The organism is Haloferax elongans ATCC BAA-1513, from assembly GCF_000336755.1.
Classification (GTDB): Archaea; Halobacteriota; Halobacteria; order Halobacteriales; family Haloferacaceae; genus Haloferax; species Haloferax elongans.
On sequence record NZ_AOLK01000021.1, the window covers coordinates 169,751 to 224,007 of the forward strand.

Consider the following 54,257-nt stretch of genomic DNA (forward strand, 5'->3'; position numbering starts at 1 on the left):
CTTGGACCCACCTTCGGACTCCGACTCGTATTCGGCCTCGTAGTCGTCTTCGAACTCCACGTCGTACTCGTCATCTGATTCGTCTTGGGCGCCCATGAGCGGCGCGCGGTTGGTCGGGCTGAACTCGAATCCGTCGTGCAGGTGCACCTCGAAGAGGGTAAAATCGGCCATACTCGTATTACGCTGACAAACGAGATAGTCGTTGCGGCGAACGCGGGATATGGGCCTTGACCGGTGGGGCTGACGACTGGCTGGCAGGTGGGACTGACGACTGGCTGGCGGGACTGAGACTGACCGCCGAGACTGACGACCGGCCATCGCGTCGCCCCGGTACGCTTTCGCTGTGTTCTTCACGGACGACCGATGAGGTCTCTCTATGGACGAAGACCACCGTGCCTTCCTCGACGATTTGCTGACGACCCCCAGCCCGTCTGGTTACGAAACCGACGGCCAGCGCGTGTGGGTCGAGTACGTTTCGCAGTTCGCCGACGACGTGACGGTCGACGCCTACGGAAACGCCGTCGCCGTCCACGAAGGGTCCGGAACCGGCCCCGAAATCGCCTTTACGGGCCACGCCGACCAGATTGGCTACATCGTCCGCGACATCGACGACAACGGATTTATTCGCATCGGCCCGATTGGCGGTGCTGATCGTACCGTCTCGAAGGGGCAGCACGTCACGGTCCACACCGACGACGGCGACGTCTCCGGCGTCATCGGTCAGACCGCGATTCACCTCCGCGACGTCGGGAGCGAGGAGTACGACGACCTCGAAGAGCAGTTCGTCGACATCGGCGCGACCAGTAAGGGCGAGGCAAAGGACTACGTCGAAGTCGGCGACCCCGTGACGGTCGAAGCCCGAGTGCGCGACCTCGCAGGCGACCGTGTCGCTGCGAACGGCATGGACAACCGCGTCGGTACGTGGTCGGCCGCCGAAGGGCTTCGCGCTGCCGTCGAAAACGACGTGGACGCGACGGTCTACGCCGTCAGTACGGTCCAAGAAGAAGTCGGCGTACAGGGCGCGAAGATGGTCGGCTACGACCTCGACCCCGACGCGATGGTCGCGGTGGACGTGACCCACGCGACGGACAACCCGGACGTGCCGGGCAAGGCCAAGGGACCGGTCGAACTCGGCGAGGGGCCGGTCGTCTCCCGCGGCAGCGCCAACCATCCGAACGTCGTTTCGCTCGCCCGCGATGCTGCGACCGAGGCGGACATCGACGTCCAACTGCAGGCTGCCGGAAGCTACACCGGGACCGACGCCGACGCCTTCTACACGAGTCGCTCCGGCATTCCGTCGCTCAACATCGGCATCCCGAACCGCTACATGCACACGCCTGTCGAAGTCGTCTCGACCGACGACCTCGACGACGTGGCAGCACTCCTCGGAGCGATGGCGGAACTCGCTGGCGACGTGGACTCCTTCGGTGTCGACCTGTAACCCCTCGGAGTCGTCCTGTAACACGGGGACACCCCAACCCGAGCTATCTGGTGTATAACCGACTCCACCGCGCGCGACGGAGTTGCTACCGCCGCCGTGCGTAGTCTTCTCACACGACTCCGGGCGAAAGAAAACCGTTAAAAGTCGCCACACGGTGTTTCCACGTATGGCTGGAACTATCGAAGTACTCGTTCCCGGCGGGAAGGCGAACCCCGGCCCGCCGCTCGGCCCGGAACTCGGCCCGACCCCCGTCGACGTGCAGGACGTCGTCAACCAGATTAACGACCAGACGGCAGCGTTCGACGGCATGGAAGTGCCCGTTACCGTCGAGTACGAGGACGACGGTTCGTTCTCTATCGAAGTCGGTGTCCCACCGACGGCTGCTCTTGTCAAGGACGAAGTCGGATTCGACACCGGTAGCGGCGAACCCCAGAAGAACTTCGTCGCCGACATGTCCATCGAACAGCTGAAGAAGGTCGCCGAGCAGAAGTCTTCTGACCTGCTCGCGTACGACCTCAAGAACGCCTCGAAGGAAGTCGCCGGGACGTGCGCGTCCCTCGGCGTCACCATCGAGGGCGAGGACGCTCGTGAGTTCAAGGAGCGTATCGACGGCGGCGAGTTCGACGACCAGTTCGACGACAAATAATCGTCTCGACCGCGTCGAATCGCCCTTTCCGTCGGGTCGGTTCTCTCGACCCGTTTTCTCCTCTCCACCACGTCGCGGCGAGCTGCTGCGCAGTCCGCATGTGGTCTCTTGCCACGCGAAACGCCCGAATTCGGGCGTTTCGACGCCCATTCTTCGACGGACTTAAGTCGAGCCTACTCGTCCTGCCGGACGAGGCAGGCAGCAGCCTGTTTCACTGACCCGTAGGAGCAATCCTGCGTACTACGGAGGTGAATAATGGCAGATACAATAGTTGACGCAGTCTCTCGCGCACTCGACGAGGCACCTGGGCGGAACTTCCGCGAAACGGTTGACCTCGCCGTGAACCTGCGCGATTTGGATCTCAACGACCCGTCAAAGCGTGTTGACGAGAGCATCGTGCTCCCGTCTGGCACCGGCCAAGACACCCAGATTGTGGTGTTCGCGACCGGTGAGACCGCGCTCCAAGCTGAGAGTGTCGCCGACGAGGTTCTCGGGCCCGACGAGCTCGAAGACCTCGGTGACGACACCGATGCGGCGAAGGACCTTGCCGACGAGACCGACTTCTTCGTTGCCGAGGCAGCACTGATGCAGGACATCGGTCGCTACCTTGGTACCGTCCTCGGTCCCCGCGGTAAGATGCCGACCCCGCTTCAGCCTGATGACGACGTCGCAGAGACGGTGAATCGGATGAAGAACACGGTGCAACTCCGCTCCCGCGACCGACGCACGTTCCACACGCGTGTCGGCGCGGACGACATGGATCCTGACTCGATTGCGGAGAACATCGACGTCATCATCCGTCGTCTCGAGGCGACCCTCGAAAAGGGTCCCCTGAACATCGACTCGGTCTTCGTGAAGACCACGATGGGCCCATCCGTGGAGGTGCCCGCATGAGCGAGTCCGGTGTGCGACAGACGGAAGAGATCCCTCAGTGGAAGCGTGAAGAGGTCGACGAACTTGTCGACTTCATCGAAGGCTACGAATCCGTCGGCGTCGTGGGCGTCGCGGGCATCCCGAGCCGACAGCTCCAGGCCATGCGCCGCGAGCTGCACGGCTCGGCCCAGGTGCGCATGAGCCGTAACACGCTCGTGAACCGCGCGCTCGACGAAGTTGACGACGGATTCGAGGGACTCAAAGAGTACGTCGCCGGACAGGTGGCGCTCATCGGCACGAACGACAATCCGTTCGCGCTGTTCAAGGAGCTCGAAGCGTCGAAGACGCCCGCGCCCATCAACGCTGGTGAGGTCGCACCGAACGACATCGTCATCCCCGAGGGTGACACGGGTGTGGACCCGGGTCCGTTCGTTGGCGAACTCCAGCAGGTCGGTGCGTCCGCGCGCATTATGGACGGCTCCATCAAGGTGACCGAAGACTCCCAAGTCCTCGACGAGGGCGAGGAAGTCTCCGAGGAACTCTCCAACGTCCTCGCCGAACTCGGTATCGAACCCAAGGAGGTCGGTCTCGACCTTCGTGGCGTCTTCTCCGAAGGCGTCCTGTTCGAACCCGACGAACTCGAAATCGACGTGGACGAGTACCGCGCCGACATCCAGTCGGCCGTCGCCGCCGCGACGAACCTCTCGGTCAACGCGGTTTACCCGACCGCCCAGACCGCGCCGACGCTCATCGCGAAGGCGACTGGCGAAGCCAAATCCGTCGGTCTGTTCGCGAACATCGAGAGTCCGGACTTCATGCCGGAACTCGTCTCGAAGGCAGACGCCCAGCTTCGGGCGCTCGCCGCACAGATCGACGACGAAGAGGCGCTCCCTGAGGAACTCCGCGGCGTCTCCGCGCCTAGCGCGCCCGCCGCAGAGGAAGAAGAATCGACTGACGAAGAACCCGCAGAGGCCGACGAAGCCGACGCCGACGCTGACGAGGACGCCGACGATGACGACGGCGACGAAGACGCAGGCGACGCTCTCGGATCTCTGTTCTAACAACACACTACGAGGAACACAACAATGGAATACGTCTACGCTGCTCTCATCCTGAACGAGACGGACGAAGAGATCAACGAAGAGAACATCACCGCAGTGCTCGACGCTGCCGGTGTCGATGTCGAAGAGTCCCGCGTCAAGGCGCTCGTCGCCGCGCTCGAGGACGTCGACATCGAAGAGGCCATCGAGACGGCCGCCGCTGCCCCCGCTCCCGCTGCGGGCGGCGCTGGTGGCGAAGTCGAGACGGCTGACGACGACGACGACGAAGCCGACGCAGCCGAAGAAGAGGCTGCCGACGAAGACGAAGGCGACGACGAAGACGAAGAGGCAGACGGCGAAGGCCTCGGCGCGCTCTTCGGTTAAACACCACGAGTCTTCCGCCGCACACGCGGCGTAATCGTCGAACAACTCTGATTTCTTTCGACGCTGCGCACAGAGCGACAGCGCTCGCCGCAGTCTGTGCCGACCCACGGCGTAGATTCATACCTGAAGCCGGTCCCATCGCGGTTCGATGTGGGACATGCTCGGCCCGGACGTACCCATCTTCGCGGGTGTCGCCGTGGGTATCGTCCTCGGTACGTGTTCCGGGCTCGTACCGGGACTTCACGCGAACGCCTTCGCACTCCTCGTGGCGAGTGTCGCGTCTCGCGTTCCGGGCCCACCGACGGCCGTCGCAGCAGCAGTCCTCGCGGCCGCGACCGTCCACACCTTCCTCGACATCGTCCCGTCGCTCGCACTCGGCGTCCCCGACGCTGGGCTCGCAGCCGGGTCGCTGCCGGGGCACCGACTCGTCCTCGGCGGGCGCGGACGCGAAGCCCTCCGGCTCTCCGCTGTCGGAAGCGGCATCGCGCTGTGTCTCGCCGTTCCCATCGCAGTCCCGTTCACAGAGGTAGCGACGCAGGTTTACCCAGTGGTTCGAGAGCACCTCTGGGCAGTTTTGCTCGCAGTTGTCGTCGCACTGGTGTGGACCGAAGCGTCGACGCGAGCGCGAGTGGCCGCGATTGTCACCATCGTCGCAGCGTCGGTACTGGGAGTCGCTGTCCTCGATTGGCCCACGAGTGGGCCGCTTCCGGTCGGCGGCATTTTGAGCCCGCTGTTCGCCGGATTGTTCGGTGTTCCTGTCCTCCTCGACGCGAAGGACGGTTCGGGAGTGCCGCCGCAGGGGGATGCCGCGCTTGCGATATCTCCGGCCACGCTCGCGCGGAGTGTCTTCGCTGGAAGCGGCGGTGGGGCGTTCGTCGGGTACCTGCCGGGTGTCTCCGCTGGCGTCGCGGGGACGCTCGCGTTGGCTGCACTGCCGAGTGCCGACCAAGACACGGCCGCTCGCTCGTACGTCGTAGCCACGAGTGCCGCGACGACAGCGACGTCAGTGTTCGCGCTCTTCGCGTTAGCCGGGTTGGGGACGCCGCGAACTGGGGCACTCGTGGCACTCGTGGCGGCCGACCTCCCATCGCGACTCTCGGTTGCGCTCCCCGTCACCCTCGTCGCGGGCGTCTCCGGGGCTCTCCTCGTTCCAACGCTCGGCGACCGGGTGTTGGCACTCGTCGGGCGACTTGACCAACGGCGACTCGTCGCGGCTGTCTGTGTCTTCCTCGTCGCCTTGTCGTGGGCGTTCGCAGGCGTCGTTGGCGTCGTGGTCCTCGTCGTCGCTGCGGCCGTCGGACACCTTCCGCCGCGACTCGGATGTCGGCGTGTCCACCTGATGTGCGTTCTCGTGACGCCGCTCGCACTCGGATGAGGGCATCTCTGCCGGGAAGCATGTGACCTCGACACACCATTGGGACCCGGAAAGACAACGGTTAAAAGTCGCGCCTCGGTTAGTCATCGTATGAGCGAGGCAGAACAGCGACACGCTCACCAGTGCGTGTCCTGTGGCATCAACATTGCCGGCATGAGCGCTGCGACGTTCAAGTGTCCGGATTGTGGCACGGAGATTTCGCGTTGTTCCAAGTGCCGCAAGCAGAGTAACCTCTACGAGTGCCCCGACTGCAGTTTCCTGGGTCCATAACGATGGGAAAAGTAGCTGCTAAAATCAAGGTTATGCCGAACAGCCCCGAGCTGGACCTCGACGACCTCGAGGACAAGCTCGAAGATTCCCTCCCCGAGGGAGCCAAGATCAAGGGCTTCGAGCGCGACGATGTCGCGTTCGGTCTCGTTGCCCTCCTGCCAACGGTCATCGTCCCCGACGATGCCGGTGGCACCGAAGCTGTCGAAGAGGCGTTCACCGAAGTCGACGGTGTCGAAAGCGTCTCTGTCGAAAACGTCGGCCGTATCTGAACTGACGTCCGACCTTTTCAAAAACTCCATGCCGCAGAGCGACTGCACCGCGCCGATTTTTGGTCTGGCTCGGTGTGTCTCGTGACTCGCGACGGTGCTCAGCTGCGCTCCATCATGTAGACACCGAGCACGACGCCAAGCGAGAGCCCGAGCAGTAGCACTACCGGGAACGACCCTCCGATGACGCCACCAATACCTCCGAGGAGAAGTCCGACTGCGAGACCGATGCCGAACTGTTCGGCCTTGTGGCTCGACTCTGCGTGTTCGTCGGAGTCCACGTCGACGTGTTCGGCCGGCTCCGTAGACTGTTGACTCTGTAGCATCTCTCCACTCACGGACACGGACTCTTGAGACATAGCTAGTGATTGTCCCTCACACTCAATAACCCTTACTCGGGTTCCCACTCCGCGAAAATAACCGAATACGAGACTTACAGGACTTCTAGACCGCGTCTAAAGAATTCGAAAAGAGGGTGGCGTCCCTTAGAATGCGGCGTCGAACGCCTGTTCGAGGTCGGCTTTCATGTCATCGACGTGCTCGATACCGACAGAGACTCGGATGAGACCGTCGGTCAGGCCAGCTTCGAGGCGCTCTTCGCGGGGAATCGCCGCGTGCGTCATCGCTGCTGGCTGTTCGATGAGGCTCTCGACGCCACCGAGACTCTCTGCGAGGGTGAACACCTCTGTCTCCTCGACCACGGTGGACGCTTGGTCGAGCGTGCCGTCGAGTTCGAACGAGAGCATGCCGCCGAAGTCATCCATCTGCTTGGCTGCGAGGTCGTGTTGCGGGTGCGAGTCGAGGCCGGGGTAGAAGACTTCAGAGACGGCCTCGTGGTCGTCGAGCCACGCAGCGAGTTCGCGGGCGTTGTCACAGTGGCGGTCCATTCGAACGGGGAGCGTCTTCGTCCCGCGGAGAACGAGGAAGCAGTCGAACGGCGATGGCGTCGCGCCGACCGAGTTCTGGTAGAACGCAATCTCCTCGTCGAGTTCTTCGTCGTCGGTGATGAGCGCGCCGCCGACGATGTCGGAGTGGCCACCGAGGTACTTCGTCAGCGAGTGCGAGACGATGTCTGCACCGTGTTCGAGCGGGCGCTGGAGGTACGGCGTCGCAAAGGTGTTGTCGACAGCGCAGAGCGCATCGACCTCGTGGGCGATGTCAGCCAGCGCTTCGATGTCGTTGACGCGCATGAGGGGATTCGTCGGCGTCTCGACCCACACGAGTTCGGTGTCGTCGCGGACAGCGTCGCGGACAGCGTCGTGGTCGGTCGTCTCCACGAAGTCGAATTCGAGGTCGTACTTCTCATAGACCTGCGTGAAGATGCGGTGGGTCCCACCGTAGACGTCGTTGCCGGCGACGACGTGGTCGCCCGCTTCGAGCAGGTTGAGAACGGTGTTGATTGCGCCCATCCCCGAGGAGAAGGTGCGGCCGTACTCGCCGCCTTCGAGGGCTGCGAGATTCGATTCGAGGTCGGTCCGCGTCGGGTTGCCAGTGCGCGAGTACTCGTAGCCGCGGTGGTCGCCGGGGCCGTCCTGTGCGTACGTCGAGTTCGCGTAGATGGGCGTCATGAGCGCCCCTGTCTCCTCGTCCGGTTCCTGTCCGGCGTGGATAGCGCGCGTCTCGAGGTGTCGCTCGTCTTCAGCCATACGCGAACGGCCGCACCGACTCGGGTTAAGTCCGTCCCTCTCACTGCGCTGCCGACCCGCCGACTACGGTGTGGCACCACTCGCCAATCACGGTGTGGCACGACCACGCGCCTCGCCCACACGCGCGGTTCGTAACGTGCAATTTATAACGGCGACGCAAGTACTCGTTCTCACGACTATGCCGAGCTCCAACGGTCCGATGAAGGGGACGCGAGGAAAGCTTTCGAACAAACCACGTGAACGCGGTACCTCTCCGCCGCAGCGCTCTATCGCCGAATTCGACGAGGGTCAGAAGGTCCACCTCAACCTCGACCCGAGCGTGCGCGAAGGCCGCTTCCACCCGCGCTTCAACGGCCTCACCGGTGAGGTCGTCGGTAAGCAGGGTCGCGCATTCAAGGTCCAGATCAACGATGGCGGCAAAAAAAAGACCGTCATCGTCCGGCCTGCCCATCTGCGCGCCCAACAGTAAGCGATGACCATCTTCAAAGAGAAGCTCGACGAGGAGTATCTGACCATCTCAGAGGTCAAAGAACTCCTCGCCGAGGTCGAGGCCGACCGCGCTGCCGACGAAGAGCGCGAAATGCGCTACGAGCTGGCGCGTGCAATCGAGCACGTCAACCGGTTTGCCCACCTCGACCCCGAGGAATCTCGTGAACTCGTCGAGGAGCTCGCCGAGTTAGAAAAGGTCGACGCACCGACGGCGATCAAAATCGCGGACCTCCTCCCGGAGAACCGCGACGAACTCCGTGCGGTCTACGCGCAGCAGCGCTACGCGCTGTCGGGCGACGAACTCGACGAGATTCTCAACGTCGTCGCGAAGTACGTCTGACCGCGCGACGGCGCGGCCAACTATTTAAATATCGGCTCACCGTAGTTACTTGCATGACAGCTTCGGAGAGCGGTGACGCCGATGCGACGGTTGAGTACGCTGTCTTGCTTGACGTACTCAGACATGGGCGTCGAAACGACGACCGGCGATTCGATTCGGCTCCGATAGCGTACGCACTCGGTGAGACGAACTTCCAGCTCTTGGAGTTGACACTCGAAGAGGACGCCGACGTGAGCATCGGCGACCGCGTCGCTATCGCACCGACCGCAGACCGCGAGTTGGTGCAGCGCGTCGCGGAGTCGTCGTTCGGCGACCTCTCTAATACGGCCTCCTCCGAGTTGGAGTACGTCGTCGAGGACATCGTCGACGCCGACGAGAAGCGCTTTGTCGACTTCTACAACGACGCCCAACCTATCACGCTCCGACTCCACCAGTTGAATCTCCTCCCCGGAATCGGGAAGAAACTCCGAGACAAGCTTCTCGAAGAGCGCAAGCGCTACGGCCCCTTCGAGTCGTTCGAAGACCTCGAAGAGCGTGTCTCTGGCCTTCATCACCCGAAAGAAGTCGTCGTCGAGCGCATTATCGACGAACTTCACGACGACGATGTGAAGTACAAGACGTTCGTGCGAAACGACCAATAGCTGGAACGGGACTTTTACCCGCCCCCGCCTGTTACTGCTGGCAATGACGAGCGACGGACGTGGCCAGACCCACGGAGACGCCGCGCGCGACCCGGACGCGCTCATCCGACGTGCAGGGGCCAGCGGCGACCCCGACCGTGACCAGCACTTCCTCGTCGACGACCGCGTCGTCGACCGAATCCCGACGTACCTCCCCGAGAACACCGACCTGTCTCACGTCCTCGAAATTGGGGGTGGACCGGGCGTCCTCACGGACCGGCTGCTCGACGTGGCAGACCGCGTCACCGTCGTCGAACAGGACCGAACGTTCGCCGACCACCTGCGCCGTGAGTTCGCTGAGGAAGTCGAAGCCGGTCGCCTCACAGTACTCGAAGGCGACGCCCTCGAAATCGACCTCCCCGACTTTTCGGCGTGTGTCTCGAACCTCCCGTACGGCATCTCCTCGGAAATCTCGTTCCGTCTCCTCCCCGAAGGCAAGCCGCTCGTGCTCATGTTTCAAAAGGAGTTCGGCGAGCGCATGGCCGCCGAGTCCGGCACCTCGGAGTACGGCCGCCTCTCGGTGAGTGCACAGCACTACGGCGACGTCAACGTCTGCGAAATCGTGCCTCGCGAGGCGTTCGACCCACAACCCGCTGTGCAGAGTGCAATCGTACGTATCGAACCGCACGCGCCCGACTACGAGGTCGACGACGAGGAGTTCTTCCTCGACTTCGTGAAGGCGCTGTTTACACAGCGTCGAAAGACCATCCGAAACGGGATTCGAAACACGCCACACATCTCCGGGCTCTCTGACCCGGACGCGGTCGTCGAGGCTGCGGACGAGGACGTCCTTCGAAAGCGCGCCGGAAACATGGCGCCCGCGGAATTCGCCGAACTCGCGCAACTCGCCGCCGACGTCGGCCTGTAGGTTATGTTCACCCCTGTGTTCGACACTCCAGCCGCCGCGTCCGAGCTCACACTCCTTCAAGGTGAGACGCCTCTCGCCACCATTCTCTCGTCGTTCGAAGCCAGAATCGTGGCTAGCGTCCTCCTCGTCGTCGCGATACTGGCAGTCTGGCGGTCCTCCGCTCGACTCCACGACCGGGACGTCGAGTCGCTGTCGTCGCTGCTGTGGCACCTCGCTGTCACGCTCTTTCGCCTCACTGTTGTCGTCGCCGGTGGGAGTCTACTCGTCGCAATCTGGCCGACCAGCGAAGAGTTCGCCACGATAGCCGCCGAGTACGGACTCGATACGCAGGCGCTCGTCCGGGTTGTTCTCTCGATGATTCTCCTCGTCGGTGCGTACGTGCTGACGTCGGTTCTCGGGCGGTTCATCACAGAGATTGCGAGTACCCGCCCAGAGATATCCGACCACCAGCGGGAGATTATCTACCGACTCGCGCAAGTCGCGACGTACCTCGTCGCAATCGTCGGTATCCTCGGCGTCTGGGAGGCGAACCTCGGTGGGTTCCTCGTCGGTGCCGGGTTCCTTGGTATCGTGGTCGGGATGGCGGCCAGACAGACACTCGGCGCGCTCATCGCGGGCTTCGTCCTCATGTTCTCGCGCCCGTTCGAAATCGGTGACTGGGTCGAAGTCGGAAACCACGAGGGTATCGTCACCGAAATCACGGTCGTGAACACCCGCATCCAGACGTTCGACGGCGAGTACGTCATGATTCCCAACGACGTGGTGAGTTCCGAGAGCCTCGTCAACCGGAGTCGAAAGGGTCGTCTCCGTCTCGACGTCGAGGTCGGCGTCGACTACGGTACCGACTTGGAACGGGCCGCGACGGTGGCACAGGAGGCGGTCGAAGACCTCGACGAAGTACTCTCGGTTCCGAAGCCGCAGGTCGTCGCGAAGCGCTTTGCCGACTCCGCAGTCGTTCTCGGGGTTCGCCCGTGGATAGACCGACCGAGCGCCCGCCGGAAGTGGCGCGCACAGACGGCGGTCATCGGCACGATTCACGAGGAGTTCCAATCGGAGGGTATCACGATACCGTTCCCGCAGCGCGAACTCTCGTCGCGTGAGCAGACCGGACCAGTTCGGCTCACGGAGCCGTCGGAGTCGCCCGCGGAGAGAAACGGCCAGCAGTCAGACGGGCAGCAAGCAGACTCCAGTGCGGGACAAGCCGATGCGAACCCGGAGGACAGCCGATGACTGACCTCGCAGACCGCCGTGGTGTGAACACCACCGTCTACCAGCCTGCGGAGGACTCTGGACTGCTCGCGAAGGCCGCAGTCGGGCGCGTCTCGGGACGCGTCCTCGAAGTCGGAACTGGGTCTGGGTGGGTCTCGGAACAACTCGTCCGAAAGACCGACGCCGATGTCGTCGCGAGCGACCTGAACCCCCACGCGTGCCGACAGGCAGCAAAGCGAGCCGCCGCGCTCCGAGAAGAGGGCGAACGCGGCTTTCAGGTCGTTCGCGGAAACCTCGTCAGTCCATTTCGTGACGACTCGTTCGACGCCGTCGCGTTCAACCCGCCGTATCTCCCGGCGGACCCGGACGCCGAGCGCGACGACTGGATGGAGACGGCGCTCACCGGCGGTGAAGACGGGCGCGCCGTCATCGACCCCTTCCTCGACGCGGTCGGACGTGTTCTCAAGCCGGAGGGAGAGGCGCTGCTTCTCGTCAGTAGCCTCTCGGGCTACGACGACGTACTCGACCGCGCCGAGGCAAACGGCTTTTCTCACGAGGTCGTCGTCCAGGAGTCATATCCGTTCGAGACGCTGACCGTTCTCGCACTAAAATAACTCTGGTGCATTTGTTGATACAGGAAATATTATAGCCCGTCATTTCGAAACGAGGAGTGATGACCGAACTCGTCTCGACCACACCGGGACTGTATCCGCTCCCGGATTGGGCGAAACAGGAGCTCTCCGACCTGAAAGGCCACCAGAAACACGACCTCATCTCCGGCAACGAAGGGGCCGATATCGTCGCGGCGTACGACCGCGCTCGCGAGGAAGTCGTCTCCGAGCAAGTCGACGCGGGCCTCGACCGCGTCGTCGAGGGGCAACTCCGCTGGGACGACATGCTCGCGCACCCGCTGACGGTCCACGAGAACGTCGATACCGGCGGTATCGTGCGCTACTACGACAACAACAACTTCTACCGCGACCCGCAGGTCCGCGGCGAACTCACCTTCTCCGGCGACGTCGCGGCCGAACTGGACGCCACCGCCGACCTCCTCGGCGACGACGAGTCGCTGCAGGCGGTCCTCCCCGGCCCGTACACGCTGGCTGAACTCGCGACCGACGAACACTACGGCGACGAAGCCGAGTTCCTCGACGCAGTCGGCGACTTCCTCGCCGACGAGGTGGACGCGTTCCCCTCCCACGAGACGCTGTTCCTCCTCGAACCGTCCTTGGTGTTCTCGCCGCCGGGTGAGGACATCGACGCGCGGGTGCCGGACGCAATCTCCGCCATCTCTGGTGCGACCGACGCCGACGTGGTCGTCCACACGTACTGGGGCGCACTCGAAGAGAAAGTCTACGCCCACCTGATGGACGCCGACGTGGACGCGCTCGGCTTCGACTTCGTCGCTGGCGACCGCGACCAGACGCTTTACAACATCAACGAGTACGGCACGAAGGATGACATCGCACTCGGCCTCGTCGATGGACAGAACACGCTCGTCGAGAGCCCCGAGACGGTCCGCGAGCGCGTCGATTGGACCCTCGACCAAGTACAGAGCCAGACGTTCGACACCGCCTACGTGACTTCCAACACCGAACTGTTCTACCTGCCGGAGAACCGTGCGACCGAGAAACTCAGTGCGCTCGCCGCTGTCGCTGACGCGGAAGTGGAGGTGGAAGCATGAGCCGCGACGTCGAAAATCGCGAGCAGTTCCGCCCAGAGAACCACGACAACGAGCACTTCCTGCTCACCACCGTCGTTGGCTCGTATCCGAAGCCCAAGTGGCTCAACCGCGCGACCGACCTCGCGGAGGACCCCGACTCGAAGTTCACGGACGAACACCTCCACGAGGCGCACGACGACGCCTGTCGCGTCATCACGCACGAACACGAACGCGCCGGCCTCGACACCGTCGTCGACGGCGAGATGCGCCGCAACGAGATGGTCGAGTTCTTCGCTCATCGGATTCCTGGCTACGAGTTCAACGGGCCGGTGAAGGTCTGGGGCCACAACTACTTCGACAAGCCCTCGGTAATCGACAAAGTCGAGTACGACGAACCGTGGCTCGTCGACGAGTTCGAATTCACGAGCAACGTGGCATCGAAACCCGTCAAGGTTCCAATCACGGGGCCGTACACGCTCGCGAGCTGGTCGTTCAACGAACACTACGACAGCGAGGAAGAACTCGCGTACGCGCTTGCTGACCTCGTCAACGAGGAAATCGAGCAACTCGTCGAGGCGGGCGCGCGCTACATCCAAATCGACGAACCCGCGCTGGCGACGACGCCCGACGACCACGCCATCGTCGGTGAGTGTCTCGAACGCATCGTCTCGGGTGTCCCGGACGAGGTTCGCGTCGGTCTCCACGTCTGTTACGGCGACTACTCGCGCATCTACCCCGAACTCAACGACTACCCTATCGACGAGTTCGACGTGGAACTGTGCAACGGCGGCTACGAGCAAATCGACGTGTTCACCGAACCCGAGTTCGAACCCGACCTCGCACTCGGCGTCGTCGACGTGCACACCGCCGAGGTCGAGACCGTCGAAGAAATCAAGGAGAACATCAAGCAAGGGCTGAAGGTCGTCCCGCCGGAGAAACTCACCATCTCGCCCGACTGTGGTGTGAAACTCCTCCCCCGCGAGGTTGCCTATCAGAAGATGGAGAACATGGTCACGGCCGCCCGCGAAGTCGAAGCCGAACTCGACGCCGGAGAAATCGACCTCGCTGCGCCCGTCCCGCAGGCCGACTAACTGTCCGGACCACTCAGCCGACGAACTGGCCGGGTGTCTCGGCTCTCTTTTTGAACAGTGCCAACTCGCACAGCGCGGTACTCTCGTTTCACAGAATGTTTGTGAATTGTTAACACTAAACACTGTGTATTGGGTGTTATGGCATCCGAATCAATCGCGCCGACCACCGAGAACGTCGAACTCTGTCGTCGGTACGTAGAGGACTTCATCAACACCGGAGACCGCGCAGTCGCCGCGGACACACTTCACACAGACGTGGTTTCACACCAGTTAGGCGTCGACGAGGTCCGAGAGGGCCGGGACGTGCTCGTCGACCAGTTGCTCGCCTTCCGCGATGCGGTACCGAATTGGCATATGACGATAGAAGACACCCTCGCACAGGACGACCGGGTGATGTTTCGAATGACCACGCGCGGGACGCCGCAGAAGGCGTACTGGAATCTCGTTCCGACGGGGAAGTCATTCGAGCAACCGACGTTCTTCGTCTTCCGCGTCGAAGACGACCGCATCGTCGAGCAGTGGAACATGGTGAATCTGATGGGTATCGCACGAGACCTCGGGATGATGCCGCCGGGACCGCGCGTCATCGCGAAGATGATTGCCCATCGAATTCGCTCGCGACTCAGGTGACTACACGCGTGGGGTGATGGCTCTCTGAGTGGTCAGAGCGCGGACGAGAGGAGTGCCAACAGACGTAGCGGCCGCTCCACTCGGGAGAAGAAAACGAAAAACCGCGACCTGACTTACTCGTAAAGCCAGGTTTCGTCGATGCGCTCGTAGTCGACCAGTTCGTCGTCGTCGAAGAACAGGTCGATTTCGCGCTCGTTTGCGCCCTCGTCCTCGTGGTCGGAGCCGTGGATGACGTTCCGACCGAGGTCGAGACCGTAGTCACCGCGGATGGTACCGGGAGCGGACTCGGCGGGGTCGGTCTCGCCCATCATGCGGCGGACCTGTCGCGTCGCGTCCTGACCTTCCCAGACCATCGCGAAGACGGGACCGGAGGTGATGAAGTCGACGAGACCCTCGAAGAACGGCTTGCCCTCGTGCTCGCCGTAGTGTTCGTGGGCGAGTTCCTCGTCGATTTGCATGAACTTGCCGGCGACCATCTTCAGACCGCGGTCCTCGAAGCGAGAGACGATGTCGCCGATGAGACCGCGCTGGACGCCGTCAGGCTTGACCATCACGAAGGTGCGCTCTGCGTCGGACATTTAGTTGTCCTCCCCTCGTGCGCGCTGACCGGCTTCCGTCCACTCGAGGTCACGGGCCTCGCGACCGAGGAAGTAGTTCTTCTCGGCCTTCGAGTCCTTGAAGTGGAGGATGGTACCGTCGTTCTTGACGTACATCGTGCCCGTACCGGGCTCGATGTCTTCACCACTGTAGTCGCAGGTTCGCTTCTCAACCATGTTCACTGACCTCCGATGGAGTCGGCGTCACGCTGGGTCTCGCGCAGCTGGAGAATGTCGCCCTCACGGACGGGACCCAGCACGTTTCGCGTGATGATGCGCCCTTTGTTGGAGCCCTCTTGGATGCGGCACTTGACCTGCATGGCCTCGCCGTGCATCCCTGTCTTTCCAACGACTTCGATGACTTCGGCAGAGGTCGAGTCGCTGGCTTGTTCGTCCGCGCTCATGGTCAGTTATCGAAGGTCCTCGACCTTGGTCGCGATGTCCTCGACATCGTCCGACGCCTCACCGGCGTCGACGATTGCCGCGGCCGCACTGCCGACTTCGAGGCCGGCGGCGTGGCCGATGTCGTCTTGCGTCTCGACGAAGAGGAACGGGATGCCCTTCTCGTCTGCGAGTTCGGGCAGGTGCATGACGATTTCCTCGGGGGAGACGTCTTCGGCGATGAGGACGAGCTGAGCGTTGCCACGCTCGATTGCCTTGGTCGTTTCGTTGGTTCCTTTCTTCACGATACCAGTATCTCGGGCGACCTCGAGCGCCTCGACGGCGCTGTCAGCGAGGTCGGCCGGTACGTCGAATTCTACGTAGACAGCCATTGTTGTTCACCTATATCCTGCTCGCGGGCTCGACTCCCTCGCCGGCGCACCGGTCGGTCGAAACTGACCGGCAGGCACAATCCCTACGGCGAGGAGGTTCATCAACCCCGGACAGGCTGTACACATCCCTTGCTTTGGCCCCCATAAAAGCGCTTTCAAAATCTCGACGGCGTGCGACGAGTCCGCACGCGAGGGGAAAACCACCTCGTTTCCGTCACCTCCAGTACGACCGGGAGTCGGTTTTTCGTCGCTGGGACCGAAGGAAGTGAATACGTTCGTGGACTATCCATTCGTATGACTCGTTCCGGCGACCCGTCCGTCTCCGACTCGCCCGCCGGTACACCCGACATCGAGGGGCTCGCCGCCGCCCGGCGCGACGAGGCGCTGGCGACCAATCAGCGCCGGTTGGTCGTCATCTCGGGCGAACGCGACAGCGGTATCGACGCCGCCTTCGACGTGGTTCGCGGTGCCGACGTGCCCGACGACGAGGTGACGTTCGTCACGACTCGCGAGGGGTTCCGGTTCGAACGCATCGAACCGCGACACGCAGCCAACCTCCTCGGAACCACCCGCACTGTCGTCGTCCTCGACGCCCACGACGACTTCTCTCCGAACGCGCTCGGTCGCGTTGCGGGCGCTATCGACGGCGGCGGCCTCCTCGTGCTTCTCACTCCCTCGCTCGACGAGTGGGCGAGCACCCGAAACTCGTTCGACGAGCGCCTCGCTGTCCCGCCAGCGACCGTCGAAGACGTGTCGGGGCGCTTCCGCACGCGACTCGTCTCGACGCTCCGCGACCACCCGGGCGTCGCGCTCGTGAACCTCGACACCGGCACTGTCGAGCGAGACGGCGCGTACGAACAGGGAATCACGTTCGACATTCCGCTTCCGCCGGTTCCGCGCGACCGGCTCTTCCCGCGGCGCGCCTACGAAGATTGCCTCACAGCCGACCAGTCCGACGCGCTTGCGGCCCTCGAAGTCCTCCACGAAGATGACGCCGCGGTCGTCGTCGAAGCGGACCGCGGCCGCGGCAAGTCCAGTGCTGCCGGGCTCGCCGCTGGCTCTCTCGCGGCCGAGGGGCGGGACGTCGTCGTAACCGCACCCGGGAAACGGAACGCTGCCGAAGTGTTCGTCCGGGCCGAACGACTGCTGGACGACCTCGGCGCACTGTCCGACGGAAGCGCCGACGCGTTCGACCTCTCGGCACGCGGCAGCGGTCGAGTCCGGTACGTCCCGCCGACGGAGGCTGGAGCCGAAGCGGGCCACGAGACCGTTCTTATCGTCGACGAAGCCGCTGCACTCCCCGTCAGACTCCTCTCGTCGTATCTCGACGCGCCCGCAGTCGCGTTCTGTACGACTGTCAGGGGATACGAAGGGGCAGGGCGCGGCTTTTCTGTCCGGTTCCGCGACCGACTCGACGAGTCGTCACACGAGGTGACTGACGTGCGTCTCGACCACCCGATTCGATACGCTGTCGGCGACCCCGTGGAATCGTGGACCTTCCGCGCGCTCCTCCTCGATGCGCGGCCACCGGTCGAGGAGTTAATCGAGGACGCGGCCCACAGCACTGTCGCGTACCGCCGACTCACGCCAGACGACCTGCTCGCCGACGAGCACCTGCTTCGAGAAGCGTTCGGGCTGCTCGTGCTCGCGCATTACCGAACCGAACCCGACGACCTCGCGCGCCTCCTCGACGCGCCGAACCTGACGCTCCGGGCGCTCACCTTCGACGACCGAGTTGTCTCGGTTGCACTCCTCGCACGCGAAGGCGGCTTGGACGCCGAGACGCGCCAGCACATGTACGAAGGCGGTCGCATCCGCGGGAACATGCTTCCCGACGTCTTCACGAGCCAACTCCGAGACGAGCAGGCAGGTGTCCCCGTGGGCTATCGCGTGATGCGCATCGCCACCCACCACGCGGTTCGCTCGCGCGGGCTCGGGTCACACCTGCTTTCGTCCATCCGAAACGAGTTCGAAGACGACGCGGACTATCTCGGGGTCGGCTTCGGTGCGACACCCGAACTGCTCTCGTTCTGGCGCGACAACGGGTATCGAACCGTCCACCTCTCGACGACCCGCAACGACACCAGCGGCGAGTACTCCGCGCTGATGATGCACCCGCTGTCAGATGCTGGTGAGGCACTCCACGACCGGCATGCACGCTGGTTCCTCGGCCGCATCGGCGACGTGCTGACTGACGCGCTCTCAGACCTCGACCCTGATGTCGCGCGGGCGGCACTGGCTGCGGTCGACCCCGAGTTCGAACCGTCGCTGTCACCCTACGAGTGGCGAGTCGTCGTCGGAGCCTCGTACGGACCGGGGCAGTACACGTCTGCACCGGGGGCGTTCAAGGAACTCGCGCTCGCCCACCTCACGGCACCAAAAAACGCCTCGCTCACCAAGCTGGAAGAACGGCTCCTCGTCAGGAAGGTGCTGCAGGCGCGGCCGTGGACACCCGTCGCCGAGGAACTCGGCTTCCATTCGACGGCGCAGTGCATGCGCGCCCTCGGAGACGCGTTCGAACCGCTCGTGAACTACTACGGCACCGACGTTGCAGCCGCCGAACGGGAGCGCTACGAGTAACCATGGCTGAATGCACTGAATCCGACTGCGACAACGTCGCGGCGGTCAGACTCCACATTCCGTGGGCTGCCGATAGAGACGTCTGTCCGGGACACGCTCGGGCGCTCGCTCAGCAGGACGGGGTCGTCGCGATTCCGCTCGACGATGCAGAAGAAAACTGGTCGTAGGGTGGCTGGCTTCACCGGAGGCTGAAGGCCATCATCACTTCGTCGACGTACTCACCGTTTATCTTGTAGTGGTTCTCGCGGACCGCCTCGGTCTCCCACCCGTGTTCTTCGAGGAACGTGATTGCGCCCTCGTTCGTGGCCGGAACGCTGTTGTACAGTTTTTCGAAGCCGTGTTCGCGCGCCCAACGGACGCCGCGGTCGAGGAGTTTGCTCCCGATGCCGTGGCCGCGGAACTTGGAGCGTGTTCCGACTGTCAGAACGGCCGTATGGCTCAGTTTCTCGGCTTCCGGCAGGTCGAGGTGGACCCATCCGGCGAGGTGGTCGTCGGTCGTCGCGACGAACACCATGCGAGAACTGAGTTCGTTGTGTCGCAGGACGACTTCCTCGTGGTCGATGATGTCTGCGACAGTCTCGGCTTCGATGTAGGTCCCTTCGTCGGCGACTTCGTGGATGGCCTCGACGAGACTTTCGAGGTCCACGTCCTGAGCCATCCGAATGGTCACGTCGAGGTCGTCGAGCGTGTGTACCTCCTCTTCGCCGGGCGCGTAGGCGACCTGCACGTGGTTTCCGACCTTTCGGATGTAACCGTCTCGTCGCAGAATCGTCAGGTGAGTCCCGAGTGCGGCCGGGTCGAAGTTAAGCGCGCGACGTACCTCGTCCTCGCGGACTGTTCCGTGGCGCTCGATGTACTCGTAGATGTCTTTGCGGTCCTTGTGGTCGAAGTTGAGACTGTCTGTGACTTCCATGGTACACAATAACACCCATGGTTAATAATTGTTATTCGTGATAGTAACGACACGAGAATCACCCACATGTCGGACGATGGCTGTTACACGTTGCAGAGTTCGTTTCTTTCAGTGAGGTCTGTAGCTGACGCGTCCGTTCAAGAGTAACCCGTGGCGCAAGCGGACGCCGACGCACTCACCGCCGCGCCGGGACGCACGTCAACAGTTGCGCCGTGTCGCGGACGTTGTGCGTCTTCAGCAGTATCTCTGCGGCCTCGCGGATGGTGAAGTCGGCGTCGAGGTCAACGCCGTAACACCGGGCGTACAGCGAGAGCCAGTCGTTGAGCGCGCGCTGGAGGAGCCGAAACTCGTCTTCTGTGAACGCGACCATCCGGCCGCCAGTCCGCGCCTCGATGTAGAGAGACACGGCCGGGCCGACGCCCTCGCGGGCGTACGACATCGCCTGCTCATCTGTGCGCTCCTCGTCCGGCGGCTCGAACGCCTCACGGGCTTCACGCGCCTCGGCCGCGAGGTCGCGGGCGCGCTGGCCGAATCGGGCGTGTTCCGGGTCGCGCTCGGCGTCCGCCGCGGGCTGCGGTGCAGTGTCTCCCGTCATCGACTCACCCCTGATTGAACTCGACGCCCTTCCCGCCGCGCGGGTGAGTCCACTCCGTGTCGGCGACGACGGCGCAGGTTCCACACTCGACACAAGGCTGTGTGTCGAGGCTGACGACGCGTTCCTCGGAGCCGTTGGTTCGGACGAACTCCTCGCGGTAGCAACCGCCGCCGAAGTCGACCGCACTCACCGGACAGGCCGACACAGCGGCCCCACTCGCCTCGAAAGAGTTGTCGAGAACCGTGATGTGAGGGTTTCCGATGTCGGTGTCGTAGGTGAGGTTCTCGATGCGGGCTTCGAGGTCCGGCGGCGACACGTCGTTGGTCTCCCGTATTCGCGTGCCGAGTTCCTCGGCGATGACTGTCGGGAGTGTGACGTACGGTGTTCGCGTGTCGGGAATCATCGACGAGAGCGCAGGCGTGTTGTAGAGGCGTTCGAGTTGCCCCGAGAGCGCCCGAACCCCGAACCGGCCGACCGACGACGTGAGGACGCTGTCGACGAGGTCAGTGACCGAGTCGCGCTCGGTGATGCCGCGCATCAGTTCGTATCCCTGCGGGCGGAGCTTCTGCATCACGCCCTCGCGCTTGAGCTTTTTCGCGTAGAGTGTTCCGGCGTCTTCCGGGCTGTTTCGGGACTTCGCCTGCGCGTACGCCTCTGCTGCGAGCGCCCCCGCGCTGACGGCGTGGTTCATCCCCTTGATGATGGGGCCTTGCGCCTGCATTTGTCCGGCCGCGTCGCCGACGACCATGAGCCGGCCGAAGTGCGGTTCGCGGAGTGCGACCTTCTTCGAGTCGGGGACGAGCTTGGCACTGTACTCGACTTCGGTGTAGTCCTCGTCCAACCACTGGCCGAGAAGCGGGTGGGTCAGCATGGCGTCGAGCAGTTCGTGCGGTTCGGCGCGTTCCGCAACGAGGCTGTCGAGGTGGAAGACGGTGCCCAGCGACAGCGACTCACGATTCGTGTAGAGGAACCCACCGCCGCGGACGCCCGAAAACAGGTCGCCCGAGAAGAGGTGGGCCGCGCCCTCGTCTTCGCCCACGTCGAATCGGTCGGCGATGACGTCGGCGGGCATGTCGACGACTGCTTTGACGCCCTGGAACCACTCTTCGGGTTCGTCCCAGTCCATCAGCCCTGCGTCGCGGGCGAGTTCCGAGTTCACCCCGTCGGCGGCGACGATGACATCCGCCGTAATCGGGTCGAGTTCGTCCGTCGTGATGCCGACTATCTTCCCGTCTTCGCGGAGGAGACCGTTCACGTGAACGTCGGTCAAGAGGCCGCCACCGGCCTCGCGCGTTCGCTCGTGGACGCGCTCGGCCAGCCACGAATCCATCTTCCGGCGAAGGACGGCATCGGACCATTCGGTGTCGTGTTCGTGTAGTCGCGTCAGGTCGAACGATTCCACCTTCGAGCCCGCGATGTTGTGGATGCGGTAGGTGGTGATTGGTCGCTCGGCCGCCTCCTCGCGGAATCCGGGGAAGAGGTCGTCGATGGTGTATGGGGCCGACTCCTCGGCGTAGATGAGCCCGCCAGAGACGTTCTTCGACCCCGCTTCGACACCGCGTTCGAGGACGAGCGTCTCGATTCCGTAGTTAGCGAATGTCGCTGCTGCCGCGGCACCGCCGGGGCCTGCCCCGACGACGATTGCTTCGTAGTGTTCGTAGTCAGTCATCGCGTGTCACCTCCCTCGTTCGCCGTGTCTCCACCGTCGCTGGCGATAGCCTCCCCTAACTGTCCTTCTTTCAGCGCTTCGGTCAGACGCGGAAGCACTTCGAAGAGGTCGCCCTCGATGAAGTAATCAGAGAAGTCCCTGATTCGGGCGTTCGGGTCGGTGTTGATGGAGACGATAGTGTCCGATTCGTCCATGCCGACCTTGTGCTGGACGGCACCCGAGATACCCGCCGCGATGTACAGTTTGGGCGCGACTATCTGGCCCGTCTCGCCGATTTGCCTGTCTTCGTGGGTGTACTGCTCGACGTGGCCGTCGAATTGGTACGAGCCGGTGACGATACCGCGGGTGACGCCGATTTCGGCGTCGTCGAACTGCCCCGCGAGTTCTTGGGCGAGTTCGATGCCCCGCGTGGGGTCGTCGCCGATACCACGGCCGACCGCGACGATAACGTCGTGTCCGGTCAGGTCGATTCCCTCGTCGAGTTGGTCGTAGTCGGTCACCGTGACGGTGAACCAGTCGTCGTCGAGTGGCGCGTCGTGTTCGACGACGAGTCCCTCACGCGCGGGGTCTGGGTCCGGGATGTCGAAGCTTCCGGGGATGACCGACGCGCCCTGTGGGTGGAACTCTCTGGTCGGGTTGTCGATACAGAGAATCGTCGAATACTCGAATCCGGAGAAGTCCGGGCGCTTCATATGGAGGATGCGCTCGAACTCCTTTTTCTCCCCGGCGACGCCGGTCTTGACGGGGTTCGAGATGACCTCTTCTGTGATGTAGAGCCCGGAGCAGTCGCTCGCGAGACCCGAGTCGAGTTCGCCCTGCACGAGCGCCGAGAGGTCGCGGCCGTTGTTCGTCGCCGGGAAGAGGACGTACCGCGGCTTGTCGTAGTCGCGCCAGTCTTCGTCGCGGCCGCCGTGGACCTCGCCACCGTCGTGGCTCGCACCAGCCCGCGCCATGTCGCAGAACACCTCTGTGTAGGCCTTGTGTTGGAACCGGCCGAGTCGGTCGTCTTCGCGGACGACGACCACGTCTGCGCCGTACTCGACGACGTCCTCGACGTGCTTCGACACGTCGTCGCCGATGAGGACCGCGACGACTCGTTCCTGTTCGTCGTAGTCGTCGTTGTACTGGTCCATCAGTTGACGGGCCTTGCCGAGCATCTCTTTGGACACGTCGATGAGTTCGCCCACCTGTGTCTCGCAGTAAACCCACATGTCGCGGTAGACGCCACCGCGAAGCGCCCGAACGTGGCGTTTGTCCCGTGTCGGGTGGTCGAGGTTCGGGTGTCGCTCCTCGGGTGGGCGCTCGTCGATTTCGGCCTCGGCCGCCTCCTCGTCGCTTCCTTGTACCGAGTCGATACGGTTCTGGATGAGACGCTTGACTGACCCGCGGTCTTCACCCGACTCCTCGCGTTCGAGGAGTGATTCGAGGTCCGAGATGTCGTCGATGTCTTGGAGCGCGTTCCCGACGTCGGCCGCGCTCATCCCCGAGAGGTCGAGACTGTCGGCGTCGGCTGGCTCCTCGTCGTCCTCGGAGAACTTCTCGATGCGACTCTCGATGAGCGCGATGGCCCCTGCACGGTTCTCGCCGCGGTGTTCCTTCTGGAGAATCTCTTCTAACTCGGCGACGTCGTCGATGTCCTTGATAGCTGGCCCGAGTTCTGCAATCTCGTAGTCTCCCGGGTCGAAGTCGGTCACTGTCAATCACCTCCCGCGGCGGCCGCGTCACCAGCAAGTGCGGACTGCATCGCTTCCAACACATCGTCCATCGCCTCCGAATCGTCGGGGTCAACCATCGTCGCTTCGCGCTCTGCGGGTGCTTTCGGTATTGGGTCCACGGAGGAGACGATAGTCGGCGACCCATCGAGTCCGATGTAGTCCGGGTCGAGATTGACGTCGGTGTGGTCCCACACCGTCAGGTGGTCTTCGTAGTTTTCGGCGCGCGCTTTCGTCTCTTCGCGGAGGTCCTTCAGCGTGAGTCGGTCACCCGCCGAGCGATACGACGGGGCGAACTCCGGGTCGGTGACGACGAACGCCGGAAGCGACGTCTCAACCGTCTCTATTTCCTCGATATCTCCCTCGACGAGACGTTTCGCTCGCAGGATGCCCTCGTCTTCGTCGACATCCAGTGAGATGACGTGGGTGACAAGCGGCATGTCGAGACACCAGTTCGCCTGCGGTCCAGTGTGGCCCGTCTCCCCGTCGGCCGTCTTGAATCCGGCAAATACGATGTCTGGTTCGCCGAGTTTCTCGATGCCTGCGCTGAGTGTAATCGCCGTCGCCCACGTGTCCGCAGCGGCCATCTCACGGTCGGAGACGAGAAAGAGGTCGTCGGCGTACACCGACTCCATCGCCTCCTGTAGCACCTCCTTGTATCCCGGCGGTCCCATGCTCATCACGCTGACCCGACCGCCGTGTCGAACCCGTGTTTGCAGTGCGGCCTCCAGAGCGAACTGGTCGTTCGGGTTCATCACCGTGGGCGTCTTCCCCCGTTCGAGGTGGCCATCCTCGTCGAACGATACCTGGCCTTCCCGGAAGTCAGGAACGCCTTTCGTGAGTACGACTGTGTGCATTGAGAACTTCCCTCACGTTATTGTGGCCTCAGATTCATAATAATCTTTTGTGCACTCCACACGGAAATTCAGCGAAGGCAGCGGCTCAACGGCCGCGAAACAGTGGAATAGTTGACGTTGCTCGGGCAGGACAGCGCGCTCAGATGCGCCCTGCGCGCCCCGGATCGACGTCGATAGCGTCCACCGGACAGACGTCGACACAGAGCATACAGTCGATACACTGGTCTTCGTGCGTCGGTTCGGCCTTCAACTCTGACTCGGGGTGGCCCGGGGTATCGACCCAGGTGAACACGTCGACGGGGCAGTCTTCGAGACAGGCACCGTCGGCGAGACAGATGTCGAAGTCGACGGCGACGTGTGTTCCGTGGATGCCGAGTTTCTCCGGTGGGTCGACCGGCCCCCACACGGCGACTCCGTTCTCTTCGCCGACCTTCTCTCGGTTCTGCTCGAAGTTAGGGTCGATAGCCATGTTAGTAAGTACCATTCATCGACGAGACAATAAATCATACCCCGAATGACCGTCCGACACCCCGGTAGTGGGTTCGTCCTCCCGGTCGAATACGTGATTACCCTCCCGCTCGAACCGGCCCGACATGGACCTGTTCTTCTGGATTGCTATCGCCCTCCTCGTCCTCGGAATCGTCGGGAGTGTGCTCCCGTTGCTCCCGGGTGCGCTCCTCTCGGTCGTGGCCGTCCTCCTCTACTGGTGGTCGACGGGATTCTCAGACCCCGGTCTGCTCGGTGTCGTCGGCCTCCTGCTGGTTGGCCTCGTGGCCCTCGCAGCCGATTACGGGGCTGGCTTCGTCGCGGCCCGCGTCGGCGGTGCATCGAGTCGAACCTCGCTGCTCGCGGCGGTCGTCGGGTTCGTCCTCATGTTCGTCCTCGGCCCGCTCGGTATCTTCGTCGGCGTCGCCGGGACCGTCTTCGTCGTCGAGTACCTCGAACACGAGGACGCCGAACAGAGCGGCCTTCGGGCACTCTACGCGACCGTGGGCGTCCTCGCCTCGTCGGCAGTGCAGGTGTTCCTGACGTTCTCGATGCTGGTTGGGTTCGTCCTCGCCGTCGTATTCTGAACTCAGTCCGCTGTGCCGTTGTGCCTGTGTGGTCCCGTCTTCCGACTTAAACCTCCGCGACGACTCGGGCGGGTGCCCCGTCGGCATCGACGCGAAGCGGCATCACGAAGAGGTCGAACTGGCGGTCCACGGGGAGCGCGTCCAGCCCGCGGAGGTTTTCGACGATGAGTAGTTCCGAACCCAAGACCGCGTGGTGGACCGGGACGCCGTCGTTACCTGTTGGGTCGGGACTGAGCGCGTCGATGCCGACCGAAACCCCGTGGTCTGCACACCACTGCCCCGTCTCGGGTGCGAGCACCGGATGGTCGGTCATTCGCTCGGTTCCCCACTCGCGTTCCCAGCCAGTTCGAAAGACGAGGAAGTCCGTATCGTCGGCTATCCCATCGGGAATCGACCCGGGTCCGACGAGCTCTCCCGCGCCGACATCGCGGCAGTCGACCGCTTGGGCCGTAAAGCGCAAGTCCGCCACCGCGTAGTCGTCGAGTGTTCGCCCGTCCGGTTCGGTGTGGGATGGTGCATCGACGTGCGTCCCGGCGTGTGTTCCAAGTTCGAGACGCGAAACGCGATAGCCGTCGGTGTCGAAGTCCGCGTGCGATTCGACAGAGATGGGTGGGTCGCCGGGGTAGGTCGGCATCCCCGATTCGACGAGGCGAGTGAGGTCGACGAGCGTCATGGCTGTCCGTTCGTCGGTGGCCGTAAAACGAGTGTTCGTATCGAGCGGTTCGACGCGAGGGTCGAATTACTTGTGCGCGAAGTAGACGACTGTCTCGTCGTCGTCGCGGTCGTCCACGCGGACGAAGCCGACGCGCTCGAACTGGACGAGTTCGTCGACAGGCACGTCGGCGAAGTCGGGTTCTGCGACGCCCGTCACGTCGCCGTCCATGGTGCGCATCCGAACCGAGACACCGTCGGCGGGTGCCCAGTGAATCACGTCGACGTCGCCCTCGCGGACCACGTCGAGGTCGTCGCCGGTAGCGACGAGCGTGTCGTCTTCGCGGCGGACGGCACCGAAGCCCTTGAGCCAGACGCGGTCGCCCTCGGCGGGCACGTCGCCCGATTCGAGGAGGACGCTGTCGCCGACGGGGATGTCACGGGTGCCGCGGTCTTCGAAACTCGGGTGCAGCGGCGGGTGGGCGGTGTCCGGGCCGCCCTCGACGGCGAACTCCTCTCCGTCGCGGACGAGGAAGTAACGGTCCGTCTCGTCGTCGACGAGGTCGCGGTTGTTCGAGTAGATGGAACTCATCGAGAGGTCCACGTTCGAGGTTGACGTGCCGAGTGCGACCATCGCGTCGACGATGGCCTGTCCGCGGATACCGCGGCGACGGAGGCTCTTGAGCGTCGGCGCGCGCGGGTCGTCCCAGCCGTCGAGTTCGCCGTCGTCGATGAGTTGCTTGAGCGTCGAGGTGGACATCTTCACGCCGTAGGCGTCGACCTGCACGTGGCCCCAGTGGATGACCTCGGGGTACTCCCAGTCGAAGTAGTCGTAGACGAACTGCTGGCGCTTGGCGGAGTCCTGCAGGTCGATACCACGGATGATGTGGGTGACGCCTGTGAGGTGGTCGTCGACGCCGGACTGGAAGTCGAGCATCGGCCACGCACGGTAGTCTGCGGCTTCTTCGCGCGGGTGCGGCGTGTCTATCATGCGGAAGGCGACCCAGTCGCGCAGTGCGGGGTTCTTGTGCTCGATGTCGGTCTTGACGCGGAGAACCATCTCACCGGACGAGTACTCGCCTGCGACCATGTCCTCGAACTCCTCGAGGGTCGTCTCGGCGTCCTTGTCGCGGTGTGGACACGGCTTCCCGTCGTTCTTGAGGTTCGAGAAGTCCTCGCCCGAGCACGAACACGTGTACGCGCCGCCCATCTCGATGAGTTCGCGGGCGTGGTCGTAGTAGGTCTCGACGCGGTCCGACGCGCGAATCACGTCGTCGGGTTCGAAGCCGAGGAAGTCGATGTCGTCGAGGATGGCGTCGTAGGCGTCGAGGTCCGGGCGCTTCGTCTCCGGGTCGGTGTCGTCGAACCGGACGATGAAGGAGCCATCGTACATCTCCTTGTAGGTCCCAATGACGGCGGGCATGCGTGCGTGGCCGATGTGCCACGGGCCGTTGGGGTTCGGCGCGGCGCGCATGCGAATCTCGTCGTACCCGTCGGCGTTCGGCAGGTCGGGAAGCAGCGAGTCGTCTTCCTCGTCTTCCGCTTCCATCTCGGCGAGTTCCTCGGGCGCGAGGTCTTCCAGTCGGTCGCGCTTTTCGGTGTTCGAGAGGCTGTTGACCTCCGAGACGACCGGGCCGATGACGCCCGGAATCTCACCGCCGTGCTGACGGAAGTCGGGGTTCTCGCCCATCAGCGGGCCCATGATGGCACCCACGTCGGCGTCGCTGTCGTGTTTGACCGCGTTGAGGAGGGCGTGTTTCTCTGCTTCTCGCTCTACGCGCTCTCGAAGCTCGTCGTCCATTATCGTCCGATTCCGCGGCGCGCGTAAAAACAGGCCCGGATTGCGGGAAGGGTAGTTCTCGCACGCGGGCAGGGGTACGGTACATGTTAGCATTTGTGAATAGATATGTATTGCGCTGACAGCGTTACAACTCGTTTTCAGTTACTGCACTGCTCACGTGGTGGTACGTTCAGGAGAAAGACGGCGAGTGCGACGAGTACCACCGAGCGGGACTCGGTGGTCGCCGCGAGCTGCGTCCTCAGTAGCCGCGCGTGATGAGGTAGTCCGCGATATCGCGGAGTAGGTCACGGGCCTCGTTGTCCGGGAGGACGTCGAGGTCGGCCTTTGCCTGGTCGGTCAGGTCTTGGGCCATGTCGCGCGCGAAGTCGATGCTGCCGGCCGCTTCGAGGTCGGCGACAGCGGATTCGACCTCGCTTTCGGTGAGTTCCTCGGCCGTCTCGGCCTCGACGAGGTCGTCCACGTCGACGCCCTGCTGGCGCGCGTGGAGGAAGATGATGGTCTCCTTGCTTTCGACGAGGTCAGAGCCGCGCTGCTTGCCCAGTTTCTCCGACGGGACCGTCAGGTCGAGCACGTCGTCCTGAATCTGGAACGCGCTTCCCGACTTGAGGCCGTACTGGTAGAGTGCCTCGACCACGTCGTCGTCAGCACCCATGAGGACCGCCGGGATGGCGGCCGCAGTGCCGTAGAGCACTGCCGTCTTGAGTTCGACCATCTGGAGGTACTCGTCGGGGAGCACCCCGGTCCGGTGTTCGAACTCGATGTCGAGCGCTTGCCCTTCGCAGATTTGCGTACACGTGGTCGCGAGCCGACGAACGGCTTCGAGACCGTCGGCCGGGTCCGACCCGGTCTTCGTCAGCAGTTCGAAGGCTTTCGCGTACAGCGTGTCGCCCGCGAGGATGGCGGTCTCGGTGTCGTATTCCTTGTGAACCGCCGGAACGCCGCGCCGAAGGGCATCGTCGTCCATGATGTCGTCGTGGATGAGCGTGAACGACTGGATGACTTCGATGCCGACGGCGGCGACCATCACGTCGATGGCGTCGCCCGAAAGCGTCGGGAACGCGCGGTAGTCTTCCGACATCGGTTCGACGTCGGCGAGGGACTCGGCCGTCAAGAGTGAGACTGTCGGGCGAAGGCGCTTGCCGCCAGCCTTCAGGAGGTACCGAGAGGCTTCGTAGAGCCGCTCCGGCTCCGCCATCGGCACGTCCTCGTCGAGTGCCTCGTTCACGAGTTCGCGTCGCTCGCGAATCGCTTCGAGCACTCGCTGTTCCGTCGCGTCAGGACTCATCAGTCCACCAGTTGGATCATGTTGCCGTTCCGCGTCACGTGGAGGTCGCGGCCGAGGGCGTAGCCCTGACTCTCCGCGAGGTCCACGTACGGAGCGAAGCCTTTCAGGTTCTGGTGAGCCGGGATGAGGTGTTTGGGCTGGAGTGCCTGCAGCATCTCGTAGTGGCCCTCCTCACGAAGGTGACCAGAGACGTGGATGTCGTCGTAGATGCGGGCACCCTGCATGCGCAGGAGGCGCTCGGACTGGTAGCGCTGGCCCTCGTTGGTCGGCTCCGGGATAACCCGTGCCGAGAAGATGACCTTGTCGCCGTCTTCAATCTCGTACGGCGTCTCGCCGCGACCCATGCGGGTGAGCATCGCGCGCGGCTCGCCCTGGTGGCCCGTGACGATTGGCAGGAAGTTCTCCTTGCCCTCCTTCATGATTCGCTTGAAGGTGCGGTCGACGGACTTCCGGTGACCGTACATCCCGAGGTCGTCGGGCAGGTCGACGAAGCCGAGGCGCTCGGCCGTGCCGGAGTACTTCTCCATCGAGCGGCCGAGGAGGACCGGCTGACGACCGATGTCCTTGGCGAATTCGACGAGCGAGGAGACACGCGAGATGTGCGACGAGAACGTCGTCGCGACGATACCGCCGTCGTAGTCCTCGACGGAGGTCATGACGTCCTTGAGGTGGCGACGAGCGACGGACTCAGAGGGCGTGCGGCCCTTTCGACCGGCGTTCGTACAGTCCTCGATGTAGGCGAGGACACCGTTGCCCTCGCGGCCGATTTCGCGGAAGCGCTTCATGTCGATTGGGTCTTCGAGGACCGGCGAGTGGTCCATACGCTTGTCGAGACCGTAGACGACGGCACCCTCCGGCGTGTGAAGAACCGGGTTGATGGCGTCGATGATGGAGTGAGTGACGTGGACGAACTCGAGTTCGACCTGTCCGGAGTCGCCGATGGACATCATCTCGCCCGCTTCCATCTTGACGAGGTCGTTGTTGACGTTGAACTTGTTCTCGCCCTCGATTTGCTGTTTCACCAGTTCGATGGTGAACGGTGTCGCGACGATGGGCGCATCGTAGCGGTGTGCCAGCTTGGAGATGGCACCGATGTGGTCGAGGTGGCCGTGCGTCGGCACGATTGCCTGCACGTCACCCTCGAGGTCGCTCATGACACGGTCGTCCGGGATGGCGCCCATGTCGATGAGGTCGAGGCTGTGCATCTTTTCGGTCTCAACGTTGTCGTGGATCAGAACCTGCGACAGGTTGAGGCCCATGTCGAAGACGACGACGTCGTCGCCCGCACGGACTGCCGTCATCTGACGGCCAACTTCTTCGTATCCGCCTATGGTTGCAATTTCAATTTCCATGGTTTATCTCTCGATATTCCGAGCATCGAAAGCCACGATGTGGCGAAGGTGCTCACGGAAAGACGGGTGTCTGGGGGCCACCGGCCCCGGCGTCTTGCAGCTCGTCGGTCGAATGACCCCGCGTGCGAGGTGGCCCGCATCTGGTTCGAATCGGGCACACCCGCACTTACCCGCGGGTTTGTGGTACTCCCAACTACTCACGGGGGTACTAAAAACTACGTGGGTTCACTGCGCCCGCCTGCTCGCCCGACGACGCCGGGATATGTTGTCTAATTGGAACGAACCGGCACGGAGCGATGGTGTGGCTCCGATTCGGTCGCAAGATTGTGAATCACAAGCAACGTTGTCTCGAACGACGTTTTCAATCGACACATCGAGAGGCCGATACGCACAAAGTGCGAGGCGGAAGGTGTCACTAACTGGTATTAATATCGACCAAATGGGCGTGAACGTGGGGTGACGTGGCCCTCGGTCCGGCACCTTTAAGATAACCACGAGATGGAGTTCAAACATGAGCGGTCGACCTCTCGACGTCCTCGAAGAGTCACTGGACGAACCGGTGACCGTTACTCTCAAGGACGGCAGCGCATACTACGGCGTCCTCGCTGGCTACGACCAGCACATGAACGTCGTTCTCGAAGAGTCACTCGACGACACCATGCCCGGGGATATCGAACTCGAGCAAGTCGAAGACACAACCATTATACGCGGCGATAACGTCGTGACCATCAAAGCATGACGGGTGCAGGAACCCCTAGCCAAGGAAAGAAGAACAAGACGACGCACGTCAAGTGCCGTCGCTGTGGCGAGAAGTCCTACCACGTGAAGAAGAAGGTCTGCTCGTCCTGTGGCTTCGGCAAGTCGAAGAAGCGTCGTAGCTACGCCTGGCAGTCGAAGTCTGGCGATAACTAACCAACACACTGACGGTCGATTCGACCGTTTCTGTCTTTTGTCTCGCCGCTTTCGGCGGGCACCGACAGCAACCTTCCTGACACCCGGTTCGTTCTGCAACTGTGCTACCAGTTACCACTAGTCGGGATACTGGCTTTCCTTCGAGAACCTTGTCACTTTGATAGCACGCAAGTCGCCGGGAGAGTGTCCCGTCCGGGAAATGCTCGCTACACAAATTTGTCGCCCGCGAACGACAATATACACAAACTTGGATAATTCGGGGTTGGAAAACCCGTGGTTACCGCATAAGGACGGGTTTTTTACCCCATGGCTGCCCTACCATCTGGTATGGCAACTGGGCGGGACGACTCCCACCACATCGGCGGACTGACTGAGAAGTGTGGCGTCGTCGGCGTCGCACTCGACAGTCGAGACGCCGCACGACCCCTGTACTACTCCCTATACGCCCTCCAGCATCGGGGACAGGAGTCGGCAGGCATCGTTACCCACGACGGGTTTCAACAGCACAGCCACGTCCAGATGGGTCTCGTCGGCGACGCCTTCGGCCCTGACGACCTCGACGGGCTGAAGGGGACGACTGGTATCGGTCACGTTCGGTATCCAACCGCTGGCGACGTGACGAAGTCATGTGCGCAGCCGTTCGCCGTCTCGTTCAAGTCCGGGTCGCTCGGGCTCGCACACAACGGGAACCTCGTCAACGCAGACGAACTGCGCGACGAGTTGGAGAACCACGGTCACGCGTTCACGTCGACGGGCGACACCGAAGTCATCGCTCACGACCTCGCGCGCAACCTCCTCGAAGAAGACCTCGTCCGTGCTGTCAAGCGAACGATGGAGCGAATCCACGGCTCCTACGCGCTGACTATCATGCACGACGAGACGGTCCTCGGCGTGCGCGACCCCGAAGGGAATCGCCCGCTCTGTATCGGCAAAGTCGACGACGGCTACATCCTCGCCTCCGAATCTGCGGCCATCGACACACTCGATGGAGAACTCGTCCGCGACGTTCGACCGGGCGAACTCGTCGTCCTGTCTCCCGACGGCTCCGGATTCGACTCGTATCAACTCGTCGAACGCGAGAACACGGCCCACTGCTTTTTCGAACACGTCTACTTCGCGCGCCCCGACTCCGTGATGAACGACACGCTGGTCTACGAAGTCCGTCGCGGACTCGGTCGTAAACTCTGGGAAGAGGCGGGTGTGGATTCAGACGTAGTCATGCCCGTCCCCGACTCCGGGCGGGCGTTCGCCTCCGGCTACGCCGACGCTGCGCAGGAAGACGGGGCAGGCGTAGAGTTCGCCGAGGGCCTGATGAAAAACCGCTACGTCGGTCGGACGTTCATCATGCCGACGCAGGACGAACGCGAGCGCGCCGTGCGCCTGAAACTCAATCCTATCAAGAGCACTGTCAAAGGAAAGTCGGTCACACTCATCGACGACAGCATCGTCCGCGGGACAACCTCGACCCAACTCGTCGAACTGCTCTACGAGGCAGGCGCAGAGGAAGTTCACATGCGTATCGGTGCCCCGCCTATTGTCGCGCCGTGTTACATGGGCATCAACATGGCCACCCGCGAGGAACTCATCGCCTCGGACAAATCCGTCGAGGACGTGCGCGACACCATCGCCGCCGACAGCCTCAGTTATCTCTCTATCGACGCCATCTCGGAGGTGCTCGGGAAGTCCCGCGCAGACCTGTGTCTCGGTTGTGTCACCGGCGAGTACCCGTACGACATCGACGACGAGACGACCGACCGCGACGTCACCCGCCCCGCAGTCGGTGTCGACGTGCCGGTCAGCGACTGACGGCCACTCACGGGGGTCGAATCGCTCCAGCCACGACGTTTTATCATCTATCCAGACGGTCACGAATTCCACGATAGCATAGTCAACACGGCGTTTCTTGACCCACGCGTCCGTCTGTGGAATCGTACTTCAGCCCATCCAGACCGGGTTTTGGGATGGAGTACGGAGTGCGACACCGACGAGGCGCTCGTCTCTCTTACGTTTGCTCGAGCGCCCTCGTCTTAGTGACCTGCCGGTCGCGTCCACGTACCACTCCCGCCTGCTCGCCGCGTGCGGTGACGGACACTCCGCCAGCGCCACGGTGCAGACGGGACTCTCCCTACACGCAGGTTAGTAGAGCACGTAGAGGAGGAGATAGACGACGTTCCCGAGGACGAACGACACGAGCCACAGCGACGCCGCTAGGCGTCCAAACCGAGCGTGGTCCGTTCCGAACACTTCGGAGATGGGGCGCGTCATCGCCAAGAGCAGGGCGTAGTAGACGACGGGGACACAGATGATTGCGAGAAGCATGTGAATCGCCAGCGTCGGGAGGTAGACGAATTGGTAGATTGTCTCTGGCCCGGGGAACTCCGTCGTGCCCTGGACGACGACCTTGTAGAGATAGAGGACGAGAAACGTCGCAAACAGGGCGAACGAGGTGAGCATCATCTGGCGGTGGCGCGCTATCTCGCCGCGTCGGACGAACCGAATGCCGGCGAGAATCGTCACGATAGCGATGGTGCTGATGACGGCGTTCACGTGCGGAATCGCGCGCAGCACCTCCTCGGATGCGTGCGGGATGGCTGCGCGTGGAATCGCCCCGAGAACTGCACCGAAGACGAGCGTGAGCGAGACAACCGAGAGCGCGGCAGTCAGGCCGCCGACGTGGTTGCGGGCACGGAACTCCATACCCGTACTGGAGGCCTGCGCACGCAAAATCGTTCTGTCCGAACACAGTCCCACGGCGTCTGCAAACGCCCGACATTGCCGCGCCGAAAGGAAAGTCATTTAAATTACCGCGGGGTAACGTGGAATGCAGTAAGACACAGCGAGCGTGGGTAGCCAAGCCAGGCCAACGGCGCAGCGTTGAGGGCGCTGTCCTGTAGAGGTCCGCCGGTTCAAATCCGGTCCCACGCATCGCAAGATGCAGGTGATTTCCTACATGGACATCACCCACGCACAATCCTTCCGAACACTACACTCCTGAGAGACACCTCTCGGGTTCTTCTCCGACACAGTCCCGCGACACAGTACCACGACAATAGACAGCGACTGCGCTGTCCTGTAGAGGTCCGCCGGTGAACAGTCGCCATGTCGAGTGCTCACAGTGCCCGACCGCCTGCCCCGGCCGGGGCCGCGAGTTTAAAAGGGTCGAACGAGTAACACGCCCCATGGCGAAGTACTCGACGAATCGGGGTGGAGGCGGCTCCGACGGCGATAGTTGCGAACTCTGCGGCCGAACGACGGGGAAACTCCGGCGCGCGAACGTCGCTGGTGCCGACCTACTCGTCTGTTCTGACTGCGCACCGCACGGCGACAACCGCCACGCCGACAAGAAGCGCGAGGAGTCGTCGTCCTCTCGTGACTACTCCGAGCAGAACCGCCGCAAGCGCGCCGCCCAACGGACGGCGAAGATGTACGACAGCGCGAAGGGCGACTCGAAACACTGGGAAGAAGAAGGGACGAACTACGAGAAAGACCGGCTTCCGTACCTCGTCTCCGGCTACGGCGGCGTGGTCGAGTCGGCTCGGCAGGATGCTGGCCTCCAACTCGCCGAACTCGCCGACGAACTCGAACTCGACGAGAAGCAACTGCTCGCAATCGAGCAGGGACGGGCGACGCGAGCCAACATCGGTGGGTCGGTCATTCGCGCGCTCGAAGAACGCCTCGACGTGTCACTCGTCGACGAGTAGCACGACTTTTCTTTCTCGGGCGTCTCGACGCTCCCATGCCACTCTCTCTCGCACCGTCGAACCCGGAGGTCCGGGCATTCGAGGCAACGGTCACGAGTGTCGACGAGCGGTCTGTCGTCCTCGACGAGACGTACTTCTATCCGGAAGGCGGCGGGCAACCTGCCGACCGGGGTGTCCTCGGCGGTGTCGAACTCGCCCACGTCTACGCGGAAGACGACGTCGTCGTCCACGAACTCGCGGAGACTCCTGACTTCGATGTTGGGGACGAAGTCACTGGCGTCGTCGACGACGACTATCGAACCTACTGCATGCGAGCGCACACCGCGAGTCACGTCCTCTACGGCGCGGCGCGGCACATCTTCGACGACCTCGGATACGGTGGCTTCGACATCACAGAGGAGAAAGTCCGCGTCGACTTCGAGACCAGCACGGACGTCGACGACGCAGCACTGGTCGAACTGGAGCGCCTGGTCAACCGTGCCGTCTGGGACTCCCGCGAGGTGTCGTGGGAAGAGATTCCAGTCTCAGAAGCGCGCGAGCGCGACGAAATCGCGTTCAACGTGAAGACCGAAGAAGGCGTCTTCGCCGATGCCGACGAGGTCCGAGTCGTCACCGTCGACGGGTGGGATTGGGGTGCCTGCGGCGGAACCCACGTCTCGAACACCATCGAAATCGGCCCCGTGGAGGTCCTGGGTCGCTCGAATCCCGGCGAAGGACTCACGCGCGTCGAACTCGCTGTCGGCCCGTCGGCCATCGACCACCGCGCGGAACTCCAGACGGCCGCCTACGACGCAGCGCGGGCGCTCGGCACGAATCTCGAAGACCTTGGTGACGTTGCAGCCGAAACAGTCGAGTCACGCGCCGCGCTCGAAGGCGAACTCGCCGACCTGAAAGCAGAGACACTCGGGACGCGCCTCGCGAACTTCGAGACGCTCGAACGAGACGGCGGCACGTGGAAGGTCGGGTCGGTCTCGGGATTCGAAGCGAACGACGTCGGCGAGGCCGCGAAGGACACCCGCGGCGAGGCAGACGTCCTCGTCGCCGTCGGCGACTCCAACGCACCGTTTATCGTCGTCGCCAGCGCGGGTGACGTTTCGGCGGGCGATATCGTCGACGACGTGACAGACGAGTTCGGTGGTGGCGGTGGTGGCAGCCCGACGTTCGCTCAGGGAGGCGGTCTCGGTGCAACCGCCGACGAGGTACTCGCGTTCCTCCACGAGTACTGATAGCGCCCATCACTGTCGGATTTGAACCCGTCGCGGGACAATTCACTCATCTTTTTCAATTATGGTTCGTAGAAGAGACCATGGTAACAGTAGGGTCCGACATCGCGCTGACCGACGAGCAGCGGGCCATCCGCGACCTCGTCCGCGAGTTTGCGGTCGAAGAGATTCGCCCGACCGCCAGCGAGGCGGACGAAACGGAGACGTTCCCCGAGGACGTGTGGGACGGTCTCGCCGAACTCGACCTGACCGGGCTGACTGTCCCCGAGGAGTACGGTGGCTTCGGTGCCGACCGAATGACGTACTCCGTCGTCAACGAGGAGGTCGCCTACGGCCAACTCGCCGTCGCGACTGCCCTCTCGGTCCACTGTCTTGCGACCGAGTGTATCGCCGAGTTCGCAACCGACGACCAGAAAGAAGAGTGGCTCCCGAAGATGGCCGACGGCCGCCCAGTTGGGATGTTCGCACTCTCGGAACCCGAAGCCGGGTCGAATCCAGCGGAGATGTCCACTGTCGCGCGCCGCGAGGGCGACGAGTTCGTCATCAACGGCAAGAAACAGTGGATTACGAACGGCCAGCGCGGTGGCGTCTGTATCCTCTTCGCGAAGACGGACCCGGAGGACCCCGGCTCTGTCACGCAGTTCCTCGTCCCCGAGGACGCCGGCTACGAAGTCGGCAAGAAAGAAGAGAAGATGGGGCTTCGCGCCTCCGACACGACGGCGCTTCTCTTCGACGACGTGCGCATCCCGGCAGAAAATCAGCTCACCGAAGAGGGCCGCGGTCTCTCTGCTGCGTTCCACATCCTCACCGGCGGCCGCATCGGCATCGCTTCGCAGGCGACCGGTCTCGCGCAGGCCGCGCTCGACGAGGCGGTCGAGTACGCGAACGAGCGCGAGCAGTTCGACAAGCCGATTTCGAAGATTCAGGCCATCCGCCACAAGATTGCGGAGATGGGGACGCAGGTCCACACCGCGCGGACGCTGGTCCGCGAGGCCGCTCGCGTCGCTGACGCTGGCGAAGACCCGCGCACCCCCGCCGCGATGGCGAAGTACTACGCGAGCGAAGCGGCGGTCGACGTAACCAACGAGGCGGTGCAGGTCCACGGTGGCTACGGCTACACGACCGACTTCGACGTGGAGCGCTACTACCGCGACGCCAAGATTACGACCATCTACGAGGGCACGAGCGAGATTCAAAAAGAGATTATCGCGCGGTCCCTCCTCGACTGAGCGGCTCCGTCGCCCGAAGCGTCTTTTTTCTCCGCTGTCTTAGACCGGGCAATGACTCTCCCGGACCTCTCCGGTTTCGACGCCGTCGTCTACGACCTCGACGGCACGCTCGTCAATCTCCGTGTCGACTGGGACGAGGCTGCCCGAGACGCCGCGCTGGTCCTCCGCGAGGCTGGCGTCGAGGCAGACGCGATGGACCTCTGGGGCATGCTCGACGTTGCGGACGACCACGGTGTCCGCGACGACCTCGAACGCGAACTCGCGGCGCACGAACGACAAGGCGCGTGGACATCGGACCGCCTGCCGCTTGCTGACCACCTCCCTGAGGACGGCGTTCCCTCTGGCATCTGCTCGCTCAACGCGGAGAGTGCCTGCCGTGTCGCGCTCGACGTGCACGAACTCGAACCCCACGTCGATGCCGTCGTCGGCCGCGACTCTGTGGCGACCGAGAAACCGGACCCTGAACCACTTCTCGCTACGCTCGAAAAGATGGGCGTCAGTCCCGGCTCAGCGGTGTTCGTCGGCGACTCCGCTCGGGACGAAGTGACTGCCGACCGCGCCGGTGTCGCGTTCAGATACGTCGGCGATGGACCGTCTGGTGTCTGAGTAGAGACTCTCTGCAAGGGTATTGAGGGCGAACAGGCGGCACGACTGCTCCGCGGAGCGGTGTGCCGCACACCCGCAGTCCGCCCCACGGCGATGGTCAACGCACGAGGGGGCTGGCCGCGGAATCGAATATAAATCTTCGCTGGGGCGACTGCTGATTCTCCGTGTGGGTTAAGCCCGCCGCGTCCTACCTCCTTTTCATGGGATACCCGGTCTCGTACTACTGTCCGCACTGCGGCGCAGTGGTCGAAGTCGAACGTGACGGCTACCTCGCAGACAAGTCGGTGACGCCGTATCCGCTGGCCGGGTGGGCGTACGTCGACCCGGACGACGACTTCGAGGCGGACGACGCCGACGGCGTCCACTTCGTCTGCGGCGAGAGCGATGCGCCCGATCTGACGTGGACAGACGTGGTCAGCGAGGCCGACGACGTGGTGAATCCAGGGTTGGAGTCGCCGTGCGGTCGCGACTTCTATCTCTCGTTCGTACGGTACGAAAACGGACGCGAGGTGGAGTCAGTTCCCGAAAGCGACTACGTCGTTATCGGCGGGCAAGGGCCATCGAGTCCGCGGGGGCCGGACGCCGGGCCACGTGGTCCCGGCGGATTTTCCCCGAGATAGCCGCTGTCACTGGTAATTCAATACGTCACGCGGCGATGGTCTGGTATGTTCCCAATTCAGACTGCCTCCGGCATCGGTGACGCGCTGTTCTTCGCACCGTTTGCCCTCCTCGGAATCGCTATCCTCGGGTTCGGCGCTGTGGCCGTCTACCTCGACCACAAAAAGGAGATGGCGCTCATCGAAAGCGGCCAGTACGCTGACGCCGACCGCGACTCGCGGGCGTGGGTTCTCGGCGGCGGACTCCTGTTGCTCGCACTCGGTCTCGGGAGCGTCGTCTCGTCGTTCCTCTCCGGTGGGCTCGGTGCCGTTGGAGAAGGCGTTACTGCCGTCTTCGTCGGCCTCGCGGCGCTCGCGTACTACTTCTACAAGCGCCGGGCAGCGGCCGCGACGGCGGCGGTCTGAGAGCCGCCGAATCGAGGGCGTTCGAACTCAGCCCTTGATGTTGCAGACGGGGAAGGTGCGGACGACCTTGTCGCCGATTCCTAACTCGTCGGAGACGCGGACGACTTCGTCGACGTCCTTGTAGACGCCCGGCGCTTCTTCGGCGACCGTCGCGCCGGACTGCGCCTTGACGTAGATTTTCTGTTGCTCGCGGAGTTCTTCTTGCACCGTCTCGCCCCAGTACTCCTGTTTCGCCTTTGTTCGGCTCATCAGTCGACCCGCACCGTGAGCGGTCGAACCGAACGTGAGGTCCAGCGACGAGTCGCCACCGCGGAGGACGTAGCTTCCGGCACCCATGCTGCCGGGGATGATGACCGGCTGCCCGACCTCGGCGTACGCAGGCGGGAGTTCGGGTCGGCCCGCGGGGAACGCTCTGGTCGCACCCTTGCGGTGGACGTAGAGTTCGCGTTCGTCGCCGTCGACGGTGTGAACCTCCTTCTTGGCGATGTTGTGCGCCACGTCGTACAGCAGGCGCATGTCCATCTCGCGCCAGTCGCGGTCGAACACGTCGGCGAACACCTCGCGCGTGCGGTGCATGATGAGCTGTCGGTTCACCCACGCGAAGTTGATGGCGGCGCACATCGCGCCGTAGTACTCTTCTGCGAGTTCCGACCCGGCGGGCGCGGCGGCGAGTTCCTTGTCCGGCAGTTCGTCGAGCAAGTCGGCGTGTTCCTTCTCGATGCGCCGGAGGTAGTCCGTACAGGTCTGGTGACCGAGGCCGCGGGAGCCACAGTGAATGAGGACGACGATTTGGTCGGCTTCGAGCCCGAACGACTCCGCGACGTCCTCGCGGTACACGTCGGTGACGCGCTGGACTTCGAGGAAGTGGTTGCCGGAGCCGAGGCTACCAATCTGGTTGCGTCCGCGGTCTTTCGCCTTCTGTGAGACGAATTCGGGGCGCGCGTCGTCGCGGAAGCCTTCGTCTTCGCAGTGTGCGAGGTCGTCTTCGGTGGCGTAGCCCGCATCGACCGCCCACTCCATCCCGCGTGCGAGAATGTCGTCGATAGTCTCCGCGTCGCCGGTCACGACACCGCCGCCGCCGAGGCCGCTCGGGATGGCGTCGAACAGCGCCTCGACGAGTTCTGCTTCCTTCCCTTGGAGGTCCTCGTAGGTGAGGTTCGTCGTCATCATGCGGACGCCGCAGTTGATGTCGTAGCCGACGGCTCCGGGCGAGATACACCCGTCTGTCGTGTCCGTCGCGCCGACGCCGCCGACGGGGAACCCGTACCCCTGATGGCCGTCGGGCATACAGATGGCGTGGTTGGTGATGCCCGGCAGGTGCGTCGCGTTTCGCAACTGTTCGAGTGTCTTGTCCTGTCCAATGTGTTCGAGCAACGCTTCGGAGGCGAGCACCCGCGCCGGGGCGTTCATCTCGCCCTCCTGCGGAATCTCCCAAACGTGCTCGCGAACTCGTCGCAGTTCGATGTCTCCGAACTCGCGTGTGGTCATATCCGAACGTTCGAGATGGCGATTCAATAGGATTCCGTCACGAGCCGGGTCGGGTCGAGTCGAGCGCCAGAAAATCAGTTGGTGGTCGGGCAGGCCGCGCTCACACGTCGAAGACGACGTAGGCGTCCCACCCCGCGTCGCTTTCTTCGAGTCGCATCTCGGAGTAGGTGACTGCCTTCACGTCGCGGGCGGTCACGTCGTCGAACGGGACGCCGCGTGCCGAGGCTTCGACGACCCACTCGTCTCCCTCCTGCCGGACCGTCGCGTCGTGGTCGGCGGGGAGGACGCCGCGCACGTCGCGCTCGTAGATGAGTTCGTCGAGGTAGTCGAACAGCGCCGCCTCTCTGCTCTCGGCGCGCACGGAAAGTGAGAATCGGTCGCCGGTGTCCGCAACCTCGTCGCACATCGCGGCCGTGAGGCCGTCTGCGACCGCGGCGAAGACGTCGCCGAGACTGTCTCCTGCAGCCTCGACGGCCACGTCGGCGGTGTGTTCCCGGAGTGTGAAGCTCATACCGACTCGTCGGTGACAGGCACCCCTCGTCTTTTCGGTCGGCGGGAGGAGATGTAAACAGACATCGTGTGCGCCGTTCACACGGACGGTGGAGTTATATTCTCCCTCCGGTTACCTCGATTTGTGAGCGTCAACGTGAAGATACGGGTCGACGGACCCGGCGAGACTGCGTACGCCGAGGAGGCGTGGGACCTCAAGGAGGTCATTCGGGTCAACGAGGGACTCCTGAAACAACGCCGCGGCTTCTTTATCGACGCCTATCGTCGTTCGACCACGTATCTTCTCTTCGAAAACGACACGCTCGTCGCGTTCGCCTCCACACGGCGCGACGGCTACATTCTCTTTCTCGCCGTCTCCCCCGAGGCACGAGGCGAAGGCCACGGGAAACGACTCGTCGCCAAAGTCGCCAACAACCATCCGGTCGTCACCTGCCACGCCCGCACGACGAACACGAACGCGCTCGAATTCTACAAAAACCTCGGCTTTACCGTCCGCCGGCGCATCGACGGCTACTACGAAGACGGCGGCGCGGCGTACTACCTTCGCCTCGGTGAAGAGGCGGGGCTTCGAGAGCGCCTCTCCGAATTCTTGCGTCGCTGACTACGAGCTCCGTCTGGTGAATTTCCGACAGCTATTCATCATCCCATTGCAGTTGGCAATTCGAGTGACAAAATGGGATTCCGTTCGTTTATTGCCAACATCTTTGGCAGCGATACGCAGTCGGGAGCGACTGATAGCGGTACGGGGGCGGACATCGGTGATGAACACTCACGTTCTACCTCACAAGAGGAACCTGTCTCGCATCCTGGACCAGTTCGCTACGATGACGAGGAGCGGGCAAACAGACTCCTCGAAAAGCACCACGACCTCTTCTTCGTCGAAGAAGAAGACGGCCGGTACGAACTCAATCCCCGGCAGAAAGAAGCGATTGTCAAGTTGGGAACGCACAACCAGATCGTCGCGGGCGCGGGGACGGGAAAGACGTTCTCACTCACCTACCGCGCCAAGTTTCTCGTCGAAGAAGGAGTCAAACCACACGATATCATCGCACTCACATTTACGAAAGACGCAGCCGAGGTGATGGGTCAACGGCTCGCTGGTGAGCCAGAAGAACGGTTATTCGACGAACCGGTCAGTATCGACACTCGGACACTTCACTCGCTTGGCTCGAACATTCTTCGGAAGAAGTACGATTTCGAACTCCTCGTCGAGCAACGTCAACACACACTCGTCGCAGACATCCTTTCGGAGTTCTGGGAACAGGACCCTGAATTTCGAGACCGGTTCCACGCCTTCCGGGCCGCGTACCAACAAGAGCGGTTTGCTCCCGACAAACCCAATGTCATCACGGGCTATTTCTACTCGCAGCTCCCGAAGTCTTCCTCACTCGCGGGGGACGCTATCTCACAGTTCCCATTTGCAGAACGAATCGCCCACGAGACGATTGCAGACTTCTTGTTCGAACACGGTGTCAGATATCGAAAAGACAAGCTGGCGTCTGTCACCAAGACCGACAACTTGCCGTATTTCAGACTCTTTGAACTCCCACAGTACGACCTAACGGTTGAGTACGTTCTCCCTGCTCGTCTCAGGGACGAGAAACCAATCTACAAGCGTCGCCCGGGAGCGTCGGAACTGAGACGACTCCACAGCGGGACCGACCACGACGTCCTCATCATCGAACACGACGAACTCTTCGATACCGACCGGGTCAACAAGCAGACACTGAAACGAACTCTCCGAAGAGAACTCCGTAACCACGGCGTCTCACTCGACGCCGATGGATTCGAATTCGACGTGCCAGAAATCTCCGACTGGCACACCTCTCGTGACGTCAAACAAGAACACTGGCGGGTGTACTGCTACAACGTCCTCTGGACCGACATCGTCGACCAGTTCGTAGATTTCATCTCTCGAACGAAAGAGAACCAAAAAGACCCACGAGACGAACTCAGACGCGCGAGTGAAGACGAGTACTTATCGATGGTCTGGGACTTCAGCCACTGTGCGGTCGAAGTCTACGAGGAGTACGTGTCACGTCTCGACCGCGACGACCTCTTCGATTTTTCGGACCTCATCATCGAAGCGACCGACCTGCTCCACAATCCTCCCGAATCAGTCGACCTCTCCGAGTTCGAGTACGAGCACGTGATGGTCGACGAGTTCCAAGACCTCAACCTCAGCCAACTCGAACTCGTCCAAGCGCTGCTCGACACGAACGACGAGTCGTGTCTCTTCGCGATTGGCGACGACTGGCAGAGCATATACGGGTTTAAAGCGGCCAAACCAGAGTTCTTTATCGACTTCCACAAACACTTCACGCCTGCAACGCAGACAGAACTCGTAACGAACTACCGGTGCGACGAGACGATTGTCGAAGCTGGAAACACGCTCATTTCGAACAACGAAGACCAAATCGACAAATCGGTCGATGCTCACTCGAACGACAGTGGCGAAATCTACGTTCACACAGTCCCTTTCTCCGACGAATACGAACAGCAGACACTCGAGAAAATCATCGAACTCGTCGAAGATTCGCCGTACCTTCACCCCACTGGCGATGGGAAGCGTGGAGGAGACATCATGGTGCTCGCGCGAACTCGTACCGGTTCGCCGTCGATTCAAAAGATACGGAAAGAGCTACGTGACCGAGATATCGTCGTTGGGGACCATAGCGAACCGATGGCCGTGAGTGTCGACACCGGGCATAGTTCGAAGGGCGAAGAAGCAGCACACGTCATCGTCACCAACGCAATCGAGGACACGGGTGGCTTCCCCACCAGCGACCAAGTGAGCCTCCAGTCGCTCGTCGAAAGTCGACCGACCGGTGACGAGTTCATCGAAGAAGAGCGACGCCTGTTCTACGTCGCCGTCACTCGGGCAGAATCGCGACTCGATATTCAGACGAGCGACGAAGCACCGTCGCGATTCATCAACGAGATTCGTGAATTCGCCCAATTCGACGAGCGAGGGAACCCTGCTGATATCGAGTCGCTTCGCGCGTACGAAGGAGAGAGAATCACTGCGAGCATAACCGTCAGTGACCAGTTTACCGACGCCGTCGGGAAAGCCAAAATCGACGCTATCTCCCGCGACTCGCTCCAACACCTCGTCGGAACATCCGTAAAATACGTTCAGTTCACAGAGCTGTCCCCGAAACCGGGTGACGAACTCGAACTCACGAATGCACTCGTCGACGAGTACCAAGGCAGCATACAGCTCAAAGTCGACAATACTGCGAGCATCTCTCGTCAGTAATCGCAACTGATCGACTGGAATCACGGGCTGCCTATTCCTTAATTTTTATTCGCTTCGTAGTAGTATGTCTGTGTATGTACATCGGAGTGCTCACTGTCCCGCTCGGGAACGAATCCCTCGACGACGCGCTCGACTACCTGTCGAGTATCGGCGTCGAAGGTGTCGAACTCGGTGTCGGTGGCTGGCCCGGCGAAGACCACGTCGACCGCACAGCAGTCCTCGGTGACGAAGACGCGCAGGCCGACCTGCTCGCGGCCGTCGAAGACCGAGACATGCAGATTAGCGCGCTGGCGACCCACAACAACCCGCTTCACCCGGACGAAGAGACGGCGGCCGAAGCGGACACGGAACTCCGCGAGGCTATCGAACTCGCCGACGCGCTCGACGTGAACACCGTCACCTGTTTCTCCGGCCTGCCCGCGGGCGGCCCGAACGACGAAGTCCCGAACTGGATTACGGCCCCGTGGCCGACCGAGCACGCCGACGCCCACGAGTACCAGTGGGACGTCGCCGTCGACTACTGGTCCGACCTCGCCGAGTTCGCAGACGACCACGGCGTCGACATGGCTATCGAGATGCACCCCAACATGCTCGTCTACGAACCGACGGGGATGCTGAAGCTCCGCGAGGCGACAAACGAGCGCATCGGCGCGAACTTCGACCCCTCGCACCTCTACTGGCAGGACATCTCGATTACCGACGCGATTCGCTTCCTCGGCGAACACGACGCCATTCACCACTTCCACGCGAAGGACACGAAGGTCTACGAGTCCGAATCGCGCGTCAAGGGCGTCCTCGACACCACCTCCTACGCCGACACCGCCGACCGCTCGTGGCTCTTCCGGTCTATCGGCTACGGCCACGGCGAAGAACACTGGAAAGACGTCGTTTCGACGCTCCGGATGGTCGGCTACGAGGGCGCGCTCTCTATCGAGCACGAAGACGCACTCACATCCTCGAACGAAGGCCTCGAAAAGGCCGTGGACGTCCTCGACCGCGCCGTCTTCGAGACGCAACCCGGCGACGCCTACTGGGCGGAGTGAACAACGATGACTGAACCCCTCACAGTCGGTGTCCTCGGTTACCGATTCATGGGCAAAGCGCACTCCAACGCGCTCGCCCGCCTCCCGATGTTCTTCCCCGACGCGCCGGACGTCGAGCGCTCGGTCATCATCGGCCGCGACGAAGAGGCCCTCGCCGATGCCGCCGAGCGATTCGGCTTCGAATCGACGGCGACCGACTGGCGCGACGTCGTCGACGACGTGGACGTGTTCTACAATCTCGGGCCGAACCACCTCCACGCCGAACCCTCGATTGCGGCGCTCGAAGCAGGCGCACACGTCTTCTGCGAGAAACCGCTCGCGCCGACGCTGGACGAAGCCGAAGCGATGCGCGACGCCGCCCGCGACGCCGCCCGCGACGCCGACGGCGTGGCCGGGTGCGCGTTCAACTACCGCTTCGTCCCGGCTATCCAGTACGCGAAAGGCCTCATCGAAGACGGCGAACTCGGTGAGATTCACCACGTCCGCGGCCGCTACCTCCAAGACTGGCTCGTCGACCCCGAGGCACCGTGGGCGTGGCGCATGGAGAAGGAGTACGCTGGGTCCGGCGCGCTCGGCGACCTCGGCGCGCACACGGTCGACCTCGCGCGCTTCCTCGTCGGCGAGGTTGCGGGCGACATCGAGCGCGTCTCCGGGCACCTCCAGACGTTCGTGGACGAGCGTCCGGTTCCCGGCACGGACGAGTACAAGCCCGTCACGGTCGACGACGCGTACACCGCACAGGCCGAGTTCGAAAACGGCGCGGTCGGGTCGTTCGAGGCTTCGCGCTTCGCCAACGGCCACAAGAACGACCACACCATCGAGATTCAGGGCTCGGACGGGAGTCTGAAGTTCTCGCTCGAACGCCTCAACGAACTGGAGGTCATGACGGGCGATTCGCGCGGCTACGAAACGGTTCTCGTCACCGACGAAACAGACCCGTACGTGGACCACTGGTGGCCGCCAGGCCACGTCATTGGCTGGGAGCACACCTTCGTCCACGAGAACTACGAGTTCCTGTCGGCGGCCGCCGAGGGAAGTGAGTTCTCCCCGTCGTTCGAGGAGGCCTACGAAGTACAGGAGATTCTCGACGCAATCGAGCGCTCCGACGACAGCGGCGAGTGGGTCAGTCTGGACTAACCTCGCTGCGTCGTCGACTCGAAAACCAGCGACTCGCCTTCAGTACTCTACGACGCCTTCGTCAGTGATGACCTCGTCGATGAGGTCGACCGGTGTGGCGTCGTAGGCAGGGTTCTCGATGTCGATGCCCTCGACGGGTTCGAGCATGACCTCGCTTGGCGACCGAATCTCGTTTTCGAAGCGGAACCCGTCGTCGACGAGTTTTGCGCTCGACCCGACGACAGTCACGGGGACGCCGACTTCGTTCGCGGCGGCGACGAGCGGGAAGGTGCCGACGCGGTTGTAGAGCGTCTCGTCGACGATACAGTCCATCCCGATGACGACGCGGTCGCACTTCGGGAGGAAGATGCCCGAGGCACCGTCGACCATCAGGTGCGGTTCGACGCCGTCGATGTCGGAGAGTTCGCGGGCAAATTTGCGGCCGAGGAAGCGCGGCCGTGCCTCCGTGACGTACGCGCGCAAGTCAGCCCCGTCTTCGACGGCGAGTTCGACGGCCTCCATGACCGTCGACGAGTAGTCGTGTGTGAGGAACGTCGCGCCGTCTTCGAACATCTCGGCAGCGTTCTTCGCAGCGCGGTGTTTGCCCGTCTCGACTTTCTCGACGACGCGGTCGATGGTCGAAAGCGTTCGTTCGCGCGCCTCGTCGATGTCGTCGGTCTGCCCCTGCACGTCGTTGAGGACCTCCTGTAACGCATTGTAGAGAGAGGCGTGCGACGGGTTCGCGCGTTTGAGGGCGCTGACGTTTCGTTCGAGGTCGCGTTCGAACTCCTCGACGGTGACGTAGTCGCGCTCGGTTAACTCCGCGAGCGACTGCGCTGCCTTGACGGCGACGACCGAGGAGCTGTGCGTCTGCATCTCACGAATCTCCTCGATGGTCTCGTCTATCATACGCGAACGTCGCCGTATCGTGTGAAAGAGTTTCCGGGAGTCGTCAGGCACTGGGAGCGGGACGCCTTGAGGAGAGACAGCGTGGAGTGTCGTCAGTCGCCAGCCCCAGCGTCCGACTCGGAATTGCTGGTGGGCGAGGTGCCGTCCGAGTTACTGGCGCTTTCCGGAGTGGTGGCCTTCTTTGGGTTGATGTCGTCGTCCGGCTTGGTGCCGCCGTCGCCTGCATCGGTGCGCTTCGCGTAGACGTACACGGCGATTGCGGTGAGGAACCAGATGACTGCACCGACGCGGATGGCGAACTCGGCTTTGTCTCCCCACGTCGGGAGCGTCGCGTTCAACGAGAGGAGAGCGACGATTGGGGAACCGACGAGAATCGTCGTGACGAAGGTCGTCTGCATGACCCAGCCGTAATCGACACCGTCGGGATTCGAGCGCTCGACAGGTTGCACGGGTAGTGGTATCACGGTGGGGGCTAATGCGTGCCGATTCCCGTCGCCCGCGACGGTTCGAGTTCAACAGTTGCTGCTGGTCGAGGTCGGGTCGGACGGAATCTCGTAGTCGACGAGCATCTGTGACGAGCCGTCTTCGTACTCGATGATGACACGGTAGCGCTGTCCGGCGTTGCAGATTGGATTCAGCACGCCGTCCGACCCCTCACCATCGATGTGAGCGTACTCTCCGGCCGGACCGACCTGTGGCCCGCCGGTCCAGACGTCCTCCCACGCGATTCGGTTGCCGCTGTCGTCGACGACGAACACGCTATCGCCGTCTTCGAAACTGCCGCGGTCGTGGGAGATGTTGATGTACGCCCCACTTCCGCTGTTTCCCTCCCCGTCAGGGTGGTACGACACGTCGAACGCGACTTGCGGCCGTGGTTCGCGAAGCGTGTCGCCGAATCCAGTGACCATGATACCGAGGATAGCCGCGAGGAGGACGACGACGACGAGCATGAGTGCGACGCCGATAACTGGTGAGACACCGCGGCGCGCGGGTGTCTGGGAGGGCATAATTGTCTCAATGAAGTGGCTGCAATCGATATGATCCTATCTCACTCGTTTATCCTAGTTTGACACTCCAGCCCTCTCACACCGTTTGCACGCTTCGACCGCCTTACTGCTCTGAGTCGCGTCGACAAAGGGGGACGCTCATAACCCGGACGGATGAATGGCAACTATGGCCACGGTACGTTCCCTTCGGGCGAAGGCTGGAGACGAGCCAATCACGATGCTCACGGCGTACGACGCGCCGACAGCACGCATCGTCGACGAGGCCGGAATCGACATCATCCTCGTCGGCGACAGCATGGGCAACGCGTCGCTCGGATACGACTCGACGCTCCCAGTCACGGTCGAAGAGATGCACAGCCGGACCGCGGCAGTCGCCCGCGCGACCGACGACGCGCTCGTCGTCGCCGACATGCCGTTTCTCTCGTTCGGTGTAGACGAGGCTGCGAGCATCGAGAACTGCGGCTGCATGCTCAAGGAAGCGGACGCCGACGCGGTTAAATTAGAGAGTGGACCTCACACCGTCGAACTGACCGAGCGACTCGTCCAACTCGGCATCCCCGTGATGGCACATCTCGGTCTCACGCCGCAGCGCGTGAAAGAACTCGGGCTCAGCAGACAGGGAACCGACCGCGACGACGCCCGCGAAATCATGGACCTCGCGAAGAAACACGCCGAGGCCGGCGCGTTCTCGCTCGTGCTCGAACACGTCCCCGCGAACCTCGCACAGCAGGTCACGGAGGCAATCGACATCCCGACAATCGGCATCGGTGCTGGTCCCGACTGCGACGGGCAGGTGCTCGTCATCAACGACGTGGTCGGCATGGGCGACAGCGTCCCGCCGTTCGCGGCGCAGTTCGGCGACGTGAAATCGGAGATGGAGTCCGCAGTCGATTCCTACCGCGACGCCGTCGAATCCGGCGAATTCCCCGCGGACGAACACAGCCACGTCGAAGGCGACCTCGACGAGTTGTACTGAGGAAATCGCCGAAATCGGGTCTATTGGGGGTGTTCAGACCCGGCGGTCGAGGAAATCCTGTACAGCCGCGTTGAACGCGCGGGGCTGTTCGAGCATCGCGAGGTGTGCAGCGTCTTCTATCGTCGCGAGTTCGCAGTCCGGTATCTCGTCGGCGAGATACTCGTGATAGCTCAGGGGCGTCAGCTTATCGTGTTCGCCGACGAGCGCGAGCGTCGGTACGTCGATACTGCCGATTTCGCCGCGAATGTCGAAGGTGTGACACGACCGAAAGTCGCGGCTGGTGACTGCTTGTCCCGCGTCGTACATCGCCTGCTTCGACCCCTCGATGAACCGCTCGTCGGTCGTGTGAAACAGGTGGTCGTCGCCGTGGAGGAACTCCACTGCCCTGTCGAAGTCGTTGTCGAGCCATTCGAGCAGGTCTTGGAGGACCGAGAGCTTTGCCCCGGTGCCCGCGAGGACGAGTGCGTCGAGGTCGATGTCGCGTTCGAGAGCGACCATCATCGCGACGGCACCGCCGAGTGAGTTTCCGACGAGGACGCTCGCACCCGTCTCCTCGGCGACGGCAACCACGTCGTCGACGTAGGCCGAAAGCGCTTCGTACCCCGCATCGGCGTCCACGTCGTCGCTCTCACCGTGGCCGCTGAGGTCGAGTGCGGCCACAGGATAGTCGCTCGCCAGTCGGAACTGTCCACGCCACGCGCCCAATGCGCCGCCGCTGCCGTGAATACACAGAATCGTCGGGCCGTCACCGCCAGCATCACGGAGACGATAGTTCGTCGTCCGCCCGTGGTGGTCTACCGTCGCTGTCTCCATATGTATGAACGTGTGCCCGCCGGGTGAATAAACCCCTACGACGTGGTGAGTTCTCCCTCCCAATCGGGCGGTACGGTGAGCTCTTCCCCCGTTCGACCGGGGTTCTGGTCGCCTTTCCTGGCGTTGTGCACTCTCGCCGCAGACCTGTCTATGTCAAGCCACTAGTTTGACATTACCCCATCACGAACTACGAACTGAGGTGAATCTGGTGTGAACCGCAATACAACTGAAATTCGGGATTCCCTACCCTGTCACCCGATTCATCGGAGAAAGATATTAATACTATAAACACTAACCTTGGGTTAGAGATATTATGAGCATGCAACAGTTCGCCGGCGGCAACGAGCGGTTCCTTCGCCGGTACGAATACGACGACAGTTGGGTCATCGCCGCCGACATCGGCCTCTCGGAGGATGAGGTCGACGTCGATATCGTCGGCTCGACGGCCATCGTCGTCGCCGACACCGGAGCCAGCGTGACCGAGACGGAGTTCGAACTCCCCGCCGGCGACGCCGAGGTCGGCGTACAAAACGGCGTGCTCACCATCACCATCCAGAAATAAATGAAACTCATCGTCAAACCCCTGAAGCAGAAAGACGCCGGTCGTGGACTCGCTGCTATCGACCGGGCCGCCGCGAATAAGCTCGACCTCGAAGGCGGAGACTTCATCCGCATCGAAGGTCCCGACGGCGGTACCGCCATCGCACGTGTCTGGCCGGGATACCCCGAAGACCAGAACACGGGTGTCATCCGTATCGACGGCCGACTCCGGCAAGAGGCCGGCGTCGGCATCGACGACCGCATCGACGTGGAGAAAGCCGACGTCAAGCCCGCACAGAAAGTCACGATTGCCCTCCCGCAGAACCTCCGTATCGGCGGGAACGTCGGTACCTACATCCGCGACAAGCTCTCCGGACAGCCCGTCACGAAGGGTCAGAACGTCCAGCTCCCGCTCGGATTCGGCTTCATGAGCGCGTCGAACCAGTCGGTGCCAATCAAAATCGCCTCGACGCAACCGTCCGGGACGGTCGTCGTCAACGACAACACCGAGTTCCAGGTCAGCCAGAAGCCCGCCGAGCAAATCGCCGACACCTCCTCTGGTACGAGTGACGGTCCCTCTGTGACCTACGAGGACATCGGTGGTCTCGACAAGGAACTCGAACAGGTCCGCGAGATGATCGAACTGCCGATGCGTCACCCGGAACTGTTCAAGCGCCTCGGCATCGAGCCGCCGAAAGGTGTCCTCCTGCACGGCCCGCCGGGGACGGGTAAGACGCTCATCGCCAAGGCCGTCGCCAACGAAATCGACGCCTCCTTCCACACGATTTCCGGCCCGGAAATCATGTCGAAGTACTACGGCGAGTCCGAAGAGCAACTCCGTGAAATCTTCGATGAGGCAACGGAGAACTCCCCGGCTATCGTCTTTATCGACGAAATCGACTCCATCGCGCCCAAGCGCGGCGAGGCTGGCGGTGACGTCGAACGCCGTGTCGTCGCACAACTGCTGTCGCTGATGGACGGTCTCGACGAGCGCGGCGAAGTCGTCGTCATCGGTGCGACCAACCGCGTCGACGCCATCGACACCGCACTCCGGCGCGGTGGTCGCTTCGACCGCGAAATCGAAATCGGTGTCCCGGACCGCGACGGCCGCAAGGAGATTCTGCAGGTCCACACGCGGAACATGCCGCTGACCGACGAGGTCGACCTCGACTCCTACGCGGACAACACTCACGGCTTTGTCGGTGCCGACCTCGAATCGCTGGCGAAGGAGTCGGCGATGCACGCGCTGCGTCGCATCCGCCCGGAACTCGACCTCGAAGCCGAGGAAATCGACGCCGAAGTCCTCGAAAGCCTGCGCGTCACTGAAGACGACTTCAAGGAGGCGCTCAAGAGCACCGAGCCCTCCGCGCTCCGCGAAGTGTTCGTCGAAGTGCCGGACGTCACCTGGGAGGACGTCGGCGGCCTCGGAGACACCAAAGAACGCCTTCGTGAGACCATCCAATGGCCGCTCGAATACCCCGAAGTCTTCGAGAAAATGGACATGGCCGCTGCGAAAGGCGTCCTGATGTACGGTCCGCCGGGGACGGGGAAGACCCTCCTCGCCAAGGCCGTCGCCAACGAGGCGGAGTCGAACTTCATCTCCATCAAAGGCCCCGAACTGCTCAACAAGTTCGTCGGCGAGTCCGAGAAGGGCGTCCGCGAAGTGTTCAAGAAAGCCCGCGAAAACGCCCCGACTGTGGTGTTCTTCGACGAAATCGACTCCATCGCCGCAGAACGCGGGAGCGACTCCACGAGTTCCGGCGTCACAGAGCGCGTCGTCTCGCAACTCTTGACCGAGTTGGACGGCCTCGAATCGCTCGAAGACGTGGTCGTCATCGCGACCACGAACCGCCCGGACCTCATCGACGCGGCGCTCTTGCGCCCCGGTCGCCTCGACCGCCACGTCCACGTTCCCGTGCCGGACGAGGATGCTCGCCGCGCCATCCTCGACGTCCACACGGAGCACAAGCCGCTGGCCGACGACGTCGACCTCGACAAAATCGCGTCGAGAACCGACGGCTACGTCGGTGCCGACATCGAAGCGCTCTGCCGCGAGGCGTCGATGAACGCCAGCCGTGAGTTCATCACGAGCGTGGAGAAAGACGAAATCGAGGAGAGTATCGGCAACGTACGCGTCACGATGGACCACTTCGTCGATGCACTTGACGAGGTCGGACCGAGCGTCACCGACGAGGTCCGCCGCCGCTACGACGAAATCGAAGAGCGCTTCCACCAGAGCGAAGTCCAACACGAAGACGAAGCCGGCCGGACCTTCTACTAGGTCCGCTCGCACGTTCGGTGAGTCGGCTGTCGTTCCGACCCGCCCTGGTAACTGCCGCTCCGACCCGGACTACCCCCGGCGGACCGACATGTTCTTATTACTCCTGTCTGCTATGTAGTGGTACCCACTGCTAGGGATACTAAATTTTCAACGAGCTTCGCGTTTGTTTCACCGGAAATGCGGTGTGCCTGCCTGCGTTTGTAAAGAAGGTACTCGGAGCAGAGTTGCAACGGGAGCGCTGGTCGCCGCTCGCGACGGCGAAGGGCAGTTAGTCGTCGAGGTCGGCGAGAATCTCTTCGGCGTGGCCGTCGGGTGAGACGCCTTCGTAGACCTGTTCTATCGTTCCGTCCGGTCCGACGAGGTACGTGTTTCTGAACACGCCGTCGAAGGTCTTGCCGAACATATTTTTCTCGCCGTAGGAGTCGTACGCGCCGGAGACGCTACCGTCTTCGTCAGACAGAAGCGAGAACGGCAGGTCGTACTTGTCGGCGAAGGAGTCGAGGTCCGAGACTGGGTCGTCGCTGATGCCGAGGACTGCCACGTCGCGTTCGCCGAACTCGTCCCACGAATCACGGAAGCCACACGCCTCTGTGGTACACCCCGGCGTGTCCGCTCGGGGGTAGAAGTACACCACGACGTGCTGGCCGCGATACTCGGACAGCGAGACGGTGTCGCCGTGCTGGTCTGAAAGTTCGAAATCGGGTGCCGCGTCACCTACTGAGAGCATGGCTGTGTCTTCACACGGACCGGAGAAGGGTCTTTCTCACTCGAGTTTCTCGGCCGCACCGCGCTCGACGAGTGGGTCGGCGTTTGCCGCGGGAAGCGTCACCACATCCTCGCGAGCAAGGTCGTAC

Annotated in this window: 62 protein-coding genes and 1 tRNA gene (2 of these 63 running past the window's edge); 37 read left to right on the top strand and 26 right to left on the bottom strand. The window is 62.8% G+C overall.

Annotated elements, in window-relative coordinates; all coding sequences use genetic code 11:
* A protein-coding gene (locus C453_RS13675) for a hypothetical protein (protein WP_008325233.1) crosses the window boundary here: on the bottom strand, positions 1-171 show its 5' portion. The gene continues 132 nt to the left of window position 1, outside the view; only the first 171 of its 303 coding nucleotides appear in the window; it begins with the start codon at positions 169-171; its stop codon lies off the left edge, out of view.
* Between the two features lie 205 nt (positions 172-376).
* Here C453_RS13675 and C453_RS13680 point away from each other — a divergent pair, with 205 nt between their 5' ends.
* The 8 genes from C453_RS13680 to C453_RS13710 all read left to right on the top strand — a co-directional run bounded on the left by C453_RS13680 (position 377) and on the right by C453_RS13710 (position 6,298).
* Positions 377-1,441, top strand: a complete 1,065-nt coding sequence (locus C453_RS13680; RefSeq protein WP_008325234.1) for a zinc-binding metallopeptidase family protein — start codon at positions 377-379, stop codon at positions 1,439-1,441.
* 166 nt (positions 1,442-1,607) lie between these two features.
* Positions 1,608-2,087: a 50S ribosomal protein L11 gene (locus C453_RS13685; protein ID WP_008325235.1), complete on the top strand. Its 480-nt coding sequence runs from the start codon at positions 1,608-1,610 to the stop codon at positions 2,085-2,087.
* Positions 2,088-2,342: 255 nt separating this feature from the next.
* Positions 2,343-2,981, top strand: coding sequence for a 50S ribosomal protein L1 (locus tag C453_RS13690; RefSeq protein WP_007543501.1), 639 nt, complete (start codon positions 2,343-2,345; stop codon positions 2,979-2,981).
* Positions 2,978-4,021: a 50S ribosomal protein L10 gene (locus tag C453_RS13695; protein WP_008325236.1), complete on the top strand. Its 1,044-nt coding sequence runs from the start codon at positions 2,978-2,980 to the stop codon at positions 4,019-4,021. Before C453_RS13690 ends, C453_RS13695 begins: the two co-directional genes overlap by 4 nt.
* A gap of 24 nt (positions 4,022-4,045) precedes the next feature.
* On the top strand, positions 4,046-4,384 hold the full coding sequence (gene rpl12p / locus C453_RS13700) for a 50S ribosomal protein P1 (RefSeq protein WP_008325238.1): 339 nt from the start codon (positions 4,046-4,048) through the stop codon (positions 4,382-4,384).
* A 148-nt stretch (positions 4,385-4,532) separates the two neighbouring features.
* Complete coding sequence (locus C453_RS13705) at positions 4,533-5,759, top strand: tripartite tricarboxylate transporter permease (protein ID WP_049907695.1); 1,227 nt, start codon at positions 4,533-4,535, stop codon at positions 5,757-5,759.
* A 90-nt stretch (positions 5,760-5,849) separates the two neighbouring features.
* Positions 5,850-6,029 (top strand): HVO_2753 family zinc finger protein, encoded by a 180-nt coding sequence (locus tag C453_RS19615; RefSeq protein ID WP_008325240.1) that lies wholly within the window; start codon positions 5,850-5,852, stop codon positions 6,027-6,029.
* 2 nt (positions 6,030-6,031) lie between these two features.
* Entirely contained in the window at positions 6,032-6,298 is a 267-nt protein-coding gene (locus C453_RS13710; RefSeq protein ID WP_007543492.1) for an elongation factor 1-beta, read from the top strand.
* Positions 6,299-6,396: 98 nt separating this feature from the next.
* Here the strand turns inward: C453_RS13710 and C453_RS13715 are convergent, their stop codons facing one another.
* On the bottom strand, positions 6,397-6,654 hold the full coding sequence (locus tag C453_RS13715; RefSeq protein WP_049907696.1) for a hypothetical protein: 258 nt from the start codon (positions 6,652-6,654) through the stop codon (positions 6,397-6,399).
* 126 nt (positions 6,655-6,780) lie between these two features.
* Positions 6,781-7,941, bottom strand: coding sequence for a cystathionine gamma-synthase (locus C453_RS13720; RefSeq protein ID WP_008325242.1), 1,161 nt, complete (start codon positions 7,939-7,941; stop codon positions 6,781-6,783).
* Positions 7,942-8,119: 178 nt separating this feature from the next.
* Between C453_RS13720 and C453_RS13725 the strand changes: the two genes are divergently transcribed.
* The 9 genes from C453_RS13725 to C453_RS13765 all read left to right on the top strand — a co-directional run bounded on the left by C453_RS13725 (position 8,120) and on the right by C453_RS13765 (position 14,911).
* Positions 8,120-8,410: a 50S ribosomal protein L21e gene (locus C453_RS13725; protein WP_008325243.1), complete on the top strand. Its 291-nt coding sequence runs from the start codon at positions 8,120-8,122 to the stop codon at positions 8,408-8,410.
* A gap of 3 nt (positions 8,411-8,413) precedes the next feature.
* Positions 8,414-8,770: an RNA polymerase Rpb4 family protein gene (locus C453_RS13730; protein WP_007543484.1), complete on the top strand. Its 357-nt coding sequence runs from the start codon at positions 8,414-8,416 to the stop codon at positions 8,768-8,770.
* Positions 8,771-8,823: 53 nt separating this feature from the next.
* The gene (locus tag C453_RS13735; RefSeq protein ID WP_008325249.1) at positions 8,824-9,411 is read left to right on the top strand and encodes a DUF655 domain-containing protein; all 588 of its coding nucleotides are present in this window, start codon (positions 8,824-8,826) and stop codon (positions 9,409-9,411) included.
* A 43-nt stretch (positions 9,412-9,454) separates the two neighbouring features.
* Positions 9,455-10,318: a 16S ribosomal RNA methyltransferase A gene (locus tag C453_RS13740; RefSeq protein ID WP_008325251.1), complete on the top strand. Its 864-nt coding sequence runs from the start codon at positions 9,455-9,457 to the stop codon at positions 10,316-10,318.
* A gap of 3 nt (positions 10,319-10,321) precedes the next feature.
* Positions 10,322-11,548: a mechanosensitive ion channel family protein gene (locus C453_RS13745; protein ID WP_008325253.1), complete on the top strand. Its 1,227-nt coding sequence runs from the start codon at positions 10,322-10,324 to the stop codon at positions 11,546-11,548.
* Positions 11,545-12,141, top strand: coding sequence for a HemK2/MTQ2 family protein methyltransferase (locus C453_RS13750; protein ID WP_008325255.1), 597 nt, complete (start codon positions 11,545-11,547; stop codon positions 12,139-12,141). The genes C453_RS13745 and C453_RS13750 overlap by 4 nt, the downstream gene beginning before the upstream one ends.
* 59 nt (positions 12,142-12,200) lie before the next feature.
* Positions 12,201-13,211 carry a vitamin-B12 independent methionine synthase gene (locus C453_RS13755; RefSeq protein WP_008325263.1) on the top strand — a complete coding sequence of 337 codons (1,011 nt, stop codon included), beginning with the start codon at positions 12,201-12,203 and terminating at the stop codon, positions 13,209-13,211.
* Positions 13,208-14,281 carry a methionine synthase gene (locus C453_RS13760; protein ID WP_008325265.1) on the top strand — a complete coding sequence of 358 codons (1,074 nt, stop codon included), beginning with the start codon at positions 13,208-13,210 and terminating at the stop codon, positions 14,279-14,281. Before C453_RS13755 ends, C453_RS13760 begins: the two co-directional genes overlap by 4 nt.
* A gap of 138 nt (positions 14,282-14,419) precedes the next feature.
* Complete coding sequence (locus tag C453_RS13765) at positions 14,420-14,911, top strand: ester cyclase (protein ID WP_008325266.1); 492 nt, start codon at positions 14,420-14,422, stop codon at positions 14,909-14,911.
* Positions 14,912-15,024: 113 nt separating this feature from the next.
* Here C453_RS13765 and ndk read toward each other — a convergent pair whose 3' ends face one another.
* Genes ndk through rpl7ae form a run of 4 tightly spaced genes read right to left on the bottom strand, consistent with a single transcriptional unit; the run spans position 15,025 to position 16,280 of the window.
* On the bottom strand, positions 15,025-15,489 hold the full coding sequence (gene ndk, locus C453_RS13770) for a nucleoside-diphosphate kinase (RefSeq protein ID WP_007543467.1): 465 nt from the start codon (positions 15,487-15,489) through the stop codon (positions 15,025-15,027).
* Positions 15,490-15,684, bottom strand: a complete 195-nt coding sequence (locus C453_RS13775) for a 50S ribosomal protein L24e (protein WP_007543465.1) — start codon at positions 15,682-15,684, stop codon at positions 15,490-15,492.
* A gap of 2 nt (positions 15,685-15,686) precedes the next feature.
* Complete coding sequence (locus C453_RS13780) at positions 15,687-15,911, bottom strand: 30S ribosomal protein S28e (RefSeq protein ID WP_007543463.1); 225 nt, start codon at positions 15,909-15,911, stop codon at positions 15,687-15,689.
* 6 nt (positions 15,912-15,917) lie between these two features.
* A complete protein-coding gene (gene rpl7ae, locus C453_RS13785; RefSeq protein ID WP_007543462.1) occupies positions 15,918-16,280 on the bottom strand; it encodes a 50S ribosomal protein L7Ae in 363 nt (120 codons plus the stop codon).
* Between the two features lie 294 nt (positions 16,281-16,574).
* On the opposite strand from rpl7ae, the gene tmcA reads away from it, so the two are divergent.
* Both tmcA and C453_RS20455 read left to right on the top strand, forming a co-directional pair.
* Complete coding sequence (gene tmcA, locus C453_RS13790) at positions 16,575-18,860, top strand: tRNA(Met) cytidine acetyltransferase TmcA (RefSeq protein ID WP_049907697.1); 2,286 nt, start codon at positions 16,575-16,577, stop codon at positions 18,858-18,860.
* Between the two features lie 2 nt (positions 18,861-18,862).
* Positions 18,863-19,027, top strand: a complete 165-nt coding sequence (locus C453_RS20455) for a hypothetical protein (protein ID WP_008325271.1) — start codon at positions 18,863-18,865, stop codon at positions 19,025-19,027.
* A gap of 11 nt (positions 19,028-19,038) precedes the next feature.
* Here C453_RS20455 and C453_RS13795 read toward each other — a convergent pair whose 3' ends face one another.
* From C453_RS13795 to C453_RS13820, 6 genes are all read right to left on the bottom strand, one after another.
* On the bottom strand, positions 19,039-19,773 hold the full coding sequence (locus C453_RS13795; protein ID WP_008325272.1) for a bifunctional helix-turn-helix transcriptional regulator/GNAT family N-acetyltransferase: 735 nt from the start codon (positions 19,771-19,773) through the stop codon (positions 19,039-19,041).
* 175 nt (positions 19,774-19,948) lie between these two features.
* Positions 19,949-20,368, bottom strand: a complete 420-nt coding sequence (locus tag C453_RS13800; RefSeq protein ID WP_008325274.1) for a hypothetical protein — start codon at positions 20,366-20,368, stop codon at positions 19,949-19,951.
* A gap of 4 nt (positions 20,369-20,372) precedes the next feature.
* Positions 20,373-22,037 (bottom strand): FAD-dependent monooxygenase, encoded by a 1,665-nt coding sequence (locus tag C453_RS13805; protein WP_008325276.1) that lies wholly within the window; start codon positions 22,035-22,037, stop codon positions 20,373-20,375.
* Positions 22,034-23,731: an electron transfer flavoprotein subunit alpha/FixB family protein gene (locus C453_RS13810; RefSeq protein WP_008325278.1), complete on the bottom strand. Its 1,698-nt coding sequence runs from the start codon at positions 23,729-23,731 to the stop codon at positions 22,034-22,036. The genes C453_RS13805 and C453_RS13810 overlap by 4 nt, the downstream gene beginning before the upstream one ends.
* A gap of 2 nt (positions 23,732-23,733) precedes the next feature.
* Complete coding sequence (locus C453_RS13815; protein WP_008325280.1) at positions 23,734-24,606, bottom strand: electron transfer flavoprotein subunit beta/FixA family protein; 873 nt, start codon at positions 24,604-24,606, stop codon at positions 23,734-23,736.
* 139 nt (positions 24,607-24,745) lie between these two features.
* Positions 24,746-25,075, bottom strand: coding sequence for a 4Fe-4S dicluster domain-containing protein (locus C453_RS13820; protein ID WP_007543453.1), 330 nt, complete (start codon positions 25,073-25,075; stop codon positions 24,746-24,748).
* Positions 25,076-25,199: 124 nt separating this feature from the next.
* On the opposite strand from C453_RS13820, the gene C453_RS13825 reads away from it, so the two are divergent.
* Positions 25,200-25,679, top strand: a complete 480-nt coding sequence (locus C453_RS13825) for a DUF456 domain-containing protein (RefSeq protein WP_008325283.1) — start codon at positions 25,200-25,202, stop codon at positions 25,677-25,679.
* 46 nt (positions 25,680-25,725) lie between these two features.
* On the opposite strand, the gene C453_RS13830 is transcribed toward C453_RS13825, so the two are convergent.
* The 4 genes from C453_RS13830 to C453_RS13845 form a co-directional block, all read right to left on the bottom strand.
* A complete protein-coding gene (locus C453_RS13830) occupies positions 25,726-26,352 on the bottom strand; it encodes a cyclase family protein (RefSeq protein ID WP_008325284.1) in 627 nt (208 codons plus the stop codon).
* A gap of 66 nt (positions 26,353-26,418) precedes the next feature.
* The gene (locus C453_RS13835; protein WP_008325286.1) at positions 26,419-28,131 is read right to left on the bottom strand and encodes a glutamate--tRNA ligase; all 1,713 of its coding nucleotides are present in this window, start codon (positions 28,129-28,131) and stop codon (positions 26,419-26,421) included.
* A 238-nt stretch (positions 28,132-28,369) separates the two neighbouring features.
* Positions 28,370-29,416, bottom strand: coding sequence for a geranylfarnesyl diphosphate synthase (idsA3, locus tag C453_RS13840; RefSeq protein ID WP_008325287.1), 1,047 nt, complete (start codon positions 29,414-29,416; stop codon positions 28,370-28,372).
* A complete protein-coding gene (locus tag C453_RS13845; RefSeq protein ID WP_007543429.1) occupies positions 29,416-30,768 on the bottom strand; it encodes a ribonuclease J in 1,353 nt (450 codons plus the stop codon). The genes idsA3 and C453_RS13845 overlap by 1 nt, the downstream gene beginning before the upstream one ends.
* Before the next feature lie 511 nt (positions 30,769-31,279).
* On the opposite strand from C453_RS13845, the gene C453_RS13850 reads away from it, so the two are divergent.
* From C453_RS13850 to purF, 3 genes are all read left to right on the top strand, one after another.
* Positions 31,280-31,507, top strand: coding sequence for an LSM domain-containing protein (locus C453_RS13850; RefSeq protein WP_007543428.1), 228 nt, complete (start codon positions 31,280-31,282; stop codon positions 31,505-31,507).
* On the top strand, positions 31,504-31,680 hold the full coding sequence (locus C453_RS19620) for a 50S ribosomal protein L37e (protein ID WP_004042936.1): 177 nt from the start codon (positions 31,504-31,506) through the stop codon (positions 31,678-31,680). The genes C453_RS13850 and C453_RS19620 overlap by 4 nt, the downstream gene beginning before the upstream one ends.
* Before the next feature lie 327 nt (positions 31,681-32,007).
* Positions 32,008-33,486, top strand: coding sequence for an amidophosphoribosyltransferase (gene purF, locus C453_RS13855; RefSeq protein ID WP_008325290.1), 1,479 nt, complete (start codon positions 32,008-32,010; stop codon positions 33,484-33,486).
* Positions 33,487-33,816: 330 nt separating this feature from the next.
* Here the strand turns inward: purF and C453_RS13860 are convergent, their stop codons facing one another.
* On the bottom strand, positions 33,817-34,377 hold the full coding sequence (locus C453_RS13860; protein ID WP_008325291.1) for a DUF420 domain-containing protein: 561 nt from the start codon (positions 34,375-34,377) through the stop codon (positions 33,817-33,819).
* Between the two features lie 143 nt (positions 34,378-34,520).
* On the opposite strand from C453_RS13860, the gene C453_RS13865 reads away from it, so the two are divergent.
* From C453_RS13865 to C453_RS13895, 7 genes are all read left to right on the top strand, one after another.
* Positions 34,521-34,605 (top strand) — tRNA-Leu (locus tag C453_RS13865).
* A 254-nt stretch (positions 34,606-34,859) separates the two neighbouring features.
* Entirely contained in the window at positions 34,860-35,381 is a 522-nt protein-coding gene (locus C453_RS13870) for a helix-turn-helix domain-containing protein (protein WP_007543422.1), read from the top strand.
* Positions 35,382-35,416: 35 nt separating this feature from the next.
* A complete protein-coding gene (locus C453_RS13875; RefSeq protein ID WP_008325299.1) occupies positions 35,417-36,607 on the top strand; it encodes an alanyl-tRNA editing protein in 1,191 nt (396 codons plus the stop codon).
* Between the two features lie 80 nt (positions 36,608-36,687).
* Entirely contained in the window at positions 36,688-37,833 is a 1,146-nt protein-coding gene (locus C453_RS13880; RefSeq protein WP_008325301.1) for an acyl-CoA dehydrogenase family protein, read from the top strand.
* Positions 37,834-37,884: 51 nt separating this feature from the next.
* Positions 37,885-38,439 carry an HAD family hydrolase gene (locus tag C453_RS13885; RefSeq protein ID WP_008325303.1) on the top strand — a complete coding sequence of 185 codons (555 nt, stop codon included), beginning with the start codon at positions 37,885-37,887 and terminating at the stop codon, positions 38,437-38,439.
* Positions 38,440-38,639: 200 nt separating this feature from the next.
* Positions 38,640-39,059, top strand: coding sequence for a hypothetical protein (locus C453_RS13890; RefSeq protein ID WP_008325305.1), 420 nt, complete (start codon positions 38,640-38,642; stop codon positions 39,057-39,059).
* A gap of 45 nt (positions 39,060-39,104) precedes the next feature.
* On the top strand, positions 39,105-39,461 hold the full coding sequence (locus C453_RS13895; protein WP_008325307.1) for a DUF6249 domain-containing protein: 357 nt from the start codon (positions 39,105-39,107) through the stop codon (positions 39,459-39,461).
* 27 nt (positions 39,462-39,488) lie between these two features.
* Here the strand turns inward: C453_RS13895 and C453_RS13900 are convergent, their stop codons facing one another.
* Both C453_RS13900 and C453_RS13905 read right to left on the bottom strand, forming a co-directional pair.
* Positions 39,489-40,949 carry an RtcB family protein gene (locus C453_RS13900; RefSeq protein WP_008325309.1) on the bottom strand — a complete coding sequence of 487 codons (1,461 nt, stop codon included), beginning with the start codon at positions 40,947-40,949 and terminating at the stop codon, positions 39,489-39,491.
* A gap of 100 nt (positions 40,950-41,049) precedes the next feature.
* A complete protein-coding gene (locus C453_RS13905; protein ID WP_008325311.1) occupies positions 41,050-41,460 on the bottom strand; it encodes an archease in 411 nt (136 codons plus the stop codon).
* A gap of 123 nt (positions 41,461-41,583) precedes the next feature.
* On the opposite strand from C453_RS13905, the gene C453_RS13910 reads away from it, so the two are divergent.
* The 4 genes from C453_RS13910 (at position 41,584) to C453_RS13925 (ending at position 46,898) form a co-directional block, all read left to right on the top strand.
* Positions 41,584-42,060, top strand: coding sequence for a GNAT family N-acetyltransferase (locus C453_RS13910; protein ID WP_008325313.1), 477 nt, complete (start codon positions 41,584-41,586; stop codon positions 42,058-42,060).
* 72 nt (positions 42,061-42,132) lie between these two features.
* Positions 42,133-44,718 (top strand): UvrD-helicase domain-containing protein, encoded by a 2,586-nt coding sequence (locus C453_RS13915; protein ID WP_008325315.1) that lies wholly within the window; start codon positions 42,133-42,135, stop codon positions 44,716-44,718.
* A gap of 74 nt (positions 44,719-44,792) precedes the next feature.
* Positions 44,793-45,761 (top strand): sugar phosphate isomerase/epimerase family protein, encoded by a 969-nt coding sequence (locus C453_RS13920; protein WP_008325317.1) that lies wholly within the window; start codon positions 44,793-44,795, stop codon positions 45,759-45,761.
* A gap of 6 nt (positions 45,762-45,767) precedes the next feature.
* Positions 45,768-46,898: a Gfo/Idh/MocA family protein gene (locus C453_RS13925; RefSeq protein WP_008325319.1), complete on the top strand. Its 1,131-nt coding sequence runs from the start codon at positions 45,768-45,770 to the stop codon at positions 46,896-46,898.
* Positions 46,899-46,937: 39 nt separating this feature from the next.
* On the opposite strand, the gene C453_RS13930 is transcribed toward C453_RS13925, so the two are convergent.
* The 3 genes from C453_RS13930 to C453_RS13940 all read right to left on the bottom strand — a co-directional run bounded on the left by C453_RS13930 (position 46,938) and on the right by C453_RS13940 (position 48,793).
* On the bottom strand, positions 46,938-47,786 hold the full coding sequence (locus tag C453_RS13930; RefSeq protein ID WP_008325321.1) for a translation initiation factor eIF-2B: 849 nt from the start codon (positions 47,784-47,786) through the stop codon (positions 46,938-46,940).
* 92 nt (positions 47,787-47,878) lie between these two features.
* On the bottom strand, positions 47,879-48,235 hold the full coding sequence (locus tag C453_RS13935) for a DUF5822 domain-containing protein (RefSeq protein ID WP_008325322.1): 357 nt from the start codon (positions 48,233-48,235) through the stop codon (positions 47,879-47,881).
* Between the two features lie 63 nt (positions 48,236-48,298).
* Entirely contained in the window at positions 48,299-48,793 is a 495-nt protein-coding gene (locus tag C453_RS13940; RefSeq protein ID WP_008325323.1) for a type IV pilin, read from the bottom strand.
* Between the two features lie 166 nt (positions 48,794-48,959).
* Here C453_RS13940 and panB point away from each other — a divergent pair, with 166 nt between their 5' ends.
* On the top strand, positions 48,960-49,769 hold the full coding sequence (panB, locus tag C453_RS13945; RefSeq protein ID WP_008325324.1) for a 3-methyl-2-oxobutanoate hydroxymethyltransferase: 810 nt from the start codon (positions 48,960-48,962) through the stop codon (positions 49,767-49,769).
* A gap of 33 nt (positions 49,770-49,802) precedes the next feature.
* Here panB and C453_RS13950 read toward each other — a convergent pair whose 3' ends face one another.
* Positions 49,803-50,582, bottom strand: a complete 780-nt coding sequence (locus C453_RS13950) for an alpha/beta fold hydrolase (RefSeq protein ID WP_008325325.1) — start codon at positions 50,580-50,582, stop codon at positions 49,803-49,805.
* Between the two features lie 313 nt (positions 50,583-50,895).
* Here C453_RS13950 and C453_RS13955 point away from each other — a divergent pair, with 313 nt between their 5' ends.
* Together C453_RS13955 and C453_RS13960 are read left to right on the top strand one after the other, a co-directional pair.
* Positions 50,896-51,144 (top strand): Hsp20/alpha crystallin family protein, encoded by a 249-nt coding sequence (locus C453_RS13955; protein WP_049907698.1) that lies wholly within the window; start codon positions 50,896-50,898, stop codon positions 51,142-51,144.
* Positions 51,145-53,403, top strand: a complete 2,259-nt coding sequence (locus C453_RS13960; protein WP_008325329.1) for a CDC48 family AAA ATPase — start codon at positions 51,145-51,147, stop codon at positions 53,401-53,403. It abuts the gene before it with no gap.
* Positions 53,404-53,671: 268 nt separating this feature from the next.
* Here the strand turns inward: C453_RS13960 and bcp are convergent, their stop codons facing one another.
* Positions 53,672-54,130 carry a thioredoxin-dependent thiol peroxidase gene (gene bcp / locus C453_RS13965; RefSeq protein WP_008325331.1) on the bottom strand — a complete coding sequence of 153 codons (459 nt, stop codon included), beginning with the start codon at positions 54,128-54,130 and terminating at the stop codon, positions 53,672-53,674.
* A 36-nt stretch (positions 54,131-54,166) separates the two neighbouring features.
* A protein-coding gene (locus C453_RS13970) for a hypothetical protein (RefSeq protein WP_008325333.1) crosses the window boundary here: on the bottom strand, positions 54,167-54,257 show its end. Its footprint extends 905 nt past the window's final position; only the last 91 of its 996 coding nucleotides appear in the window; the start codon falls outside the window, past its right edge; it ends in the stop codon at positions 54,167-54,169.

What these genes read in the sequence shown, in the direction of transcription:
- C453_RS13685 (WP_008325235.1), top strand. Translation starts at nt 1,608, where the DNA reads ATGGCTGGAACTATCGAAGTACTCGTTCCCGGCGGGAAGGCGAACCCC.
- C453_RS13845 (WP_007543429.1), bottom strand. Translation starts at nt 30,768, where the DNA reads ATGGAAATTGAAATTGCAACCATAGGCGGATACGAAGAAGTTGGCCGT.
- C453_RS13925 (WP_008325319.1), top strand. Translation starts at nt 45,768, where the DNA reads ATGACTGAACCCCTCACAGTCGGTGTCCTCGGTTACCGATTCATGGGC.
- C453_RS13915 (WP_008325315.1), top strand. Translation starts at nt 42,133, where the DNA reads ATGGGATTCCGTTCGTTTATTGCCAACATCTTTGGCAGCGATACGCAG.
- C453_RS13905 (WP_008325311.1), bottom strand. Translation starts at nt 41,460, where the DNA reads ATGAGCTTCACACTCCGGGAACACACCGCCGACGTGGCCGTCGAGGCT.
- C453_RS13735 (WP_008325249.1), top strand. Translation starts at nt 8,824, where the DNA reads ATGACAGCTTCGGAGAGCGGTGACGCCGATGCGACGGTTGAGTACGCT.
- C453_RS13765 (WP_008325266.1), top strand. Translation starts at nt 14,420, where the DNA reads ATGGCATCCGAATCAATCGCGCCGACCACCGAGAACGTCGAACTCTGT.
- C453_RS13755 (WP_008325263.1), top strand. Translation starts at nt 12,201, where the DNA reads ATGACCGAACTCGTCTCGACCACACCGGGACTGTATCCGCTCCCGGAT.
- rpl12p (WP_008325238.1), top strand. Translation starts at nt 4,046, where the DNA reads ATGGAATACGTCTACGCTGCTCTCATCCTGAACGAGACGGACGAAGAG.
- C453_RS13750 (WP_008325255.1), top strand. Translation starts at nt 11,545, where the DNA reads ATGACTGACCTCGCAGACCGCCGTGGTGTGAACACCACCGTCTACCAG.
- C453_RS13740 (WP_008325251.1), top strand. Translation starts at nt 9,455, where the DNA reads ATGACGAGCGACGGACGTGGCCAGACCCACGGAGACGCCGCGCGCGAC.
- C453_RS13880 (WP_008325301.1), top strand. Translation starts at nt 36,688, where the DNA reads ATGGTAACAGTAGGGTCCGACATCGCGCTGACCGACGAGCAGCGGGCC.
- C453_RS13920 (WP_008325317.1), top strand. Translation starts at nt 44,793, where the DNA reads ATGTACATCGGAGTGCTCACTGTCCCGCTCGGGAACGAATCCCTCGAC.
- C453_RS13725 (WP_008325243.1), top strand. Translation starts at nt 8,120, where the DNA reads ATGCCGAGCTCCAACGGTCCGATGAAGGGGACGCGAGGAAAGCTTTCG.
- ndk (WP_007543467.1), bottom strand. Translation starts at nt 15,489, where the DNA reads ATGTCCGACGCAGAGCGCACCTTCGTGATGGTCAAGCCTGACGGCGTC.
- C453_RS19615 (WP_008325240.1), top strand. Translation starts at nt 5,850, where the DNA reads ATGAGCGAGGCAGAACAGCGACACGCTCACCAGTGCGTGTCCTGTGGC.
- C453_RS13890 (WP_008325305.1), top strand. Translation starts at nt 38,640, where the DNA reads ATGGGATACCCGGTCTCGTACTACTGTCCGCACTGCGGCGCAGTGGTC.
- C453_RS13960 (WP_008325329.1), top strand. Translation starts at nt 51,145, where the DNA reads ATGAAACTCATCGTCAAACCCCTGAAGCAGAAAGACGCCGGTCGTGGA.
- C453_RS13835 (WP_008325286.1), bottom strand. Translation starts at nt 28,131, where the DNA reads ATGGACGACGAGCTTCGAGAGCGCGTAGAGCGAGAAGCAGAGAAACAC.
- C453_RS13710 (WP_007543492.1), top strand. Translation starts at nt 6,032, where the DNA reads ATGGGAAAAGTAGCTGCTAAAATCAAGGTTATGCCGAACAGCCCCGAG.
- C453_RS13850 (WP_007543428.1), top strand. Translation starts at nt 31,280, where the DNA reads ATGAGCGGTCGACCTCTCGACGTCCTCGAAGAGTCACTGGACGAACCG.
- C453_RS13720 (WP_008325242.1), bottom strand. Translation starts at nt 7,941, where the DNA reads ATGGCTGAAGACGAGCGACACCTCGAGACGCGCGCTATCCACGCCGGA.
- C453_RS13805 (WP_008325276.1), bottom strand. Translation starts at nt 22,037, where the DNA reads ATGACTGACTACGAACACTACGAAGCAATCGTCGTCGGGGCAGGCCCC.
- C453_RS13900 (WP_008325309.1), bottom strand. Translation starts at nt 40,949, where the DNA reads ATGACCACACGCGAGTTCGGAGACATCGAACTGCGACGAGTTCGCGAG.
- rpl7ae (WP_007543462.1), bottom strand. Translation starts at nt 16,280, where the DNA reads ATGGCTGTCTACGTAGAATTCGACGTACCGGCCGACCTCGCTGACAGC.
- C453_RS13690 (WP_007543501.1), top strand. Translation starts at nt 2,343, where the DNA reads ATGGCAGATACAATAGTTGACGCAGTCTCTCGCGCACTCGACGAGGCA.
- C453_RS13800 (WP_008325274.1), bottom strand. Translation starts at nt 20,368, where the DNA reads ATGACGGGAGACACTGCACCGCAGCCCGCGGCGGACGCCGAGCGCGAC.
- C453_RS13825 (WP_008325283.1), top strand. Translation starts at nt 25,200, where the DNA reads ATGGACCTGTTCTTCTGGATTGCTATCGCCCTCCTCGTCCTCGGAATC.
- C453_RS13830 (WP_008325284.1), bottom strand. Translation starts at nt 26,352, where the DNA reads ATGACGCTCGTCGACCTCACTCGCCTCGTCGAATCGGGGATGCCGACC.
- C453_RS13795 (WP_008325272.1), bottom strand. Translation starts at nt 19,773, where the DNA reads ATGGAAGTCACAGACAGTCTCAACTTCGACCACAAGGACCGCAAAGAC.
- idsA3 (WP_008325287.1), bottom strand. Translation starts at nt 29,416, where the DNA reads ATGAGTCCTGACGCGACGGAACAGCGAGTGCTCGAAGCGATTCGCGAG.
- C453_RS13705 (WP_049907695.1), top strand. Translation starts at nt 4,533, where the DNA reads ATGTGGGACATGCTCGGCCCGGACGTACCCATCTTCGCGGGTGTCGCC.
- C453_RS20455 (WP_008325271.1), top strand. Translation starts at nt 18,863, where the DNA reads ATGGCTGAATGCACTGAATCCGACTGCGACAACGTCGCGGCGGTCAGA.
- C453_RS19620 (WP_004042936.1), top strand. Translation starts at nt 31,504, where the DNA reads ATGACGGGTGCAGGAACCCCTAGCCAAGGAAAGAAGAACAAGACGACG.
- C453_RS13875 (WP_008325299.1), top strand. Translation starts at nt 35,417, where the DNA reads ATGCCACTCTCTCTCGCACCGTCGAACCCGGAGGTCCGGGCATTCGAG.
- C453_RS13815 (WP_008325280.1), bottom strand. Translation starts at nt 24,606, where the DNA reads ATGCACACAGTCGTACTCACGAAAGGCGTTCCTGACTTCCGGGAAGGC.
- C453_RS13680 (WP_008325234.1), top strand. Translation starts at nt 377, where the DNA reads ATGGACGAAGACCACCGTGCCTTCCTCGACGATTTGCTGACGACCCCC.
- purF (WP_008325290.1), top strand. Translation starts at nt 32,008, where the DNA reads ATGGCAACTGGGCGGGACGACTCCCACCACATCGGCGGACTGACTGAG.
- C453_RS13820 (WP_007543453.1), bottom strand. Translation starts at nt 25,075, where the DNA reads ATGGCTATCGACCCTAACTTCGAGCAGAACCGAGAGAAGGTCGGCGAA.
- bcp (WP_008325331.1), bottom strand. Translation starts at nt 54,130, where the DNA reads ATGCTCTCAGTAGGTGACGCGGCACCCGATTTCGAACTTTCAGACCAG.
- C453_RS13715 (WP_049907696.1), bottom strand. Translation starts at nt 6,654, where the DNA reads ATGTCTCAAGAGTCCGTGTCCGTGAGTGGAGAGATGCTACAGAGTCAA.
- C453_RS13940 (WP_008325323.1), bottom strand. Translation starts at nt 48,793, where the DNA reads ATGCCCTCCCAGACACCCGCGCGCCGCGGTGTCTCACCAGTTATCGGC.
- C453_RS13950 (WP_008325325.1), bottom strand. Translation starts at nt 50,582, where the DNA reads ATGGAGACAGCGACGGTAGACCACCACGGGCGGACGACGAACTATCGT.
- C453_RS13955 (WP_049907698.1), top strand. Translation starts at nt 50,896, where the DNA reads ATGAGCATGCAACAGTTCGCCGGCGGCAACGAGCGGTTCCTTCGCCGG.
- panB (WP_008325324.1), top strand. Translation starts at nt 48,960, where the DNA reads ATGGCCACGGTACGTTCCCTTCGGGCGAAGGCTGGAGACGAGCCAATC.
- C453_RS13760 (WP_008325265.1), top strand. Translation starts at nt 13,208, where the DNA reads ATGAGCCGCGACGTCGAAAATCGCGAGCAGTTCCGCCCAGAGAACCAC.
- tmcA (WP_049907697.1), top strand. Translation starts at nt 16,575, where the DNA reads ATGACTCGTTCCGGCGACCCGTCCGTCTCCGACTCGCCCGCCGGTACA.
- C453_RS13895 (WP_008325307.1), top strand. Translation starts at nt 39,105, where the DNA reads ATGTTCCCAATTCAGACTGCCTCCGGCATCGGTGACGCGCTGTTCTTC.
- C453_RS13930 (WP_008325321.1), bottom strand. Translation starts at nt 47,786, where the DNA reads ATGATAGACGAGACCATCGAGGAGATTCGTGAGATGCAGACGCACAGC.
- C453_RS13745 (WP_008325253.1), top strand. Translation starts at nt 10,322, where the DNA reads ATGTTCACCCCTGTGTTCGACACTCCAGCCGCCGCGTCCGAGCTCACA.
- C453_RS13780 (WP_007543463.1), bottom strand. Translation starts at nt 15,911, where the DNA reads ATGAGCGCGGACGAACAAGCCAGCGACTCGACCTCTGCCGAAGTCATC.
- C453_RS13860 (WP_008325291.1), bottom strand. Translation starts at nt 34,377, where the DNA reads ATGGAGTTCCGTGCCCGCAACCACGTCGGCGGCCTGACTGCCGCGCTC.
- C453_RS13885 (WP_008325303.1), top strand. Translation starts at nt 37,885, where the DNA reads ATGACTCTCCCGGACCTCTCCGGTTTCGACGCCGTCGTCTACGACCTC.
- C453_RS13870 (WP_007543422.1), top strand. Translation starts at nt 34,860, where the DNA reads ATGGCGAAGTACTCGACGAATCGGGGTGGAGGCGGCTCCGACGGCGAT.
- C453_RS13775 (WP_007543465.1), bottom strand. Translation starts at nt 15,684, where the DNA reads ATGGTTGAGAAGCGAACCTGCGACTACAGTGGTGAAGACATCGAGCCC.
- C453_RS13695 (WP_008325236.1), top strand. Translation starts at nt 2,978, where the DNA reads ATGAGCGAGTCCGGTGTGCGACAGACGGAAGAGATCCCTCAGTGGAAG.
- C453_RS13730 (WP_007543484.1), top strand. Translation starts at nt 8,414, where the DNA reads ATGACCATCTTCAAAGAGAAGCTCGACGAGGAGTATCTGACCATCTCA.